The sequence below is a fragment of the Aquabacter sp. DMC10 genome, assembly GCF_056314145.1.
Map to the genome: position 1 here is coordinate 113,330 of NZ_JBQUYX010000003.1, position 56,350 is coordinate 169,679.

Consider the following 56,350-nt stretch of genomic DNA (forward strand, 5'->3'; position numbering starts at 1 on the left):
CTCGGCTCACTGCGTCCGACGCCCGCACCCTTTTGCTGTCGGCGCTGGGTGGCGCCCTGGAATTCTACGACTTCATTATCTTCGTCTTCTTCGTGTCGGTGCTGGGCACGCTGTTCTTCCCGCCGGGCATTCCCGACTGGCTGGTGCAGCTCCAGGCCTTCGGCATTTTCGCGGCCGGCTATCTGGCGCGCCCGCTGGGCGGCATCGTGCTCGCCCATTTCGGCGACCGGCTCGGCCGCAAGCGCATGTTCACGCTCTCCATCCTGCTCATGGCCCTCTCCACGCTGGGCATGGCGGTGATGCCCACCTTCGCCACCATCGGCCATGCCGCCCCGGTGCTGCTGCTGCTCATGCGGGTGCTGCAGGGCGCGGCCATTGGCGGGGAGGTGCCCGGCGCCTGGGTCTTCGTGTCCGAGCATGTGCCGCAGCGCAAGGTGGGGCTGGCGTGCGGCGTGCTCACCGCCGGGCTCGTGTCCGGCATTCTGCTCGGCTCGCTGGTGGCCACCGCCATCAACCGCAGCTTCTCGCCGCAGGACATCCACGACTGGGCCTGGCGCATTCCCTTCCTGCTGGGCGCGGTGTTCGGCCTGTGCGCGGTCTATCTGCGCTCCTGGCTGGAAGAGACCCCGGTCTTCAAGGAGATGCAGGCGCGCAAGGCATTGGCCTCCGGCTTGCCGGTGCGGCTGGTGGTGCAGAAGCACTGGGGCGCCGTGCTGCTCTCGGCCCTGCTGACCTGGCTGCTCACCGGCGGCGTGGTGGTGGTCATCCTGATGACGCCCACCCTGTTCCACACGCTCTATCACATCGACAGCGCCACCGCGCTCACCGCCAACAGCTTCGCCACCGCGCTCCTGTGCGTGAGCTGCGTTGCCGTGGGGGCGCTGTGCGACCGGTTCGGCGCCGGCCGGGTGCTGCTTGTGGGGTCGCTGGCGCTGGCGGCGAGCACCTACCTGCTCTATCGCACCATCGGCGGCACCCCGGCGGCGCTGCTGCCGCTGTATGGCCTGGCGGGCCTGTGCGTGGGCGTGATCGCGGTGACGCCCTATGTGATGGTGCGCATCTTCCCGCCGGCCATCGCCTTTTCCGGCGTCTCCTTCTCCTACAACGTGGCCTATGCAGTGTTCGGCGGCATCACGCCCCTGGTGGTGACGCTGGCGCTTCAGGCCGACCCGTTCGCCCATGCCCACTACATCCTGGCGCTGAGCCTCATGGGGGCGCTCGTCGGCCTCTATCTGTGGCGCACCAAGCAGGTGGAGCGGCCCTGAACGGCGCGCGGGCCGGCTTGCCGGCCCGCCCCGCCGGATGGCATGAGAGGGGCCAGCCGGATGAGGCCTCATGTGCGACCTTGCGACCGCGCCGTCCCCTGCCCTGTGTCCGGGGCGGCCGTGCGGGGTCCCGTGGCTTCAGGCTGAACACGGCACCGTCCCTTCCGTCCTGAAAGGCTCGCCATGACGGCCCCGGCAACCCCGCTCAGCCGCAAGCACTGGCTGACGCTCGGCCTCACCGCGCTGGGCGGCGGGCTCGAACTCTATGACTTCATGGTGTTCGTCTTCTTCGTGCCGGTGCTCTCCCGCGTCTTCTTCCCTCCCGACATTCCCCATTGGCTGGCCCAGCTCCAGACCTTCACCGTCTTCGCCGTGGGCTTCCTGGCCCGGCCGCTGGGCGGCATGGTGTTCGGCCATTTCGGCGACCGCATCGGCCGCAAGCGCACCTTCACCTTTTCCGTGCTGCTGATGGCGGCGGCCACCCTCGCCATGGCCTGCCTGCCCGGCTACGCCGTGCTGGGCTTCTGGGCGCCGCTCATCCTGGCGCTGCTCCGCCTGATCCAGGGCGGCGCGGTCGGGGGCGAGGTGGCGGGCTCCTATGTCTTTGCCAGCGAGCATGTGCCGGCCGACCGGCGGGGCCTGGCCTGCGGGGTCATGGCCATGGGCATGACCTGCGGCACCTTGCTCGGGGTGTTCGTGGCGACCCTGGTGCACAGCTTCGCCACCGATGCGCAGATCCTGGCCTTTGCCTGGCGCCTGCCCTTCCTGCTCGGCAGCGGGCTCGGGCTGCTCACCTTGTTCCTGCGCCGCTGGCTGGAGGAAACGCCGGTGTTCCGCGACCTTCAGCGCCGCCGGGCCCTGGCGGTTCAATTGCCGCTGAAACTGGTGGTCTCCGCCTATCAGCGGGCGCTGGTGGTTTCGAGCCTCTCGCTGTGGGTGCTGGTGGGTCATTTCGCCGTGCTGGTGCTGATGGGACCCACCTTGCTCCAGAGCCAGTTCCATATTCCCGCGGCGGAGGCGCTGCGCATCGGGTCGCTCGGCACCTTCTGTGCGGCGCTGGCCTGCATCGCCTCCGGGCTCATGTTCGACCGCCTGGGTCCGGGCCGGGCGCTGGCGGTGGGCACCCTGGCGGCGGGCCTGTCGGCCCAGTTCTTCTTCGGCGTCGCCGCGGGCCATGGCGGCCCCCTGCTGGTGGTGGGCTATTGCCTGGCGGCGGCGGGCACGGGGCTGCTCACCGCCGTGCCCGTGCTGATGGTGAAGAGCTTCCCGCCCGCCGTGGCGTTTTCCGGGGTGTCGCTGGCCTATAATTTCGGCTTCGGCGTGATGGCGGGCCTGACCCCCATCTTCATCGCCGCCCTGCTGCCCACCGTGCCCCACATTCCCAGCCTCTATCTGTTCGGGCTGGAGGCCTTGGGCATGGCCTTGGGCCTGAAGGTGGCCGGCGGGCTGCTGGACCCGCCCGCCCGCGCCTGAGCCCGCTCCGGCGCGCGCGGGCAAGTGCATGTCCCGCCAGGATGTAACCTTTTGTCATATCTCAGGGGCAGGACATGCCCCGGCCCGCATTGATCCCCCCGCCGTGACTGGCTAGGGTCCCGCCGTTTGTTGCGGGACATTGCTGGCATGGTGAAGGACAGGTACAGGACCGACATTGACGGTCTTCGAGCGGTAGCCGTTTGCCTCGTACTGTTGTTTCACGCCGGTTTTCGACCCAGTGGCGGCTTCATCGGCGTCGACGTCTTCCTTGTCATTTCAGGTTACCTCATTACCGACCAGATCCTGACCGAGGCCCGGGCGGGAACCTTCACCTTCCTCGGCTTCTACAACCGGCGGGTGCGGCGCATCCTGCCCGCCCTGCTGGTGGTGCTCGTGGCCACCCTTGCGGCAGGCGCCTTGATCCTGATGCCCGGCGACTTTGCGGTGCTCGGACGCAGCGCCGCCTATTCGGCGCTCGGGCTCGCCAATTTCTTCTTCTTCCGCCACACCGGCTATTTCGACGGCGCGGCCGAGCTGATGCCGCTCTTGAACATGTGGTCGCTGGCGGTGGAGGAGCAATTCTACCTCGCCTGGCCGCTCCTGTTGCTGGGGGCGGTACGGCTCGCCCGGCGCTGGCCCCATGCGGTGGCGGCCCTGTTCGGGCTGGTGATCGCCGTCAGCTTCGCCCTCGCCGTGGTGAAGGTGGCTGAGGGCGCCAAGAGCGCCTTCTACCAGCCGTTCGGACGGGCCTGGGAATTTGCCGTCGGCGGCGCGCTGGTGCTGGTGCGCGACCGGCTCGCCGGCCTGCCGCGCCTCGCCGCCGAGGCGGTGAAACTGGCGGGCGTCGCGGCCATCCTGGGGCCCGCGCTGTTGCTGGACTCCACCAGCCCCTTCCCGGGCCTGAATGCGGTCGCGCCGGTGCTCGGCACGGCGCTCCTCCTGCTGCCCACCCGCGCGCCCACCCTGGTCGCCGGCGCCCTGTCCTTCCGGCCGGTGCGGTTTGTCGGGCAGATCTCCTATTCGCTCTATCTCTGGCATTGGCCGGTGCTGGCCTTCGCCCGCCATTATGTGAACGGCGCGCACCTCACCGACCTCCAGGCCAGCGGCGCGCTGGCGGCTGCATTCGTCCTGGCCGTCCTGTCCTGGCGGTTCGTGGAACAGCCGATCCGCCGCGACCGGCGGATGCCGGCGCCCCGGGTGGTTTTGACCGGCGCGCTCGCCGGAGCGGGTGTGGCGGCACTGGGCTTCGGCATCTATCTGGCCGAGGGCCTCGCCCACCGCGTGTCGCCGCAGCTGGCCGCCCTCGGTTCCTTCGATCGCATGTGGGACTGGCCCTGCCCGCAGCGGGCGGCGGTGGGCGAGGGCAAGGTGCTGTGCGTCGCCGGCGCCGACTGGCGCACCGCCTCCACGCGCGGGATCGTGTGGGGCGACAGCCATGCCGAGCATCTCATGCACCTGCTGGACGAGGCGGGCCGGCGCACCAACACCGCCATCGCCCTGGTGCGCGCCTGCCCCGCCGTCTTTTCGCGGGAGGGCCTGCGGCGGGCCCCCGCGGGCCTGCCGGCCATCTGCGCGGACACCTATGACAGCACCCGCGCGATGCTGAAGGCCGCCCCGGACATCCGACTCGTGATCCTGGCCTCCGCCTGGAACTTCATGCCCGACGCCATCTATCGCGCCGGCGGCAAGCCGGAGAGCATGGAGAGGGGCTATCAGCTGCTGGCGGAGGAATTGCTGCGGGTGTCCACCGACCTTGCCGCGCCCGGGCGCAAGATCGTGCTGTTCGGCGACATCCCCCATTGGGACACCGACCCCATGCCGTGCCTGGCGGCGCGGGACGGCTCGCTCCTGCGTGCGCCCTGCGCGCGGGAGGTGGATCGCATTGATCGGGCGGAGATCAGCGCCGTCCAGCAAGGGGTGAGCGCCGCCTTCCGCTCCCTTGCGGGCGCGCGGGATAACGTGGTGGTGGCCGTACCGGCCGATGCGCTCTGCGATGCCTCGGGCTGCGCGGCGCGCATCGAAGGCGAGTTCATGTATCTGGACCGCGACCATTTCCGCCGGACCATCAGTCCGGCGGCGCGGTCCAAACTGGTGGAGCTCCTGGGGCTCGAACGCCTGCTGCGGAGCGCCGAGCCCAAGGCTTCGCCCCAGCCTGCGCCGCGGGCCGCATCGCCCGCCGCATCGTCCCCCAGCCAGTAAGCAAGGGGAGGCCGGCCTTGCGGCCGGCCTCCCGCTTCAGTTGCCGCCGCTCTCCAGGAGGCGGCGGGCGATAACCTGCGCCTGGATCTCGGCCGCGCCCTCGAAGATGTTGAGGATGCGGGCATCGCACAGGAGCCGGGAGACCGGATATTCCAGCGCAAACCCGTTGCCGCCATGGATCTGGAGCGCATTGTCCGCCGCCGCCCAGGCGACGCGGGCGCCGAGCAGCTTGGACATGCCGGCCTCAAGGTCGGTGCGACGGCCCTCATCCTTGGCGCGCGCGGCGAAATAGGTGATCTGCCGGGCGATGGCGATCTCCACCGCCATCATCACGATCTTGTCGGCGACGCGGGGGAAGGCGATGAGCGGCTTGCCGAACTGCACGCGCTCCTCGGCATAGCGCAGGCCGGTCTCCATGGCCGCCTGGGCGACGCCCACGGCGCGGGCGGCGGTCTGGATGCGCGCGGCCTCGAAGGTGTTCATGAGCTGCTTGAAGCCCTGGCCCTCGACCCCGCCCAGCAATTGGCCGGCCGGCACCTCGAAGCCGTCGAAGCCGATCTCGAACTCCTTCATGCCGCGATAGCCGAGCACCTCGATCTCGCCACCGGTCATGCCCTTGGCGGGGAAAGGGTCCTCGTCTGTGCCGCGGGGCTTTTCCGCCAGCAGCATGGACAGGCCCTTGTAGCCGGGCTCGGCCGGATTGGTGCGCACCAGCAGGGTCATGAGGTCGGCGCGGACCGGATGGGTGATCCAGGTCTTGTTGCCGGAGACCTTGTAGACCTCCCCCTCCTTCACCGCGCGGGTGCGCAGGGAGGCAAGGTCCGAGCCGGTGTTGGGCTCGGTGAAGACGGCGGTGGGCAGGATCTCGCCGGACGCGATCTTGGGGAGGTACTTTTCCTTCTGCGCGTCCGTGCCGCCCCCGAGGATCAGCTCTGCCGCGATCTCCGAGCGGGTGCCCAGCGACCCCACGCCGATATAGCCGCGCGAGAGTTCCTCGGTGACCAGACACATGGCCTCCTTGGGCAGGCCCAGGCCGCCATATTCCTCCGGGATGGTGAGCCCGAACACGCCGAGATCGGCGAGGCCCTGGATGATCTCCAAGGGGATATAGGCGTTTTCCAGATGCCACTCATGGGCATGGGGGGCCACCTCCGCCTCCACGAAGCGGCGGATCTCGGTGCGCATGGCCTCCATGGTCTCGTCGAGGCCGGCATCGCCGATGGTGGTGGCGCCATGGGCCTCGCGGATGCGCGCGGCCAGCGCCGCGCGGGCGGCGGAGGTGTTGCCGTGCTTGGCCAGCGACCGGATGGCAAGGTCCGCATGGAGGCCCGCCAGCGCGCCGTCGGAGACATAGAGATCGTCGAGCCGCACCACCTCGCCCTGGCTCATGGGAATGCCGCCCAGGATCTGGGAGACATATTCGCCAAGGCCGATCTGGACCAGGAGCCGCTCGGTCTCACCAAACTTGCCCATCTCGGTGAGGCGGTCGGCATAATGGACCAGCTCGCGCACGCCGAAAACGTACGTGGCGAGCCAGGCAAGGCCATGGGTGGCGCGCTGTTCGGCATCCAGGAGGCGGGCGGAGAGCTTGCCGCCCTCGCTCACCCGCGCGCGGATTTCGGAGGTGACCTCGGCCAGCAGCTTTTCCAGCGTGGTGGTGGCCTCGCGGCCAAGGCCCACCGCGTCAAAGGTGCCCTCGTCGACGGCAAGCGCGGCGCTGCTGGTCATTCATACCCCCCAATGTTGTGCGATGCGATATTGCGCCAATCCTTATCGACGGCGCGCCTGGACGCAACGGGGGATTTTTCGGCCTTTAGGCGAACGGCGCCGCACCCGCCGCAGCGCAACCGAGGCTCAGGGATTGGCTGGCCAGCCGAAGGAGAGCACCTCCACCTTCGGGCGCACGGCCTTCATGGCGGCTCCGTCGGAGGAGAAGGTGGCGTCTCCCGACACTTTCAGCCGCGCCTTGTCGGGCGCGTCGGGTTCGGGCGCGAAGATGACGGAGAGGGTGCAGCCGCCTGGAATGCGGGCAAGGCGCCCCGCCTTCCAGTCGGTGACGGTGCCGCCATAATCCCACTCGAAGCCGGCAAGGGCGAAGGGACCGCCATTCAAGGCGCGGACCTCGGCGAGGGACTGGCCGGGTTTCAGCGCGCCGCCCTCCACCGCGAAGGTCCAGGTGCTCTCGGGACCCACCCGCACCATGGCGGGGATGCGGCTGTTCTTCTCGTCCTGCCAGAGGATTTCAATGAGGCGGGCGGGATCGTCGGGGAAAATGAGGGTGCCGCGCTCGGTCGACCCTTCCGCGCCGGGGATCTCCCCATCGCGCACATTGGCCGCACCGAAGGCGGAGGCAAGACGGGCCTTGTTGGTGTCACGGGCGAACACGCCCGTGCACGACAGGCTGGGCGGTGGCTCGGCGTTTGCGCCGGCCACCCCCAGGATCAGGAAAAGAGCCGCGAGGCGGGCCTTCACGCCTGGCCGACAGTGCCCATGCGCTGGGCTTCGGAGGCCATGCGCTGCTGATACAGGGCAGCGAAATCCACCGGGTCGATCATGAGGGGCGGGAAGCCGCCATTGCGCACCGCATCCGCCACGATCTGCCGGGCGAAGGGGAAGAGCAGGCGCGGGCACTCGATCAGCACCACCGGCTGGAGGCTCTGCTCAGGAATGTTCTGGATGCGGAAGATGCCGCCGTAGGTCAGGTCGAAGGCGAACAGGGTGGAGCCGTTCACCGTGGCGCTGCCTTCCACCTTCAGCTCGACCTCGAAGTCCGGGCCCTGGACGGGGCGGGCATTGACGTTGATCTGCAGGTTCACGTCGGGCTGGCCCTGCGGGGCGCCGAGCGAAGCGGGGGCATTGGGATTCTCGAAGGACAGATCCTTGATGTACTGCGCGAGCACATTGAGCGAGGGCGCCTTGGGGTCCGGGGTACCGTTCTGCGTCGCCATGCTCGTCTCCATCCTGTGCGGGGCGCTGCCCCCCTTGCGGTGGCGGGTCGCTAGCATGCCTGCGGCGCGCGGGCAAGGCGGCCCCGCCCCTGTGCTCGGCAGGCCGGACGGGCTGTGCTAGAAAGGCGCAAATCCGATGGTCGGCTTATGGAAGCGATGCGATGACGGACAAGTCTGAATTCGAGGCGGCGACCCTGGTGCCGGAGGGCCGCCCGCCCCTGAGCGAGGCGGCCAAGCGCGCGCTGGCCGAGGCGGCGGAGCGCCGCGCGGCCATCGATGCGGTGGCCAAGTCCATGCCCAAGGAAATCAACGGCCGCGGCGGCGCCGAGCCGGTGCGCTATGGCGACTGGGAAGTGGGCGGCATCGCCAGCGACTTCTGAGCGCCCACCTTCAGGCGGTCAGCGGGCGGCAGCCTGCCGTTGGCGGGCGATTCGCCCCGCGCGGACCCGCCCCGCAGAAGCCGGGACGCCCGGGACAGGCCCGGGCGCCGCACCAAAAGAGACCTCAGCGCTTTCCACCCAGCGCGAACCGGCCGGCACCGGCGACGAAATAGAACATGGTGCCGCCGATGATGGCCACGTTCTTCAGGAAGTGAATCTGCTGGCCCATGGCCATGGCCGGGTCGGCAATCTCCCAGAAGCGGTGGGAAGTGAGGGTCGCCACCACCACGAAGCCGCCGGCCAGCACCGCCGTGAGACGCGGCACAATGCCCAGCACCAGCAGAATGGGGACCGCCGTTTCCGTCACGCCGGCGGCGATGGCGAACAGGTCGGGCATGGGCAGGCCCTTGGCGGCCAGCATCTGGGCGGTGCCGCCGAGGTCCATGAGCTTTTTCACGCCCGAGGGCAGGAACAGGACGGCCATCAGGATGCGGCCGGTCAGAAGCGCGAGATCGTCCAGGAAACGCATGAAATCCTCGTCAGCGGGCTGAAACGAGGGTGCTATTCATGCTGCACTGCAAAATCTCAAGCGGCCGCCGATGCACGATGCCGTGAAGGCCCGCACCACCGCCGCCCGGCGCCTTCGCATCCGCACACAAAGCCGTTACCAGCGCCGCCCCAGGGGCAAGGAGAAGCGGCCGGGACCGCTGACCAGATAGAACAGGAGCCCGCCCACGATGCCCATGTTCTTCAGGAACTGAATGAATTGCAGGTCCCATTGGGCGGCGGGAAAAGTCCAGAAGTGATGGGACACGAAGGACGCCACCACCGTGAAGGCGATCAGGGCCAGGGCGGAGAGGCGCGGGAAGATGCCGAGCAGGATGGCCAGCGGGGCCGCAATCTCCACCGCGATGCCGATCACCGTCAAAGCGTGAGGAAAGGGCAAGCCGCTCTTGATGAGGCTCTGGGTGAGAAGGGCATCGGGATTGGTGAGCTTGTGCACGCCCACCGGCAGGAACAAGGCGGTGAGGAGCAGCCGCCCCAGCAACAGCGTGACATCGTTCAGCTTGCCCATCCTGCCCCCCCTGTCCGCCGCCCGCGACGGCACTCCAGGTCAAGCTTATCAGGTCAAGCTTAAGGGCAAGCGCGGGCTTTGCCACGGGTCACGGGCGCGGCCGGCCCCTCATGCCTTTCCGCCCCGCCCGGCGCTGAACAGGAGATGGGCCGCCAGGGGCATGGCGATGGACAGGCTGGCGAAGCGGAAGATGTGATGGGCGCTCATGAAGGCCGGGTCGAAGCCCAGCGCGAAGCCCAGCACGCTCATGGTCTCCAGCGCGCCGGGCGAAAAGGCCATGACCAGCTTGCCGATCTCGTCGCCGGTCAGCCAGGCGGCAAGCACCGCGAAAGAGAAGGAAATGGCCAGGGCCACGAAGATGGCGCCCAGGGAGGCGAGGGCGCTCGCCTTCAGATCGGAGAGCCGCGTGCCCTGGAACCGCACGCCCACGCCAGCGCCCAGGACGATGAAGCTCGGCACCAGCAATTCATTGGGCAATTGCGCGTCCACCAGGCCCGAGCCGTGCAGCACGGCGCTTCCCGCCAGAGCGCCCACCAGAAGGCCGCCGGGCACCTTGGCCCGCGCCGCCGCCATGCCGGTGACAAGGCTCACCGCCAGCATGAGCGCCACTTGCCCCCAGGCGGTGGCATGGGCGGGAACAGCGATGGCCCCGTGCCCGGCGCCCGATGCGCCGATCAGATGGGGCAGCGCGGCCACCAGGACGAACAGGCGCAGCGACTGGCCGAGGGCCACCTTGCGCATGTCCGCGCCGGAGGTGGCGGCCATGGCCATCACCGCCGAGAGCGCGCCGGGAATGGAGGCATAGAAGGCGGTCTCGAAGGGCCAGCGGGCGACCCAGCACAGAAAGGCCGTCACCCCCACCACCACCGCCACCACGCTCAGCGCCAGCAAGGTCATGGAGACCGGCCAGGTGGCAGCCCGGGCCAGCATGTCCGGGGAGAGCGCCGTGCCCATGGAGCAGCCCAGCACCAGGAAGGCGCAGAAGCGGATGGGATCGGGCACGCGCGTCGGCGCCCCGCCGAGGGCCAGCGCCGTCACGGCGATGAGCGCGCCGGAGATCCAGGGCGCGGGGATGCCCAGCGCCAGGCAGGCGAGACCGCCGAGCGTGCCCACCGCCAGGGTGAGGGTGGCGGGCACCGCGGCCGCACGCGCATCACGGCGCAGGCGATGGAGGGCGTTGGCCGGAAAGACGAACCGCATGAGGGGTCAGGCGCGCCCCGCGATCCAGTGGGCGAGGCGCTGGGCCGCCTCGTCCAGCTGATGGGCGCCGCGCGCGAAGCACAGGCGCAGGAAGCCCTCGCCGCCGGCCCCGAAGGCGGTGCCGGGCGCCAGGCCCACATTGGCCTCGTCCACCAGCTTCAGGCCGAGCTTGCGCACGTCGCTTTCGCCGGCGATGCCGAAGAACAGGTAGAAGGCGCCCTTGGGCTTCACCAGGTCCACCTTTCCGGTGGCCAGCAGCGTGTCGGCCACCAGGTCCCGGCCGAGGCGGGCCCGGGCGATCTGCTCCTTCACGAAGGGCTCGCCCTCCTCCAGCGCCGCGATGGCCCCGCGCTGCATGAAGGCAGACACCCCCGAGGTGGAATATTGCACGAGATTCTCGATCACCTGTCCCAAAGCGGGGGGCGCCTCGATCCAGCCGATGCGCCAGCCGGTCATGGCCCAGTTCTTGGAGAAGGTCTGAACGAACAGGACATGGTCGTCGGGCGCCATCACGTCATGGAAGGAGGGCGCCCGCTCGCCCCCCTCATAATAGAAGCGGCCATAGATCTCGTCGGCGATGATCCACAGGCCCTTGGCACGGGCGAGTGCCAGCAGGGCTTTCAGGTCGTCATGGGTGGCGACGAAGCCGGTGGGATTGGCCGGCGTGTTGATGAACAGGGCGCGGGTGCGCGGCGTCACGGCGGCTGCGATGCGGTCGATGTCCAGGGTGAAGCCATCGGGCCCGTAGGCCAGCGGCACCTCGACGGGCGTCGCGCCCACCTTCTGGGCGGCGGCGGCGGCATTGGGCCAGGCGGGGGTGGGCAGGATCATCTCGTCGCCGGCGCCCAGCGCCATGGCCACCGCGATATGGATGGCCTGCATGCCCGAGCCGGTGACGAAATAGCGGCTCGGGTCCACCGGCACGCCATAGAGCTCCGCATGATAGCGCGCCAGCGCGTCGCGCAGCTCGGGAATGCCGCGCTGCCAGGTATAGAAGGTCTCGCCCCCGTGCAGCGCCTTGGCGGCGGCTTCGCAGATGAAGGCGGGGGTGGGCACATCGCCCTCGCCCGCCCACAGCGGGATCATGCCCGGACGGTCGCGGCCATAATTCATCACCTCGACGATGCCGCTTTCGGGCAGGGCGCGAACATGGTCGCGCACGCGGTCGAGGAAGGGATCGGGCGTATCGACGGAGAGGGACGCGGGCGGGGAAGCGGGTCGGGAAGCGGGTCGGGAAGCGGTCATGGGAAATTCCGGGCGAGGCGGGGGACGCCTCTGGTCGGTCGGCGGGTGGGCGGACCATACAGGCAGATGGACGCGCCTTCTCATCAATTGCGGTGATCCTGCAATCAGCCTCGCTGATGACTGCCGCAAGGGAAGGGTGATTTTTTGCATTCCTGCAAGGGACTATTGCAAAGACAAGGCTTCCCGAACGCGCCGGGCGTGCCTACCTGTGGCCCGATAAGCTCATCCCAGCTTCGGAGGAAGCGCATGCCCTATACGATCGACCAGGCGGCTCTCGACACCCTGTTCCTCAAGGCGCGGTCCCAGAATGGCTGGACCGACACGCCGGTGAGCGATGAGGAGCTGCACGAGCTCTATCATCTCCTGGTCCATGCCCCGACCTCGGCCAACACCCAGCCGGCGCGCTTCGTATTCGTGCGTTCGGAAGAGGCCAAGCAGCGCCTCGCCCCCGCCCTTTCTCCGGGCAATGTGAAGTCGCTCGCCGCCCCGGTGATCGTGCTCATCGGCTACGACCTGGAATTCTACGAGAAGATCCCCCAGGTGTTCCCCCACAATCCCGGCTTCAAGGACCTGTTCCTGAACAATCCGGGCATGGTGGAGCCCCACGCCTTCCGCAACTCGTCGCTCCAGGGCGCCTATCTCATCCTCGCCGCCCGCGCGGTGGGTCTGGACGTGGGTCCCATGTCCGGCTTCGACGCGGCCAAGGTGGATGCGGAATTCTTCCCCGGCGGCAAGGTGAAGACCAATTTCATCGCGGCGCTCGGCCATGGCGACCCGTCCAAGGTGATGGACCGCCTGCCGCGCCTGCCCTTCGACGACGTGGCGAAGATCGTCTGATCTCAGCCTCAGCGCTGCCGGGCCGATTGGCTCACGGGGGACGGCGACCGGAAATTTCCGGTCGCCTTTTCTTTGCCTTCCATGGCAGCATCCGCCCGTTGCGCCGCCGCCGAACGAGGGCACGGAACGAGGGCATGAGGTGAATCCGAAGCGCCAGATCCATGAGGCCGGTCACCGGCGCAAGTTTCTCGTCATCATCGACGAGACGCCGGAATGCGACCGGGCGCTTTACTACGCCAGCCGCCGCGCCGCGCGCACCGGCTCGGGCGTGGTCATGCTCGGCATCCTGGAATTGGAGGGCGTGGCCCAGCAATGGTTCGGGGTGGGCGACCTCATGCGCGCCGAGGCGACCGAGGCCATGCAGGAGCGGCTCGACCATTTCGCCGCCCGCGCCAAGCGCGTGTCCGGCATCGCGGCGGAGCCGGTGATCCTGGAAGGCAGCCGGGCCGAGGCCATCCTGTCCCTGATCGCCGATGACCGAGACATCGCCGTGCTGGTGCTCGCCTCCGGCACGGGGAGCGAAGGCCCCGGCCCGCTGGTGACCCTGCTGGCCGGGCCCACATCCGCCCGCTTCCCCATTCCCGTCACCATCGTGCCCGGCGCGCTCTCCGACGAGGAACTGGACGCGCTGGCTTGACGGCCCGCCGCCCGCCCGCCCACCTTTGGCGTCGGTCAAGGGGGCGAGGGTGCGGTGAAACTGTTCGAGGCGCGGCGTCCGGCGACGCTCGAGGACGTGTCCTGGCTGCGCAAGGCGCTGCGGCGGCAATTGCTGCAATTGCGGGTGGGCGCCGACATCACCGACGAAGTGGTGCTCGCCGTCGCGGAACTGGCCGCCAATGCGGTGCGCCACGCCCTGCCCCGGCCGAGCGAGATCGCGCTGACCGCGGAACTGGACGGCATCGTCCTCACCCTGACGCTGGAAGAGGATGGCGGCCCCTTCGAGGCCTTTCCCAAGAGATGGGCGGGGGCGACGCTCGCCGGCACCGGGGCGGACGGCACATCGGGCCGGGGCCTCGCCTTGGCCCGCACCGCCCTGGACCGGGCCGATTACGTGCCGGGCACGCCCAACCGCCTGGTGGCCCGCCGCCAGCTTGCCCGCCGCCGACCCCTGGTGCTGGTGGTGGAGGACGAGGAAATCCTCCTCGACACCTATCTGAACCTGCTGGAACCCCATTATCGCGTGCTGGCGGCGGGCACGCTGAAGGAGGCCCTCTCCCTGGCGCTGGAGACGCGGGTGGACCTCATCCTCACCGACTTTCATCTGGGCGGGGAGCCGGGCACGGCCCTTGTGGAGGCGCTTGAGGATGACACCGCCCGACCGCCCATTCCCATCGTCATGATTACCGGGGACCCCAGCGTTCGCGTGCGGGCGCTGGAACTGGGGGTGGACACCTTTCTCACCAAGCCGGTGCAGCCGGAAGCGCTGCTGGAGACGGTAAAGCTCGCGCTGATGCGGGCCATGCGGCAGCGGGCGCGCCTGTTTCGCTATTTCGGCTCGGCGCTGGAGGATCTGGTGCGCCCCGCCTTGCCGGAGCAGCTCGGGCCGTTCCGCGCCACCTTGCGCACCGACACCGCCGACATTGGCGGCGGCGACCTGGTGGTGCACCTGCCGCTCAAGGGGCGCGAACGGGTGGTGCTGGTGGATGTGATGGGCCACGGCATCAATGCCAAGGCGGGCGCGGTGGCCCAGGCGGCCCTGCTGCGCGGGCTCAACGCCGCCGCCCTCCTGCCGCCCGCCGAATTGCTGGCCCGCTGGTCGGCGGTGATCTTCTCCGAGCCGGCCTTCGACGCGGCGCTCGCCACCGCCCTGGTGGTGGACCTTCATCACGACGGCGCCATTGAGATTGCCTCCGCCGGCCATCCCCACCCCATGGTGGTGGGCGCTCAGGGCGCGCGGAGCCTCGCCGCCGACGGGCCGCTTCTGGGCTTCACCGATGCGGCGACCTATGAGGCCGTCGCGCTGCGCCTCGCGCCGGGAGAGCGACTGGTGCTGGCCACCGACGGGCTCGATCCGGCCGAGCTGGCCAGCGGCGGGCCTTGCCCGGACTGGCTGATCGACATCCTCACCGCCCAGGCGGGCGCCCCCCTGGACCGGGCGGCGAGCCGCGCCGCCGGCCGCATTGCCGCCCGCCTTGGCCCGAGCCCGGAGGATGACTGGCTCCTCATCCTCATCGAAGCGGAAGGCGCGGACGCCGGGTCGGCGGAGGGGACGGGAGAGGACGAGGAGCCCGGCCCGGCCGCGCAGCATCCCGAGCCCGCCGGGGGACCGCGTGTTGCGCCACCCGCGCCCGCCGGGAACGAAGCTGGAGCGCCGCAACGTGTCGGCCCGCAAGGGGGCAGGCAACAAGAGAGCGGGGATGCAGGTGTGGCCGAGGTGGACTTTTCCGGCGTCGCCGCCTTGCGGCGGGCGGTGGGGGAAGCCAATTTCCAGCGCCTCGCCGGCCGCTTCGTGGAGGGGACGGCGCAGCGCTTCGCCGATTGGACCGAACTTCTGGCGCGGGAGGACGCGGACGCCATCATTGGCCCGGCCCACGCGCTGGCGGGGCTTTTGGGCCAGTTCGGTCTCACCGGGTCGGCCGCTTTGGCCCGCAGCGCCGAACGCGACCCCGATGGCGCCGCGCGGCTGGCGGCGGCACGTCAGGTGGTGGCCCAGGCCGAGCGCGAAGTGGCGCTGTTGCGGGCGTGGCTGGCTGCGCCACTGGATTAACTATGCCGGCTAATCATATGAGATAGCCGGCAATTTAACGACCCTCACCCTCCCGATACAGGGCCGCGAGGCCTTCCCGGAAGGTGGGGTGGGCGAGGCGCACGCCCAGCTCGGTCTTCAGCCGGGCGTTGCGCACCCGCTTGCTGCTGGCCCAGAAGCTCAAGGCCATCGGGCTCATGCTGGCGGCCGCCTCCTCGAACGGGATGACGCGAGGGGCCGGACGGCCGAGCAGCCGGGCGGCCTCCAGGATGGGCTCGGCGGGCGAGGCCGGCAGATCGTCCGTCACATTCACGATGCCGTCGAAGCGCCGGTCGAGGGCCGCAAGGATGGTGGCCGTGATGTCCTCCACATGGATGCGGTTGAACACCTGGCCGTCCTTATGGATGGGCCGCGCCTCCCCGGCCGCCAGCTGCGCCAGGGCATTGCGGCCGGGACCATAGATGCCGGCGAGGCGCAGCACCGACACCGGCACGCCCTTCAATTCCCCGAACGCCTGCCATTGGGCCTCCGCATCCAGCCGCCGCTGGAGGCGGGCGACGCCCGAGGCGGGGGGCGTGCCCTCGTCCACCCAGCCGCCCTTGTGGTCGCCATAGACGCCGAGCGTGGTGAGATAGATGACCTGCTTCAGGCGGGGGGCATCCTCCAGCGCCTGCAGCAAGGTGGCCAGCACCGGGTCACCGGCCTCGCCGGGAGGCGCGGAGAGCAGCAGCACATTGGCGGCCTCGATGGCGGCGAGCAGATCCAGGCTCGGGTGGATGCCGTCGAAGACGAGCCCCTTCACGTCGAGCCCCGGCCGCGACAGGGCGGGCAGGTGCGCCGCCCCCTGCCCTGTCCGGCTGGTGCCGATGATGCGCGAGATGCCGCCACCGCCCGCCTGCGCGAGGTGGCGGGCGCAATAGCCCATTCCGATGGCAAGGACCGTCGTCATGCTTTCTCCCTGACGCTCTACGGCGTTTTGCCTCGCGCAGATCCACGCGCGCCGCGCCAGCTCACACCGAGCAAGGGGATAGCGCGTTCTGGCGCGGCGCGTGAGAGGCGATCGCTGGATAAGACCGGTTCCAAACGCGCAGCGGGTGTCAGGATTGAGCCTGCGCGGCGCCGAGCTGCCACTCCTGCTGCACTGCAGCATCTTCCTCGCTGCAACCATGCTGCGCAGCAAGCCGGGCGAAGGCGGGCGCGTCCGTGAGACGGGAGAGCGCCCAGACCGCGGCACCCCGCACCAGGGGATCGGCATGGGACAGATGGGGCACGGCGGCCTCCGCCAGCGCGGGATCACCGGAATTACCGATCGCGATGAGGATGTTGCGCAGCATGCGCGTGCGGCCCGTGCGCTTGATGGGGCTGCGGGCGAAGCGGGCGCGGAAGCCCTCTTCGTCGAGGGCGGCGAGCCCGGCAAGATCGGGCGCCCGGTTCTCGTCGCGGGCGGAAAGCTTCGCCTCCCGGCCCGCTTGCGCGAACTTGTTCCAGGGGCAGGCGGCCAGGCAATCGTCGCAGCCATAGATGCGGTTGCCCATGAGCGGGCGCAAGTCGCGCGGGATCGGCCCCTTGTGCTCGATGGTCAGATAGGAGACGCAGCGCCGGGCATCGATCTGATACGGCGCCGGGAAAGCCGCCGTGGGGCAGGCATCGAGACAGGCCCGGCAGGCGCCGCAATGGTCGCGGGCGGGGGCGTCGGCGGGCAAATTCAGGGTGGTGGCGATGGCGCCCAGGAACAGCCAGGAGCCGCGCTCGCGGGACACCAGATTGGTGTGCTTGCCCTGCCAGCCCAGCCCGGCGGCCATGGCGAGGGGCTTTTCCATCAGCGGGGCGGTGTCCACGAACACTTTCACGTCGCCTTCCATCCCCTCCCGCGCGGCGGTGGCCATGAGCGCGCGGGCGAGCCGCTTCAGCTTGGCCTTGATGAGGTCGTGATAATCTTCCGCCCGGGCATAGACGGAGATGGCGCCCCGGCTGCGGGCGGCAAGCACAGCGCGGGGGTCCTCGTCCGGCCCGTAATTGAGGCCGAGCATCACCACCCGGCAGGCCTCCGGCCACATGGCGCGGGCATGGACGCGGCGGTCCAAAGTGTCGGCCATCCATCCCATGTCGCCCTGCCGGCCTTCCGCCACCCATTGGCGCAGGCGCGCGCCGGCGGGGCCGATGGCGTCGGGATCGGCGACGCCGAACGCATCGAAGCCTTCCGCCTGGGCGTCCTGGCGCAGGCGATCCTTTAGGGCGGCAAGGGGCGTGAAAGCAGCGGCGTCTGAGGGGGAAGACGGGCTCAGAAGTCCAGGTCCGTATAGGTCTTGGACGGCGGCATGCCCGGCATGGAATCCGCCAGCAGGCCGCGGAAGGTCGGCCGCGACTTCATCCGCGCATACCAGGCCTTGGCGTCCTCGTCCTCTTCCCACGGCACATCGCCCAGATAGTCGGCCACCGAAAGATGGGCGGCGGCGGCAAGGTCGGCGTGGCTGAGGCGCGATCCGCCGAGCCAGTTCCGCGCCCGCGCCAGCCATCCGATATATTTCAGATGATAGCGGATATTGGAGCGCGCCGCGCGCAAGGCGGTGGCATCGGGCGGGCCACCGCCCTGGTCGGCCTTCATGTAGCGCTTATAGATGCGCTCGCGAACCAGATGCTCGGTGGATTCCAGGAACATCTTCTCGTTGAACCAGGCCACCAGCCGGCGCACCTCGACGCGCGAGAGCGGGTCCTCGGGCAGGAGGCGCCGGTCGGCCAGCGCCAGGCCCCGCGTCTCGTCCATATATTCGGCGATGATGGAGGCGCCGGGCACGGAAGGGGCCTGCTGCTCCACCAGGACCGGGGTCTCGCCGGCCGGATTGAGGGCCAGGAAGTCCGCGCGCCGCTCCCACGTCCGCTCCTCCACCAGGACCGGCTCGATGCCGTATTCGGCGAGCACCAGCCGCACGAAGCGGGAATGGGGGCAGAAGGGGTGGTGGTAAAGTTCCATGAGGGAAGGTGCGGACCTGATGCCTGTTGCCGGGGGCGGGCCCTGGAGCGGAATGCCGGAAACGCATGCCCCAAAGGAAGGCGGCCGTTCTCCCCTCGAAGCGGCGATCCCACGAATCGCGCCTTGCGGACGATGATCGGTTCCGATCGCTGTCCCCCGGTCTAGAGATGTTCTCGCACTGCCGCAAGACACAAAGGGCCGCCGGCTGTGGCCAGCCCGCCACATGGTGAACCATTGATCCACATGACCCTGGGGAGGGTGAAGCGGCGCCCGATTGCGCCCGCACCGCCGACGCCGCAGGATGCGCCGGCACCCTGGCCGGTCGGCCGGCTCTCACCTTTCTGGACGCTGTCACATGACGCTCGGCACCATGATCGAGGCGCTGTTCCTCGGTCTCATTGAAGGCCTGACGGAATTCATCCCGGTCTCTTCCACCGCCCATATGCTCCTGGTCGGCCACTTCCTCGGCTTCGAGAGCAATGGCAAGACCTTCGAGGTGCTGATCCAGCTCGGCGCCGTCCTCGCCATCCTGGTGGTCTATTTCCAGCGCTTCACCCGCGTGGCCTTCATGCTGCCCTCCAGCGCCGGCGCCCGGCGCTTCGTCATCGGCGTGCTGCTGGCCTTCCTGCCGGCGGCGGTGATCGGCGCGGCACTGCACGGCTTCATCAAGCAGGTGCTGTTCGAATCGCCCATGCTCATCTGCGGCACGCTGATCTTCGGCGGCGTGGTGCTGCTGGTCATCGACAAGGTGGCGCCCAAGCCCAAGTACAACAATGCCATGGGCCTGCCGCCCCTGCTGGCGCTCAAGATCGGCTTCTGCCAGTGCCTCGCCCTCATTCCCGGCATGTCGCGGTCGGGCTCCACCATAGTCGGCGCCATGCTCATGGGGGTCGACAAGAAGGCGGCGGCGGAATTCTCCTTCTTCCTCGCCTTGCCCACCATGCTGGGCGCCTTCGTCTATGACCTCTACAAGAACCGCGGCGCGCTGACGCTGGACGACGGCGTGCTCATCGCCATCGGCTTCGTGGCGGCCTTCTGCTCGGCGCTCCTGGTGGTGCGCAGCCTGTTGGAGTTCGTCAGCCGCCACGGCTATGCGCCGTTCGGCTGGTGGCGCATCGGCGTGGGCATTGCAGGGCTGGTGGGCCTTTATCTCACCCGCTGAGCGTCGGGACAGGCTCTCCGCACCGGGCGGAGAGCCGTTCAGCCGGCGGCGCCGAAGCGATGGAGGCCGGCGCCATTGGCCCGCAGCCAGGCTTCCGCCGTCCGCCGGTCGGGAGAGATGCGCTCCACATGCCGCCAGAAATGGGGGCCGTGGTTCATCTCCAGCCGATGGGCCACCTCGTGGGCGGCCAGATAATCGAGCACGAAGGGCGGCGCCAGGATCAGCCGCCAGGAGAAGGACAGCTTCCCGTCCGCCGAGCACGAGCCCCAGCGGCTCGACGTGTCGCGCAGCGTGATGGGCCCCACCGTCACCTTCAGGGACCCGGCATGGCGGGCCACCGCCGCCTTCAGCTCGGCCCGGGCCAGGCGCTTCAAATAATCGAGAACACGGCGTGACACATGGGGCTCGTCTCCCGCCACGCACAGAAGCCGCGTGCCGTCCGGCCCCTCCTCCTCCCAGCAGGTGCCGCGGGCGGCGGGCCGGTGGACAATGAGATGGGGCACCCCGCGCAGCGGGATGGTCTCGCCCGGCGCGAAGGGCACCGTTTCCGGCAGGCGCACCAGGCGGGCGCGCACCCAATCCACATGGCGGGCGACGAAATCGCTGGCGGTGGCGAAGGAGACATGGGGCGGGGCGGTCAGGGCCACATCACGGGTGGCCGTTCGCACGCGCAGCGTCAGGCGCCGGGCGGAGGGATGGCGACGCACCGCCACCTTCACCACCTCGTCGTCCACCCGCAGTTCGATCCATTCCCCACCAGGAAGCGGGGGTGGATGCCTGTCGCGCCGCCGAAACAGCATTCCCCACCCTGCACGCCCCCGTGCCGGGAGCGTCTCGATTTCCATTTCAGAAAATGTGGGCGAATTCGCCGGCCTGCGCTAGCCCTCTCCGGTATCGGGCTGGGGATCGGTCAAAGCTTTTCTGGCCCGGTCTGCGTTCGCACGAAGACCAGCGAAAGACTGTGAAAGAAGCCCGCCGTTTTGGGCGGGCCGCTTTCATTCGGCGCCGGGTGCCGCGCGCTCGCCGAACAGGGGGGTCACCACATTGTCGCGATTGCGCGGCCAGTTGTTCGACAGGATGAAGTCGGAGATGCGGGGCGCGATCTCCGCCCGGAAGCGCGAGCCGTTGAACACGCCGTAATGACCCACCCCCGGCTGCACCCAATGGGCGCGCTTCTCGTCGGGGATCAGCGGGGACATGCCGTGGGCGGCGAAGGTCTGGCCGACGCCGGAAATGTCGTCCTTCTCGCCTTCCACCGTCATCAGCGCCACGTTGCGGATGGTCTCCGGCCGCACGCGGGCATTGTGGTGGTACATCTCGCCCTTGGGCAGGGCGTGGCGGATGAACACCTGTTCCACCGTCTCCAGGTAGAATTCGGCGGACAGGTCCATCACCGCCAGATACTCGTCATAGAACTCGCGGTGCTTCTCGGCGGAATCCCCGTCGCCCTGGATGAGGTGGCGGAACAGGTCGTAATGGGCCTGGAGGTGGCGATCCAGGTTCATGCTCATGAAGCCGTTGAGCTGCAGGAAGCCCGGATAGACCTGCCGCATGGCGCCCGGATGGGGCCACGGCACGGTGGTGATGACATTGCGGCGGAAGAAGTCGATGCCCTTGCTCTCGGCGAGCCGGTTGACCCCCGTGGGCGCCTGACGGGTGTCGATGGGGCCGCCCATGAGCACCATGGACTTGGGCACCAGCGGATCGCCCTCCTCTTCCATGCGGGCAATGGCCATGAGCACGGGGACCGCCGGCTGGCAGACCGCGAGCACATGGCAATCCCCGCCCATGCGGTGGAAGATGGAGATCAGATAGTCCACATAGTCGGACAGGGTGAAATGGCCCTCCGCCAGCGGCACCAGCTTGGCGTCGATCCAGTCGGTGACATAGACATCATGGGTGGGCAGGAAGGCTTCCACGGTGCCGCGCAGCAGCGTGGCGTGGTGGCCGGACATGGGCGCCACCACCACCAGGCGGGGCTGCGGACGGCGCGGCGGCTGGGAAAAGGCGCGCTCGAAGTGCAGCAGGCGACAAAATGGCCGGGACCATACGGTATTGACGTGGACGGGTATCCGCTCCCCGCCCACCACGGTATGGGTGAGGCGCCAGTCGGGCTTGGCGTAGCGTCGCGTGGTGCGCTCGAACAGCTCGATGGCCGCCGCCATGGACTTGCCCATGGTGGTGTGGGCGGCGGGATTGAGGGGGTTCTCAAAGATGAGCCGGCTGGCATCCGCCAGCGCCCGCGATGGATTGAGCGCGGCGTGCGTCATCTCGTACATCCAATACAAGGGTGACGAGAGCGCGGCGCTGCCGCTTCCGGGCAGCCGGGCCGGGCCGCTGAACTCACCGATCGCCATGGTCGTTCCTCGATTGTCGTTCCGTTGAAGGTGTCGTCAAAGTGTCAAACCGTCAATCTCCACCAAAGATCCATGAGACGTGACGGCCCATGATGCACAAGATTGCTTTCCCGAAACTCACCAACCACTGAACGAGACGGCCTCGACCCGCCATGGCATCGGCATTTGCAAGCTTCCCTCACGGAAGATCACTGGGTCTTCGACTGGACACCCTCATCCGCCTGCGCTGGCTGGCGGTGGCCGGACAGACCCTGTCCATCCTGGTGGTCTATCTGCTGCTGGGCTTCCCCCTGCCGCTTGCCCCCTGCCTTGCGGTGGTCGGCCTGTCCGCCGTGCTCAATATCTTGTTGCGGGTGCGTTTTCCGGTGGCGCGCCGGCTGTCCGACGTGGCCGCCGGGCCATTGCTTGCCTATGACGTCCTGCAGTTGACCGCCCTCCTTTTTCTCACCGGAGGGTTGAACAATCCTTTCGCGCTGCTGTTCCTGGCGCCGGTGATGATCTCCGCGACCGCCCTGTCCTGGACCACCACGGTGCTGCTCGGCCTGTTTGCGGTGTTCTGCGCCGGCATTGTGGGCCTGTGGCATCAGCCCTTGCCCTGGATGGGGCCGAGCGAGCCGGAATTGCCGAACCTGTTCCTGGCCGGCACCTGGGTGGCGCTCTCCGTAGCCATCGGCTTCATCGGCCTGCACTCGTGGCGGGTGGCGGAGGAGGCGCGGGAACTGGCCGATGCGTTGGCCGCCACCGAGCTGGTGCTGGCCCGCGAGCAGCACCTCTCCCAGCTGGACGGCCTTGCCGCCGCCGCCGCCCATGAACTGGGCACGCCGCTGGCCACCATCGCCCTGGTGGTGAAGGAGATGGAGCGCTCCTGCACGCCGGAGGACCCCCATGCGGAGGACATCGTCCTCCTGCGCGACCAGGTGCGCCGCTGCCGGGACATTCTCCAGAAGCTCACCTCGCTGGGCTCGGGGGACGCCCCCTTCGACCGCATGCCCCTCTCGCTGCTCCTGGAGGAAGTGGTTGGCCCCCATCGGGATTTCGGCATCACCATCACCGTCGACCTGCCGGCGGACCGCACCGACGAGCCGGTCATGGACCGCAATCCCGGCCTGATCTATGGCCTCGGCAATCTGGTGGAGAATGCCGTGGACTTCGCCGAGAGCCGCGTCGAGCTGGTGGCCCGCTGGACCACCACGCGCATGGAGATCACCGTCTCCGACGACGGGCCGGGCTTCGCGCCGGAAGTGTCCGACCGCATCGGCCAGCCTTATGTGACCAGCCGCGCCCGCGACCGCCAGGATGCGGACGAGGAAAGTGGCCTGGGCCTCGGCTTCTTCATCGCCAAGACCTTGCTGGAGCGCACCGGCGCGAGCCTGTGGGTGGAAAACCGCCCGGCCCCCGCCCATGGCGCCCAGGTGCGCATTTCCTGGATGCGCAACGCGGTGACCGTCGACAGCTGAGGGCGCCTTGTCCCGGCAGGACGGAACATATGCGTTCGGAATGGCTTAGCTCGCGCTTCCCAGCATTTGCGACGGGAAAACGCCGCTTTTGACGCGACGGCACGCGACAAATCGACGCCAATGGGCCATGCTCCCCCCGGAGGAACGTTTAAGGCTTCGCGTAGGTGCCGTGCCCCCGACGGCGCGGCGGCTGCTCCGCACTCCAGGAGCGGCCAGTGTCCAATCGGCCATGAACCTTTGATCCGGCGCATGGTTTCCGCTGACAGGACACTGCAAAGAAAGCCGAGTCCGAAGGAATTTGACCATGACCGAACCCGTCCAGATGGCTCCAGAGGGAGACCCATCCGTCCTCATTGTCGATGACGACCGATCCTTCCTCCAGCGCCTGGCCCGCGCCATGGAAACGCGCGGCTTCGCCGTCAGCACGGCCGAGAGCGTGGCCGATGGCCTCGCCAAGGTGGAAGCCGCCGCTCCCGCTTATGCGGTGGTGGACATGCGCCTCGGCGACGGCAGCGGGCTCGATGTCATTTCCGCCCTGCAGAAGGCCAAGCCCGAGGCCCGCGCCATCGTGCTGACCGGCTATGGCAACATCGCCACGGCGGTGACGGCGGTGAAACTCGGCGCCGTGGATTATCTGGCCAAGCCCGCCGACGCGGACGATGTGGTGGCCGCCCTCATGGCGAACGCCGACCACAAGCCCTCGCCGCCGGAAAACCCCATGTCGGCGGACCGGGTGCGGTGGGAGCACATCCAGCGCGTCTATGAATTGTGCGGTCGCAACGTCTCCGAGACGGCCCGCCGCCTCTCCATGCACCGCCGCACGCTCCAGCGCATCCTCGCCAAGCGCGCGCCGCGCTGAGTCGGTTTCCCGGCCCTCTTCATTCGTCATGGCCGGGCTTGTCCCGGCCATCCACGGGGCAGGGGCCAAAGGACAGGACCAAGGGGGCGGGTTTCAGGATTTGCGGGTGATGGAAGCCCGGCCATGAGGAGGGTGCAGGCGCGTTCTTCGCCCCTCGTCCATTCCGGTACTCCCGGTCCGCCCCCCTCCCCAACCCTCCCCCGCTTCGCGGGAGAGGGGGTTCGTTGCGCCAGGGCGATGACGTCCGTCATATCTGAAAGACACGCGCCGCTCGCCGGCCACACTCCCTCTCCCGCTTGCGGGGGAGGGTTGGGGAGGGGGTCAGCGGGAAAGCGTGGGCGAGGGCCCAACGCGCCCCGTGCCTGGCTTAGCCGTCACCCTCTGTCCACTGGCCCCGTTCACAAATCCGCATAAGGCCGCAGGTCGGGGTCGTGCAGCGCGGCCAGCCGAGCGCTTGCGGCGCGGGCGAGGCGGATGAGCATGGTCTTGCGGGTGGCCGCCGGCAGGCTATGGAGCGGCGGCGGGCGCAAGAGATGGGCGCCGAAGGCATCGCCCACCAGGATGCCCACCTCCTCCGGCAGGATCTCGACGGGAAAATCCACGCTCACCGCGAACAGCAGGCGATCGCAGAAGGCCCGATACTCCGGCCACTTGGCATCGGCACGGAAGTCCGCCACCGACGACTTGATCTCCACAATGGTGATCTCGCCCTTGCCGTCGAGGGCGGCGATGTCCGCCCGCCGGCCGGAGGCGAGGGAGAATTCCGGCAGACCCATCAGCCCCAGCGCCGCGAAATAGCGCAGCACGCCCCGTTGCAGGGCGAGCGCCGTGGGGGATTGCCGCCCGTCGGGCTTGGGCACGGGCGGGCTTGCGGGAGACAGAGCCATGCTCAATCCAGCATGTCCGCCACCGAGGCAAGACGCCTCTGGCTGGCCGCGTCCCGCGCCCGGCCGATGGCGGCGTTGAACTCGCCGCCGAAGATGAAAATGGTGGCGCTGAGATAGAGGAAGACCAGGGCCACCATCACCGAGGCAAGGCCCGCATAGGTGGTCACGTAATTCCCGGCAAATTCGGCCAGATACATGCCGAACACGGTGGCCGCCACCAGCCACAGGATCAAGGTGAGCAGAATGCCAGGCGCCACATCCAGGAAGCCGCGCCGCCCCGCCGGCAGCCACAGATGGGCCACCACCAGGCCGATGATGAGGATCACGCTGGTGCTGGCGATGCGGATGAGCGTGACCACGCTGCCGAACGGTTTGAGGGCCGGCACATGCTGCACCGTCTTTTCCCAGAGCAGGGGACCAAGCACCACGAAGAAGGACAAGGCCAGCATGCCCGCCGCGCCAATCACCACGAAGGCGATGGACTCCAGGCGCAGCTGGTACCAGGGGCGCCGCTCGCTCACCTGATAGGCCCGGTTGAGGCCGATGCGCAGGCTCTCGATGCCGTTGGAGGAGAAATAGAGCGCCAGCGCCACGCCGAAGGTCAGGAGGTCGGTGCGCACGTGGTTGACCACATTATAGATTTCGCGCGCGATGGGCTCGGCCACCTGCTCGGGCCAGGTGTCCAGGATCAGCTGGATGGTCTCGTTGGCCAGCGGCCGCAGGTCCAGGAAAGCGGCCAGCGAGGTGACGAAGATCAGGAACGGGAACAGCGACATGAGCGCCGACAGGGCGATGTGGCTGGCGATGGCCCAGCCGTCATCGGCCACGAAGCTCCAGAAGGCATCCATGACCACGCGGTAGCTTCTGACGACGATCATCACCTTCGGTCCGAGCCCCGCCTGTGCCATGGCCGCCCCTGGGCGCGCCGCCTGCCGCATGTCCGGTCCCCGGACGGGAGCCGGCCCGCCCCCGGTGAAGGTGCGGCGATGCCGGAGGGTTCCCGCCCGGATCAGCCTTCCTCCTATAGCCGGTTGCGGCCCGATCTGAGAAATTCTCCCCATCCGGGGCGCCCGCGCCCGCGCCGGTCCCGTTTCCAGTGTAGACCCATTCCCTGACAGGATCTCCACCGGCCCGCCATGCACCTCCCCTCCCTCCCCCGCTTCACCCTCGCCGATGCCCGGCTGGCGCTGCGCGCCACGGTCGCGGCCTTCGCCGCCTATCTCCTGGCCTATTGGCTGGATCTGCCGAAGGGCTATTGGGCGGTGCTGAGCGCCATATTGGTGGTGCAATCCTCCCTCGGGGCGAGCTTGGCCATTGCCATCGATCGGTGCTTGGGAACCATCGCTGGGGGTGCCATCGGCGTGCTTTTCGCCATCATCGCCGGTCCGTCCTTCTGGCTGACGCTGGCCTTCCTGGTGATCGGCACCTTCCTGGCGGCGCTGCTGGCGGCGCGCAGCCCCAGCTATAAGCTCGCGCCGGTGACGGTCTGCGTGGTCATGCTGGCCGATCCCACCCACGCGGACCCCTGGGTCTCAGGCCTGGAGCGTATCCTTGAGATTTCGCTGGGCGGGGCGGTGGGCCTAGCCTGTGCCCTGCTGGTCCTGCCCTCCAAGGCGCGGGAATATCTTTATCCCCATGTGGCGGATGTGCTGGACGGCTGCGCCGAGCTCATCGATCTCGGCGCGCGCGGGCTGGTGGAGGGGGCCCTCGATCCCTCCAGCCTGGATGCCACCAACACGCGCGTGCGCATCGCCTTGCGCGCCGCCGACACGCGGGCGGGAGAGGCGAAGCGGGAAAAATTCGGCTTCTTCAGCCAGAGCCGGGATGTGACGCCCCTGGTGCGCGGGGGCCGCCGGCTGTGGCATACGGTCATCATGCTGCTGCGCGGCGCCGCCCATCCCCTGGACCAGGAGCTGGGGCGCGATGCCGGCCCCGCCTTGACCGCAGCCGCCACGGCCCTGTCCGCGGTGGCCCGTGGGCTGGCCACCAGCATGCGGGGGGAAGTGGGCACCGACATCGATGCCCTATTGGAAACCGCGGCCGGCACGGTGACCGCGCTCGATGCCCAGATGGACCGGCTGACCCAGTCGGGTGCCTTTTCCGGCGACGGGGCGAGCCTCGTCCAGCTTTCGGCGGCGGTGGCCGCCTGCGAGCATCTGCTTGAAAACCTCACCGACCTTGCCGCGCGCCTCAAGGACATCCGCGCCCCGGTCGAGGAATAGGCCTTACGCCGCCGGCGGCGCCTCGGCGGCCGGTTCGGCATAGGTCGTCCAGATGGCCTTTTCGCCCATTTCGGCGATGAAGGCCGCATGGGCAGCCCGTTCTTCGGCGGTCAAAAGCGGGGGCAGGGGTACGGGGCGCTGGCGGGCGATGATCTTCTCGCCGGACAGAAGGCGGGGGGCCGCGTCCTCCTCGTCCACCAGACCCACCAGCATGGCCTGCCGGCCACCCAGCAATTCGCTGTAAACCTCGGCCAGCAATTCCGCGTCCAGCAGCGCCCCATGCTTCACGCGCTTGGAGCTGTCGATGCCATAGCGGCTCATCAGCACATCGAGGGAATTGGGGCCGCCGGGATGCTTGCGGCGGGCGAGCGCCAGGGTGTCGATCACCCGGTCGCGGGCGATGACCGGCCGCCCGGCCCGCTCCAACTCCGCATTCAGGAAGCCGATGTCGAACGCCGCATTGTGGATGACCAGCGTGTCGTCGGCGATGAAGGCGAGGAACTCGTCCGCCTTCTCGGCAAACTTGGGCTTGTCGGACAGGAACTCGCTGGACAGGCCGTGGACGTTGAACGCCTCCACCGGCATGTCCCGCTCGGGGTTCAGATAGACGTGGAAGACATTGCCCGTGAGGATGCGGTTGACCATCTCCACACAGCCGATCTCCACCACCCGGTCGCCATTATTGGCTTCAAGGCCGGTGGTTTCGGTGTCGAGCACGATCTCGCGCATGGGACCTCCTGAAGGGTGGCTTTAAGGGCCAAGCCGTCCATACCACATGGACGCCTGTCATGCCCGGGCTCGTCCCGGCCATGACAGCCGCAGCGTCACGTCTGCTCGCCGTCCCTTGCTCGGCAGAGATTCTGGTCTCTCTAAGCCCGTCGCCCCGGACCGCTCAAGGCCCGCACCACGCCGGCCACCTGATGCCGGGCGGCCTCGAAGCCGCGGCCCGTATCGATCAGGAAATGGGCGCGGCGGCGCTTGTCCGCGTCGGGCACCTGCTTGGCGAGGATCAAGGCGAAGCGCTCTTCGCTCATGCCGGGGCGCGCCAGCACGCGGGCCTTCTGCACCTCTGCGGGCGCGCTGACCACGGCCACCGCATCCACCCGGCCCGCCGAGCCCGTCTCCAGGAGAAGGGGAATGTCCAGCACCACCAGCCGCGCCCCGGCCGCCCGCGCCTTGGCGAGAAACGCCTCTTCCCGTGCCCGCACCAGGGGATGGACGATGGCTTCCAGCCGCTTCATGGCATCGGCATCACCCAGCACGCGCTGGGAGAGGGCAGGGCGGTCCACCCGTCCGTCCTTCACCACGCCGGGAAAGACGGCCTCCACGGGGGCCACCGCTTCCTTGGCATAGAGATCGTGCACGGTGGCGTCGGCATCATGCACTGGCACGCCCAGCGCGCGGAACATGGCGGCGGTGGCGGACTTGCCCATGCCGATGGAGCCGGTGAGGCCGAGCACCCACATGTCAGGCCTCCAACTGGCCCTTGGCGCGCAAATCTTCCACCAGGCGGGCGCGCAAGGCCTCGTCCACCTCCGGCCGCACGCCGAACCAGCGCTCGAAGCCGGGCACACCCTGGTGAAGGAGCATGCCCAGGCCATCCACCACCCGAAGCCCCCGCGCCCGGGCGGCCTTCAGGAGCGGAGTTTCCAAGGGCACATAGACCGCATCGGTCACCACCGCATCGTCCGGCAGGACGGAGAGGTCGAGATCCAACGGCGGATGGCCCTTCATGCCCAGCGAGGTGGTGTTCACCAGCACGCCGGCCTCCGCCATGGGCCGCGCCACGTCGGCAAGCGGCAGGGCGGTGACCTTGGGGCCGAAGAATGCCGCCAGCGTCTCGGCCTTTTCCAGCGTCCGGTTGGCCAGATGAATACGCTCCACACCCGCCTTCAACAGCCCGAAGAGAATGGCGCGCGAAGCCCCGCCCGCCCCCAGCACCACCACCGGCCGGTCCGCCTGTCGCCAGCCGGGGGCATTGGCGTCGAGATTGGCGATGAAGCCATAGACATCCGTATTGCCACCCATGAGGCGGCCATCTTCCACCCAGAGCGTGTTCACCGCGCCGAGCGCACGGGCGGTCTCGTCTGCATGGGCGACGGAGCGGAAGGCCACTTCCTTGTCGGGGGCGGTGACATTGCCACCCGTGTAACCGCGCTCAATGAAGCCGGCAAAGAAGTCCGCCGCCAGGTCGAGCGGGACTTCCTCGCGGCCATAGCTGCCGGCCAGGCCGTGCTTTTCCATCCAATAGCCATGGAGCAAGGGCGAGCGGGAATAGGCCACGGGCTGGCCGATGATGCACAGCTTGGGAGAGGTCACGGCAGAAGGCCCTCGGAACGCAGGAAGCCCAGCAGGGGCAAAAGCGGCAGCCCCAGAATGGTGAAGTGATCGCCTTCGATGGCCTCGAACAGATGCACGCCCAGCCCTTCCAGCTGGTAGCAGCCCACCGAGGACAGGATGGCCGGCCCCGCCGCATCGAGATAGGCGTCGAGCGCCTCGTCCGACAAAGGCCGCATGGTCAGGCAGGCGGTCTCCACCGTCTCGAACAGCACCTCCTCGTCCCGCACCAGCGCGAGGGCGGAATGGAGGGCATGGGTGCGGCCGGCGAGGCGGGAGAGTTGGAGGCGGGCGGCCGTCATGTCCGGCGCCTTGTGGAAGGCGACGGGGCCGAGCGCCAGGGTCTGGTCCGCGCCCAGCACCAGCCGGCCCGGCGCCAGCGCGCTGCCGGCCAGCGCCTTGGTGCGCGCCAGCAGGCGCGCCACGTCGTCTGGGGCCGCCTCGGCGGCGGGAGCGGCGCATTCCACCGCCCGCTCGTCCACCGCGACGGAAATCAGGTCAACGGGAATGCCGGCGGCCTCCAGCACCGCCCGGCGGGCGAGGCTCTTGGAGGCCAGCGCCAGCGGTTCGGCGCCACGCCACAGGCTCATGTTTCCGCAATGCTCCGCCGGCGGCGCTCGCTGACGAGGCCGATGATGGTGGCCGCCGTCTCCTCGATGGAGCGGCGGCTCACGTCGATGATGGGCCAGCCATTGCGCCCGCACAGGCGACGGGAAAAGGCGATCTCCTCGGCCACCGCCTCGCGATCCACATAAGAGGGGCTGGCCGAGGTGGCGTTGAGCCCGAGCAGGCGGTTCTGGCGGATCTCCACGATCCGCTCCGGGCTCGCCACCAGGCCGACCACCAGGGGCTTCTTCAGCTTTTCCAGGTTGGGCGGAATGGGGACCTTGGGCACCAGCGGGATATTGGCGGTCTTGATGCCGCGATTGGCCAGATAGATGGAGGTGGGGGTCTTGGAGGTGCGCGAGACGCCCAGCAGCACCACGTCCGCCTGCTCCAAATCGTCGGTCATGTGCCCGTCATCGTGCATGACGGTGAAGTTCAAGGCGTCGATGCGCTTGAAATAGGTGGCGTCCAGCGCGTGCTGGCCGCCCACGCGCGGCTGCGGCTCGCCGCCCAGATAGGCCTGGAACAATTGAACAACCGGTGCGAGTACCGACAGATAAGGCACACCCACCGTCTCGCATTCCTGCTTCAGGCGGTCGCGCAATTCCTTGTCCACCAACGTGTAGAGCACGATGCCGGGATGGCTGTCGATCTCCGCCAGCACCCGCTCCAGCTGCTTCATGGTGCGCACGAGGGGATAGACGTGCTCGATGGGCAGCACGTTCGCATATTGGGCGCAGGCCGCCCGGCCCACATTGATGAGCGTTTCGCCCGTGGAGTCGGAAACCAGATGGAGATGGAAATAGTTCGGATTGGGAGCCTTGGATGCATTCACCACGGCGGTGGCCCTCCCGGCCCTGTGGACAGCCGGTGCAGGAAGGCACGACGCCAAGGCCCGCGCAAGCTCCCTCTCGGGATAGCGGGCATGGTCATCCACATTTCAGCCGCATGGGACAGTCTGGAGACCCCTCCTGTTGAGGAGTGGGGATTTCCGCACCTCACCTGCCCCGTTAGTGTTTTGTTAACCGGCTTTGGAGGCCGTCCGGGGGCGGTGCGAAACGGGGTGCGCGAACGTGTCTTCCTGTGGAGCGGTTGTCGACGGCGCCGCGAATAGTTAATCAACCGTTAATACCCAACAGACTCTCTCTTTTAAAAAAGAATCTTATTTTCTTAAGTGGGGTTGGATGACTGAGAGCCACACGCCTGCGTCCTGGAAGCCTGCGTCCCCCTCCGCTTCGCCCTTCCTGGCGGTGCTGGACGGCGAGCCCCGCACGCCGCCGCCGCTCTGGATGATGCGCCAGGCGGGGCGCTACCTGCCGGAATATCGCGAGGTGCGTGCCACCGCGGGCGACTTCCTGACGCTGTGCTACACGCCGGCGCTGGCCGCCGAGGTGACGCTGCAGCCCATCCGCCGCTTCGCCTTCGATGCGGCCATCATCTTTTCCGACATTTTGGTTGTGCCCCATGCGCTGGGCGTGCCGCTGCGCTTCGCGGTGGGCGAAGGCCCGCGCCTGGAGCCGGTGACCGACGCGGCGGGCGTTTCGGCGCTGGCCGGCCAGCTCGACCCCAATCGCGTGGGACCGGTCTACGAGGCCCTTTCGCTGGTCCGGGCGCGCCTGCCCCGGGAAACGGCCCTGATCGGCTTCTGCGGGGCTCCCTGGACGGTGGCGACCTATATGGTGGCCGGGCAAGGCACCGACGACCAGGGGCCGGCGCGCCTGCTCGCCTTGCGCCAGCCGGACCTGTTCCAAGCCCTCATCGATCGGCTGGTGGAGGCTTCCATCGCCCATCTCTCCGCCCAGATCAGTGCCGGCGCGGATGCCGTGCAGGTGTTCGACACATGGTCGGGCGTGCTGGACCCGGCCTCCTTCCAGCGCTGGTGCGTGGAGCCGCTGCGCAAGATCGTTGCCGGCGTGCGGGCCGATCATCCCGGCGCGCGCTTCATCGCCTTCCCCAAGGGGGCCTCGCTGGAGGGCCTGGAAGCCATGGCGGCGCTGGGCGTGAATGCGGTGGGGCTCGACTGGACCGCCGATCGCAAGGCGGTGCGGACGCGGCTTGTGGATAAGGTCGCGGTCCAAGGCAATCTGGACCCCCTGCGCATGATCGCCGGCGGGGCCGCGCTGGAGGATGAAATCCTCAACATCCGCAGGGATTTCGCGGGTGCGCGGCACATCTTCAACCTGGGCCACGGCATCCGCCCGGAGACCCCGGTCGCCCATGTGGAAAAGCTTGTGGAAAAGGTCCGTCAAAGCCTGTGAATGAGGAGGCTCCGTCCGCCCCAAGGGGCGGGGGAGGGGACACGCGCCATGCTCTATCTGTCCATCAAGGCCTTCCACATCATGGCGGTCATCTCCTGGATGGCCGCCATGTTCTATCTGCCGCGCCTGATGGTCTATCATTGCGACGCGCCGGTGGGCTCGCAGCAGTCCGAGACGTTCAAGATCATGGAACGGCGGCTGCTCAAAGCCATCTGCAACCCGGCCATGATCGCCACCTGGCTCGCCGGGCTCTATCTTTTGTGGGACGGCGGCTGGATCACCGATGGCTGGATGCATGCCAAGCTGACCTTGGTGCTCATCCTCTCGGGCTTCCACGGCATGCTGGCGCGTTGGGTACGGGAATTTGCCAATGATGAGAGGAAGCGCACGCCCCGCTTCTACCGAATCGCCAATGAGGTGCCGACCCTCCTGATGATCTGCATTGTGCTCTTGGTGGTGCTGAAGCCGTTCTGACCGGGCGGCGGGCTCGTCCCCGGGCGCATCTTTCCCCCGTCGCGGGGTGGGCGAGGCGGTCCGCAGCGGCGCAGATTTGGACTAACCTGCTGATTTGAAAGGGAAAGACGGGACTTTCCCCGTGCGCGTCTCGGCTGCGTCAAATGGCGGCTGCAAGGAAAAGATGTGCGCCTTTCGGAGGGCTTGCGCGGAGCCCGGTCCATCCGTTATTGTACCAGAGCTTTCCCCAACGCAGGCGAGAACGTGCATCCGTCCTTCGGTCGCGTCATGAGACCTGGACCGACAGAGTTGGACCGTACGCAAGGCAAGGCCACGCCATAAGGCCTTCCTGAAGACCTGCGATCTCCCGTCCCTTCCCTCACGCCAGGTGCACCGCGCGGTGCCACAGGCGCAATTCAAGATTTCGAGGCTTTCCCTTATGCGGGAAGTGAAACTCCAGGATCTCAAGTCCAAAACCCCTGTCGAGCTGCTGGCCTTCGCCGAGGAAAACCAGGTGGAGAACGCCAGCACCCTGCGCAAGCAGGAGCTCATGTTCGCCATCCTCAAGCAATTGGCCGCCAGCGAAACCGAGATCATCGGCGAAGGCGTGGTCGAGGTGCTCCAGGATGGGTTCGGCTTCCTGCGCTCGCCGGATGCCAATTATCTCCCCGGCCCGGACGACATCTATGTCTCGCCCTCGCAGATCCGCCGCTTCGGCCTGCGCACCGGCGACACGGTCAACGGACAGATCCGGTCCCCCAAGGAAGGTGAGCGCTATTTCGCCCTTCTGAAGGTGAACACGATCAATTTCGAGGACCCGGAAAAGACCCGGCACAAGATCAATTTCGACAATCTGACGCCGCTTTATCCCGATGAGCGCCTGAAGCTGGAATTCGAGGATTCCAACAAGAAGGACTTTTCGGCGCGGATCATCGACATCGTCTCGCCCATCGGCAAGGGTCAGCGCGGCCTCATCGTCGCCCCGCCCCGCACCGGCAAGACGGTGCTGCTGCAGAACATCGCCAAGTCCATCACCGCCAACCATCCCGAGTGCTTCCTCATCGTGCTGCTCATCGACGAGCGCCCCGAGGAAGTCACGGACATGCAGCGCTCGGTGAAGGGCGAGGTGGTCTCCTCCACCTTCGACGAGCCCGCCTCCCGCCACGTCCAAGTGGCCGAGATGGTGATCGAGAAGGCCAAGCGCCTCGTCGAGCATGGCCGCGACGTGGTCATCCTCCTGGATTCCATCACGCGCCTCGGCCGCGCCTACAACACGGTGGTGCCCTCCTCCGGCAAGGTGCTGACCGGCGGCGTGGACGCCAATGCCCTCCAGCGGCCCAAGCGCTTCTTCGGCGCGGCCCGCAACATCGAGGAAGGCGGCTCCCTCACCATCATCGCGACCGCGCTCATCGAGACCGGCTCGCGCATGGACGAGGTGATCTTTGAAGAGTTCAAGGGCACCGGTAACTCCGAAGTGATCCTGGACCGCAAGGTCTCCGACAAGCGCGTGTTCCCGGCCATCGACATCACCCGCTCCGGCACCCGCAAGGAAGAGCTGCTGGTCCCGGCCGACGTGCTCAAGAAGATGTATGTGCTGCGGCGCATCCTCAATCCCATGGGGACGGTGGACGCCATCGAGTTCCTGCTCGACAAGCTGCGCCAGACCAAGACCAACCAGGACTTCTTCGACTCCATGAACACCTGAGGCCTTTCCGTACGGAAAGCGCGGTCTTTACCTGATGCAAACCAAGTCGGGGTTAAGTCCTATCAGGGCTTGCCCCGGCTTTTTTGTTCTGTCCGGCAGGCCGCCCCGGGGGGCGGGGGAACCTTCAGGGCGCGCCGATCCGTCGGGGCGTTCTTTATTCTTAATGCAGGGTCATTTGACCGCATGTGACGTGTCCTGTAATCCATCCTGAGGGTTGCAGTGCAGCGCGGCTTGGCATTCGGCGGCGGGGGGCCGGCGTGAATGCAGCGGGCGGGTGGCCTTATTGATCGAGAGAGACGTGCGATCGATGGATGCGTCGCCACTGCGAGCCGTGAGTGACGGGCCCGGGCCGACCATCCGGCGCATCATCGTGGATTGCTCCCACATCTCGCCCGACCCTACCCCCACCGGCATTCCCCGTGTCGTCCAGCAATATGTGACTCATGGGCGTGCGGTCGCGGCCGCCTCGGGGGTCGAGATTCTCGCCGTGGAAATGGCGCCCGACGGCGTCTTCCACGTGCGCAAGGAAGAGCCGAGCCAGGCGGTCCCGGTCCGGCAGGACATTCCCAAGCGGGCGAAGATTTTCCTGGAAGCGCTGCGCTACGTCTCGCGCGTGCTCAAGGAGGCGGCGGGCCTGCTGGCCGCGCTGGTGCCGGCCAAGCCGGTCAAGCGGCAGATGCAGCGCGTGGCCGCCTGGTGCGTGGACCTGGTGCCCAATGCCCGCAAGCGCTTCGAGCAGCAGCGGGAGCTGGGGGAAGCCGTGGTGCCCGGCGCCGGCGACGTGCTGTTCTGCCCGGGCTACTGGCACGAGATGGACATGGAGGTCTACGCCCAGGCCCGCGCCGCCGGCGCGGAAGTGGTGTTCCTGGTCCATGACATCCTGCCGGTGACGCTGCCGACCTTCTACGAATATCCCTGGCGGTGGGACTTTGCGAAGCGGCTCGCCCGCTCGTTCGACATCGTCAGCCACTATTATTGTATCTCCGCCTATACGCTGGCGGAGGTGAGCACCTTCGCCGCCTGGCACCGCAAGCGGATCGAAGGGTCCATCGCCTATAATGGCTTTGATCCCGCCCCGGTGCGCGTGGGCGCCAAGCCCGCCCATCTGGAGGGCCTGGCCGCCGAGCTCGCGGCCACCCAGCCCTGGCTGATGGTGGGAACCCTGGAGCCCAAGAAGGGCCATCGGGACGCGGTGGGCACCTTCGAGATGCTGTGGGATGCCGGCTATGAGCGCCCGCTGGTGGTGATCGGCCGGCGGGGCTGGATGAGCGACGAGCCGGTGGACGTGATTCGCGAATCCCGCTGGTATGGCCGCAAGCTGTTCTGGCTGGACGGCATCGATGATGCCGGGTTGGCCGCCTTCTATGACCGCAGCCATGCGCTGCTGTTCGGCTCGGTGGCGGAGGGGTTCGGCCTGCCGCTGCTGGAAGCGGCGTCCCACCAGATGGCGGTGCTGGCGCGCGACACGGCGGTGGCGCGGGAGATCCTCGGCGAGGCGGGTTTCTACTTCACCGACCGCATCGATCTGGCGGCTGGCATCGAGGCGCTGGAACTGCCCGGCCGCCGGGAGGCGGAGCGGGCGCGCAGCGCGGGGCTGAGCTGGTATCGCTGGGCCACGGTGGTGGAGCGGGTGACGCTGGACATTCTGCGCGGGGCGGGCCGGCGCGCGCAAGGCGCCGGCCTCCTGGCCGGAGCCGGGCTTGAGCGTGTGGGTCCCGAGCGGCCGGCGGCCGCGGCGGGGGCCGAGCGGGGTGCAACGGTCGAGACCGTGCGGGCGGCGGCATCGCGCATCTAAAAGTCGCGGTACAACCAAAACTCTCCAAAAAGTTGCTTCAATAGGAAGGTCGCCAGCGGCAAAAGCGCGGGCGGTCCGATCCATTCTTCATCCGAAGGCAAAAACCCGCCAGCGGCCATTTCTGGCCATCTGGCGGGCTATGGCTTTTCAGCGCCCGTTGGGACGGGCGGTTTTGATGCGCGCAGCGGCCATGGCGGCCGGCAGGGCCTCGGGGTCCAGCACGGGGAGGGAGCAGCGGCCCTCCGCGCATACGAAGGCCGCACCGGAGGCGGGGGCCGCCTCTGCCTGGGCCCGGGCAAGGCTGTTGGCGGGCGCGGCGGCGCCATCCGCCAGGCGCATCACCACCCGATCCAGGAAGGGCTGGCCGAGCGCGGCGCGGGCGAAATCATCCCGGGCCTCGCCCACGGCCACCACTTCCATCAGCCGCAGGCGCGTGTCGAGGGCATTGAGCAGCGCGCCATGGGCGAGCGGGTTCGCCGCCGCAGCGCCCGACAAGGCGATGAGGATGCGGTCCGCCCGCTCGCGCAAATCATCCGATCCCGTGAGCGCGGCCAGCCGCACCAGGGCATCGGCGGCCACCCCATTGTGGTTGGGCAGCGCCTCGTCATGGCTGGAGGAGGGGCGCAGGATGAGCCCCTCCGCATCATCGGCGGTGAGGAAATAGGTGCCGGTCGCGCTGTCCAGATGGTGCGCCTCCAGCGCCTCCAGCAAGGCCGTGGCGGTGGCCAGCGGCTCCGAACGGCCGGTGGCCTCATAGAGCGCGATGCCCGCCCGGGCCATGGCGGCAAGGTCCGTGGCAAGGCCGGGACCCACCAGCTTGCCCTCCCGCCAGGAATGGCCGAGCCGCAGCCCGCCATTGGCCCGGCCCATGAGGCGGCACACCGCATCGAAGGCGCGCTCGGCCATGGCGACCCAATCGGCCTCGCCCAGCAGCGCGCCGGCGCGGGCGAGCGCCGCGATCATCAGCCCGTTCCAGTCGGCCAGAACCTTGTCGTCGAGGCCCGGCCGCACGCGGCTTGCCCGCGCGGCCAGGAGCTTCTCGCGCATGGGGGCAAGGCGCGCCTCGTCCTCTGCTTCCACATCGCCCACGCGGGTGCGGTTGAGAATCGTGGTGCCTTCCCAATTGCCGCCCGGCGTCACGTCATAGAAGCCGGCGAAATAATCGGCATCCTCCTCGCCCAGCACCTGCCGGATCTCGTCCGCCGTCCAGACATAGAACTTGCCCTCGTGGCCCTCGCTGTCCGCATCCAGGGAGGCGGAGAAGGCGCCTTCCGCCGTGGTCATTTCCCGGCGCAGCCAACCCACCGTCTCGGTGGCGCGGGCGCGGAAGAGGGGGTCTCCGGTCTCCTGATAGGCCAGCGCCAGGAGCTCCAGGAGCTGGGCATTGTCGTAAAGCATCTTCTCGAAATGGGGGACGAGCCAGGCTTCATCCACCGCATAGCGGGCAAAGCCGCCGCCCAGATGATCGTAGATGCCGCCCTCGCACATGCGGTTGAGGGTGAAGGCGGCCACCGCCTTCAGGCGCTCTGTGCCGGTGCGATCACCCGCCCGCCACAGCAATTCCATGAGCCCGCACTGGGGGAATTTGGGTGCGCCCCGCAGGCCGCCATGGGTGCGGTCGAACAGGTCCGCGATCTGGCCGGCGGCCTTGTCCAGGTCCTTCAGGCCGATGGTCACCGCCTCCTTCGGGCGGGCGGAGGCCTCCAGCCGGCCGAGGATGGCGTCGCGATTGTGCTGCACCTTGTCCGGGCTTTCGGCATAGACCTGGGCCACCTGGGTGAGCACATCGGTGAAGCCGGGTCGGCCATATTTGGCGGTCTTGGGGAAATAGGTGCCGCCCCAGAAGGGGGCGCCTTCGCCGTCCAGGAACATGGTCAGCGGCCAGCCGCCCTGTTCGCCGAGCTGGTGGAGCGCGGACATATAGATCTGGTCCACGTCCGGGCGCTCTTCCCGATCCACCTTGATGTTCACGAACAGGCGGTTCATCACCGCCGCGACGCCCTCGTCCTCGAAGCTCTCATGGGCCATCACATGGCACCAGTGGCAGGCGGCATAGCCCACCGACAGCAGGACCGGCTTGCCGGTGCGCCGGGCTTCGGCGAATGCCTCCGGCCCCCAGGCCCACCAGTGGACGGGATTGTCCTTGTGTTGGAGAAGATAGGGGCTGGTTTCGGCGGCCAGGCGGTTTTCGCTCATGGTCGGCTCCGGGGTTGGCCGGCGCTGCGGCCGGAAGGAGAACATATGTCACGGTCATCGGACACCATCTTCGCCCTGTCCAGCGGTCGTTTGCCGAGCGGGGTGGCGGTGGTGCGGGTCAGCGGGCCGGCGGCCCTGTCCGCCGCTCAGGCGCTGCTGGGAACCGTGCCCCCGCCGCGCATGGCCCGCTATGGCGTGCTGCGCGATCCCGCCGACGGGAGCGTGCTGGACCGGGGGCTGGTGCTGGTGTTTCCCGGCCCCGCCAGCGCCACCGGGGAGGACACGGCGGAATTCCATCTGCATGGCGGACGGGCGGTGGTGGCCCGCATTCTGGAAACCCTCGGGCGGCTCGACGGGTTCCGCCCCGCCGACGCCGGGGAGTTCACCCGCCGCGCCCATGCCAATGGCAAGATGGATCTGGCGGAGGCCGAGGGCCTCGCCGACCTCATCGCCGCCGAGACGGAGGCCCAGCGCCGGCAGGCGCTCGCCCAGGCGGGCGGCCTGCTTTCCCGCGCAGTGGAGGGCTGGCGGGGTCGGCTCATCCGGGCGCTGGCGCTGGTGGAGGCGAGCGTCGATTTCACCGACGAGGGCGACGTGCCGGAGGATCTGGCCGGCCCAGCCGTGCGCGAGGCGGCCGCGCTGCGGGCGGAACTGGCCGCCGCCCTGGCCGATGCGGGGCGGGGGGAGCGGGTGCGGGATGGGCTGGTGGTGGCCATTGCCGGGCCGCCCAATGCGGGCAAGTCGACGCTTCTCAATCGTCTTGCGGGGCGGGAGGCGGCCATCGTCTCGCCCATTCCCGGCACCACGCGTGATGCCATCGAGGTGCATCTGGACTTGGCCGGGCAAGCGGTGACCCTGGTGGACACGGCCGGCATTCGCGAGACCGGGGATGCGGTGGAGGCGGAAGGGGTGCGCCGCGCCCGGGCCCGGGCGGGCAGCGCCGATCTGGTGCTGTGGCTCTCGCCGGACGATGCCCCGCCGCCCAAGGATCTTGCGGACGCGTTGCGGGTGCGCACCAAGGCGGACCTTGGGGGCGTGGGGGAGGGCGGGGCGGACATCGCGGTTTCCGCCGCCACGGGCGAGGGGATCGACGCGCTGATCGCCCGCATCGGCGAGCGCGCCGCCAGCCTCGCGGGGGGCGAGCCGGCACTCCTGGTGCGCGCCCGGCAGACGGCCGGCGTGCGCGCGGCGCTGGACCACCTGGACCGCGCGCTGCTGTGGGGCGGGCAGGGGGCGTCCGAGGAGATCCTGGCCGAGGAGCTGCGCCTTGCCGCCCGCGCGCTCGACGCGGTGGTGGGTCGGGTGGATGTGGAGGATGTGTTGGACGCCCTGTTCCGCACCTTCTGCATCGGCAAGTGAGGGGGTGATGTTTCACGTGAAACATCCCGGCGCGGGGTCCGCGTCGTGTTTCACGTGAAACACTCGCCGCCGCCAACGTGAGACATTCATTGCCCAACGTTGATTTCTGTTTCTGACGTGTTTCGGGCTAAGCTCCTCCCCGGTGTGGGAAGAGTGACATGATGAAGGATTATGGAGAGACCCGTTTCATCACGGGTCTTAGGGCCATTGCGGCCCTGGCCGTGGTGCTGCTCCATGGGGGCGGTGCCGGGCTGAAAGAGATGGGGCCGGCGGGGGCGGCGCTGGTGGAGATGGCGGGGCGCGGGGGCGTCTATGTCTTCTTCGTCATTTCCGGCTTCAGCGTCAGCGCCTCCTATCTGAAGGCGCCCTCTTATGGCGATTATCTGGCCCGGCGCTTCTGGCGCATCGCGCCGCTCTATTATGCCTGGATCGCCATTGTCGCGGCCGGGCTGCTGCCGCCCTCGGGCTGGGCCGCGGTGTTCCACGCGCCGGCCACTCTCTACAATGTGCTGATGCATGCGAGCTTCCTGAGCTTCCTGGATTATCGCATCGCCAATTCGCTCATCGAGGCGGAATGGTCCCTGCCCATTGAGATGGCCTATTATCTCATCCTGCCCTTCGTGCTCGTCTGGGCGCGGACGCTGGTGCGGGCGGCGCTGGTGGTGGCGGCGGGGTTCGCCATTTACCGGCTGGGCCTCTCACATTTGAACTGGCTGCCGGTGCCGCGCGATTATGCGGGTCTCGCCTTCATCTGGAGCCCCATCCCCTATGCCTTCTGCTTCGCCTTGGGCCTTGCCGCCTTTCGCGTGCGGGAACGCATGCGTGCGCCGGGCTGGGCGGGGGATGCGGCGCTGCTCGGCGGGCTGGCGGCCATGGTGGGGGTTGCCTTCATTCCCGGCGTCCAGGTGGGCGCACTGAAGGCGGAATTCCTGGCCTATTCGCTGGCGGCCTTCGCCATGGTGGCGCTGGGCAGCCGCCGGGCGCGCCTCATGAACGCGGTGTTGGGAAACCCCGTGGCGCAATATCTGGGGCTCATCAGCTTCTCCATCTATCTCGGCCATCCCGCCGTGATTGGGGTGCTGGGTGAAGCCGGGCTTTTGCCGGCGGCGGCCTTGCCCAAGGCAGCGGTGATTGGTCTTGCCACCGTGGCGCTGGCGAGCCTGACCTACGTCCTGGTGGAACAGCCCGGCCAGCGTCTGGGCTGGCGACTCACCTGGCGCCGACCGCGGGTGCAGCCGGCCGAGTAGGGCAGGGCAGAGAGAAAACGAAAGAGGGCCGGCATGACCGGCCCTTTTTCATGCCCGCGTCCCTTCGGCATGTTTCACGTGAAACATTGCCACGCCCCCTGTCGGAGGAAACGGCATGGGGCGGCCTGGCGCCTTGGCGGTGCGGAAAGATGGGGCGGACCGGGCGCTCCCCGCTGCCGGTGCCGCAAAGGACGTTCGGCGCGCACGAGGGGACGGACGGGTGCCGGAGCTATGGCCGTCCGGAGTCCGCCACATCCTGGCCCGCCGGCCAGATCCGCGACGCCGTCCGCCCGCGCCGCAGGATCGGAGCCTCCAGCACGTGCCAGGAGAGGGCGGCCACCATCACCGTCGCAACCAGTCCCGCCAGGCGGGCCAGCACCGAGGGGGTCCCGCCTTCCCATTGGACGACGAAGTACAGCAGAGGCAGGTGATAGACATATAGGCCATAGCTGATCCGGCCCAGACCGACCAACGGGCGCTCGCCCCAGACGGGTGGAGCGGTCCGGGCGTGGACGGCGCGGGCCAGCATCCAGGCGAGGAAGAGGGCCGCCACCGTCGGCAGAATGGAGACGCCCACGGCCTGAAGAGGACCCATGGGCACACCCGACAGGAAACAGAATGCCATTGCGGCCGAGGCCGAGAGTGGAAGCAGACAACGAAGCCGCGCTTCAACCTGACCCGAACCCGCCTTGCGTAGCCAGAAACTGAGCAGGCCGCCCATGGCGAGGAGATCGAAATTGGCGAGGGGTGAGACGAGATACACGGGATAAAGCGCGGGATCGAAGCCCCAAAAGCGGTAGGCCACCCCCACAAGCACCGCCCCGGCGGCCGCAGCGAGTGTGGCCGACCGTCCCAGACCCACCACCAGCAAGGGCCAGAGCAGGTAGAACTGCTCCTCGACGGCCAGGGTCCAGAAATGTCCCGCATATTCTTGGAACTGGCCCGTCTGCAGCATCTGGATGTTGTTGAGGTAGACCGCGCTCCAGGGAAGGGATTGGCGAAATCCGGGTATGGCCAGCGCGATGCCAATCGCGAGCATCAGATAATAGATGGGGAAGATGCGGCGCGCCCGTCGCGCATAAAAGCCCGCCAGCCGCGCGCGCATGGATCCTGTGCGCCGCTCCAGGCTCTCGGTGATGAGGAAGCCGGAGAGCACGAAAAAGAAATAAACACCCAGTCCGCCCGGATAGAAGACCATCGCTGCGGGGGCGAGCGGGGCGAAAAAGTGCTCCCAAATCACCAGAAGGGCGGCGATGGCCCGGAAGGCGTCGAGCCGGGGAATATGGGAGCTGACGCACACGCGCTCCGGGGCAACGGACATAGGCTCTGATCTTCCCGCCGGCCGACGGCACGTGTGAACCCGGCGGGCGAGTGTCTCCCAAGTCGCCCCGCGTCGCCAGAGGGATTGGAACTCTGGCGCGGGACCTTATGTGCACCGGCGCTCGTCAAGCCGGCGGAGCCTCGGGGGGCGTCCGTGGCGCGGTGGCGGGCGATGTCAGAACAAGTTGCTGAACCAGGTCTTGATGCTCTGCCATCTCTGTTCGCGCTCGTCCGCCGCCTTCTGAGCTTGGTCGGCGGTCCAACCCCAAATGGCCTTGCCGGCGACCACACTTTCCTGCTGCTCCGGCGAGAGGGGCGTCGCGTCGGGTGTCGTGTTGGGTGCCCCGGGGAGGGGAGGGCGGGCCTGTTCAGGTTCGGTCATGGCTGTTTCCTTCAGAACAAGGGGGCGATTGGGATCGTGTGTCCGGCACTGGGGAGGGCTCAGCTGAAGAGCCCACTCATGAGGCGGCTACTTCTTCTTCCCGTGGTCCGCGTCCCACCCGTTCAGGCGCATGATGGTGGCGCGCTGGGCCTCGGGAAAAACCTTCGGGTTGATGGGAAAGCCACCGGCCACGTCCGCACCTTCCTCGGTGGTGAGGGGGCGGGCGTCAGAGGCAACTTCGGTCTGTGCCTGCGCGTGGGGCGCGCCCTGCGCGGAGAGGGCCTTGGGATCGGGATCGGTGGTCATGGTCGCCGTCTCCAACTGCGGGCGCCGGTCCGGGGCGCCTCATCGAATGGCCGGTCTTGTCGCGCCAGAATGCGGCAGCTTCCCAACGCTCTCAAGACAAAAACGTGGAGAAGGCAAGATGTCTTCTTTCGGAGACTTACGGTTTCGCCAAAATGAAGGAAGAGGAGGTGGGAGCGTTGGAGAAGGGGAGAGGGATGGACTGCACTTATCTTACTCACGACCTATGTTTGTTATGAAATCTTTCAACTGAGCGGGGTTCCTATCGCTCCCGTCACCCGCGGTGGGATTGCCGCCTTGACCGCGCCGCGAAACTGGCGTTCCTCCTCCCCCATGCGATGAAAAGCCATACGCCCCAAGGGGCGGCGCGTGGCGGATGGTGGAAGGGACGGCGCTCCATGGGAGCTGCGATGATGTTCGACGTGATGGTGGTGGGCGGCGGCCATGCGGGGTGCGAGGCAGCGGCGGCGGCTGCGCGGCTCGGCGCGCGCACGGCGCTCGTCACCCATTCCGCCGCCACCATCGGCGCCATGTCCTGCAATCCGGCCATTGGCGGCCTCGGCAAGGGGCATCTGGTGCGCGAGGTGGATGCCCTCGACGGCCTCATGGGCCGGGTGGCGGACCAGGGCGGCATCCAGTTCCGTCTTCTGAACCGCCGGAAGGGCCCGGCCGTGCGCGGCCCCCGCGCCCAGGCGGATCGTAAGCTCTATGCCCGCGCCATGCAGGCGGCATTGGCCGAGGAGACCAACCTCACCATCCTGGAAGGGGAGGCGGACGACCTCATCGTCAGCGAGGGGCGCGTCACCGGGCTCATCCTGGCGGATGGGCGCAGCTATTCATGCGGCGCGGTGGTGCTGACCACCGGCACTTTCCTCAATGGCCTCATCCATATGGGCGAGGTGCAGATCCCCGCCGGCCGCATCGGCGAGAAGCCGGCGCTGGGCCTCTCCCGCGCGCTCGCGCGGCTGGGCCTCTCCCTTGGTCGGCTGAAGACCGGGACGCCGCCCCGTCTCGATGGCACGTCCATCGACTGGGCGAGCCTGGAGATGCAGCCGGGGGATGAGGACCCCGAGCCCTTCTCCGCCCTCACCACTTATCTGCCCAATCCCCAGGTGGAATGCGGCATCACCCGCACCACCACCGCCACCCATGATGTGATCCGCGCCAACCTCTCCCGCTCGGCCATGTATTCCGGCCGCATCGAGAGCACCGGGCCGCGCTATTGCCCGTCCATCGAGGACAAGGTGGTGCGCTTCGGCGATCGGGACGGCCACCAGATCTTCCTGGAGCCGGAGGGGCTGGACGACGACACCATCTATCCCAACGGCATGTCCACCTCCCTGCCGGAGGAAGTGCAGCATCTGTTCCTCGCCACCATTCCGGGCCTGGAAAAGGTGCGGGTGAAGCGGCCGGGCTATGCCATCGAATATGACCATGTGGACCCGCGCGAGCTTGCCGCCACCCTGGAGGTGAAGCGCGCGCCCGGCCTGTTCCTCGCCGGCCAGATCAACGGCACGACCGGCTATGAGGAAGCCGCCGCCCAGGGACTCATCGCCGGCCTCAACGCCGCCCGCCGCGCCGGGGGCGGGGAGGGGATCGTGATCGATCGAGCGGAGGGCTATCTGGGCGTGATGGTGGACGATCTCGTCACCCGCGGCGTCACCGAGCCCTATCGCATGTTCACCTCGCGGGCCGAATATCGCCTGACGCTGCGCGCTGATAATGCGGACCAGCGCCTGACCCCGCGCGGCCTCGCGCTGGGTCTCGTGGGCGAAAAGCGCCGCGCCGTGTTCGCGGCCCGCATGGCGGCGCTGGAGGCAGCGCGGGCGCAGGCCCTGTCCTTGTCGCTCACCCCCAACGAGGCGGCGGGCCATGGCCTCGTCCTCAACAAGGACGGCCAGCGGCGCACGGCCTTCGACCTGCTGGCCTATCCCGACACGGACCTTGAGCGCCTGGCCCGCATCTGGCCGGAACTGTCCGCCATCCCCGCACCCATCGCCGCGCAATTGGAGACGGACGCCAAATATGCGGTTTATCTGGATCGGCAGGCGGCGGACATCGCCACGCTCCGCCGGGACGAGAGCCTGATCCTGCCGGACGACTTGACCTATGGCGACCTGCCGGGCCTCTCCAATGAGCTGAAGCAGAAGCTCGCCCGCGTCCGTCCCCGCACGGTGGGGCAGGCGGGCCGCATGGAGGGCATGACGCCGGCGGCGCTGGCTCTGCTCGTCACCTATGCCCGCCGGCAGGGGGCGGCGGCGCGGGCGGTGGAGGGGTAGGACCGCTTCGCGAAGCCTCTTTTGTGAATCCTGGGGACGGTAACCGTTAGCTGGCCTCCAGGCCCCGGCGCGGAGGAACAGAAGGGAACAAGGGGCTGGAGGGTCGATCTTTAAGCCGTGATCTGCGATCCTCCGGGCCAGTTCGGAGCATGTCATGGCGGCCAAAGAGCGGGTTTTGAGCGGGCGGGACGAGGTGGCGGGGAACGTTTCACGTGAAACATTGGCCCGGCTCGACATCCTCGCGGACCTGCTAACCAAATGGCAGAAAACGATAAATCTGGTCGCGCCCGCCACGGTCCCCGACCTGTGGCGCCGCCACATCGCCGATTCGCTCCAGCTGGTTTTTCTTGTTCCGTCCTCCGTTTCCGCCTGGACCGACCTGGGCTCGGGAGGCGGATTCCCCGGCCTTGTGGTCGCAGCGGTGCTGGCCGAGCGGGACAATGCCCATGTGGAGCTGGTGGAGAGCGACACCCGCAAGGCGGCCTTCCTGCGGGAAGCCAGCCGCCAGGCGGACCTGCCCGTCACCGTCCATCCGCAACGAATAGAGAAGGTGGCGCAGGCGCTTGCGCCCGGCTGCCAGGTGGTTTCCGCCCGCGCGCTCGCCCCATTGCCGAAGCTCCTGGAGTTGTCCGAACCCTTTTTTGCCGCCGGAGCGGTGGGCCTCTTTCCCAAGGGGCGGGATTGGGAGCGTGAATTGACCGAGGCGCGCAAAGACTGGACACTCGACTTCGAGCTCCAGCCGAGCCGGGTCGAGTCCGAGGGACGCATCCTCCTGGTCCGGCATTTGGAGAAAGCGGCCTCTACGCCCCCATCCGCCATTTCGGCCGCCGGGGCGGCATCACGCGGAAACGCGCCACATGACTGACCATCCTTCCACCGCCCCCATCACCGGAGGCGTCACGCCGCGCATTCTCGCCCTCGCCAACCAGAAGGGCGGGGTGGGTAAGACCACAACGGCCATCAATCTGGGCACCGCGCTCGCCGCCATCGGCGAGACCGTGCTGGTGGTGGACCTGGACCCCCAGGGCAATGCGTCCACGGGCCTTGGCATCGAGCGCTCGCGCCGGCGCCTGTCCACCTATGACGTGCTGTGCGGCGAGGCCACGCTGCGCGAGACGGTGCAGGAGACGGGGGTGCCCAATCTTTATGTGGCGCCCTCGACCCTGGACCTGTCCGGCCTCGAACTGGAGATCGCCAGCGAGCGCGACCGCGCCTTCCGCCTGCGCAATGCCTTGACGGCGCTGGCCGGCAATGGGGAGGGCCCGCGCTTTTCCTATGTGCTGATCGACTGCCCGCCGTCCCTGTCGCTCATCACGGTGAACGCCATGGCGGCGGCCCATGCCATATTGGTGCCGCTCCAGTGCGAGTTCTTCGCCCTGGAGGGCCTGTCCCAATTGCTGAAGACGGTGGAGCAGGTGCGCGGCGCGCTCAACCCGGAACTGACCATCCACGGCATCGTGCTGACCATGTATGATGCCCGCAACAACCTGTCCGACCAGGTGATGCAGGATGTCCGGCAATTCATGGGCGACAAGGTCTACCAGACGGTGATCCCGCGCAATGTGCGGGTCTCGGAGGCGCCGTCCTATGGCAAGCCGGTGCTGCTCTATGACCTGAAATGCGCGGGCTCGCAGGCCTATCTGCGGCTTGCCTCGGAAGTGATCCAGCGCGAGCGCGCGGCGCGGGCGGTGGCGGCCTGAGGCCGCCTCGCCCTTTGACTTGAACGGGATGGCGGCGGTTTCGGCCGCGGCAGGAGAGGGACCCTTAACATGGCGGAAGAAGGCCGCTCGCGGCTCGGGCGGGGATTGGCGGCGCTGATCGGCGACATGGGCGGCGACGATGCCCGTCCCGCCCCGGTGCAGAAGGGCGCCGGCGTGCGCAAGGTGCCGATCGAGTTCGTCCGCCCCAGCCCGCGCAATCCGCGCCGGACCTTCCTGGAGGAGGGGCTGGAGGATCTGACCGCCTCGGTGAAGGAAAAGGGCATCATCCAGCCCATCGTGGTCCGCACCGTCGGCCCCAACGCCTTCGAGATCGTCGCCGGCGAGCGCCGCTGGCGCGCCGCCCAGCGGGCCGCGCTCCACGAAGTGCCCGTGGTGGTGGTGGAGCTGAACGACCGGGAGGCGCTGGAAGTCGCCATCATCGAGAATGTCCAGCGTTCCGACCTCAATCCGCTGGAAGAGGCCCAGGGCTACGAGGCCCTGATGGCCGAGTTTTCCTATACCCAGCAGGACCTCTCCAAGGTCATCGGCAAGAGCCGCAGCCACATCGCCAACACGCTGCGCCTCATGAAGCTGCCCGAGCAGGTGAAGACCTATGTGGCGGACGGACGCCTGACCGCCGGCCATGCCCGCGCGCTGCTCGCCCATGACGACCCCGCCCGGATCGCCCGCGAGGTGGTGGAGAAGGGGCTCAATGTCCGCGACGTGGAGGCCCTCGCCAAGGTGAAGACCGCCGTGGCCAGCCCCGCCCGTCCCGCCGAGAAGGATGCCGACACCCGCGCCGTGGAGCGCCGCATCGCCGAGGCCCTGGGGCTGAAGGTGCAGCTCCAGACCAAGGGGGAGGGGGGCGAATTGCGCATCCGCTACACCGATCTCGACCAGCTGGATCTTCTGTGCCGCAAGCTTGGCGCGGGGTGACGTCCATGTAACAATTTTCCCGCGACACCGAACGTCATCGCGGCGTCACTGCCGTGCGCGATGGATGCGCCACCAGTTTTGGTGGCTTGGTGCCGAGGGGGAACCGCGTGGCGCATACAGCAACCCATGGGACGGAGCGAAAGTCCCACGCGCATGTCTCGCAGTCCGGCGCGCGGTTCGAGCGGGACAAGAGCCTGCGGGAAGTCTTCATCTTCTTTGCGGTGCTGCTGGGCGGACTTGCCTATGTGGGCTGGTCCATCTGGTCGGACATGCAGCGCGCGGACGTGGGGCCGCTGACCTTCGCGCCCTTCCTGCTGCTCTTCGTGGCCCTCTTGATCGCGCTCGCCTTCGAGTTCGTGAACGGCTTCCACGACACCGCCAATGCGGTGGCCACCGTCATCTACACCAACACCTTGCCTGCCCATTTCGCCGTGGTCTGGTCGGGCTGCTGGAACTTCATCGGCGTCCTCGTCTCCTCCGGCGCGGTGGCCTTTGGCATCATCTCCCTGCTGCCGGTGGAACTGATCCTCAACGTGGGGTCGGGCGCGGGCATGTCCATGGTGTTCGCCCTTCTGGTGGCGGCCATCCTGTGGAACCTCGGCACCTGGTATCTGGGCCTGCCGGCCTCGTCCTCCCACACCCTGATCGGCTCCATCATCGGCGTCGGCCTCGCCAACCAGCTTCTGAAGGGCGCCGACGGCACCGCCGGCGTGGATTGGGGGCAGGCGGCCAATGTGGGCTATTCCCTGCTGCTCTCCCCGGTGGTGGGCTTCGTGGCCGCCGGCCTCCTGCTGGTGACCATGAAGGTCCTCATCAAGAACCCCTCGCTCTATCACGAGCCGAAGGAAAACAAGGCGCCGCCGTGGTGGATCCGCGGTCTCCTGGTGCTCACCTGCACCGGCGTGTCCTTCGCCCACGGTTCCAATGACGGCCAGAAGGGCATGGGTCTCATCATGCTGATCCTGATCGGCATCGTGCCCACCGCCTATGCGCTGAACCGCGCGGTGGACCCTGAGGATGTGGCGCAGTTCCGCGCCCTGGCGCAGGTGACCCAGACTTCGCTCCTGGCGGCCCAGCCCGTCACCACGCCGGTCCCGGATCCCCGGGAGAGCCTGACGGCCTTCGTGCGCGACCATAAGGTGCGGCCGGACACCGTTCCGGCCCTGGCGGCGGTGGCCGGCGAGATCGCCGATCTGGTGGCGACCCACAATTCGCTGTCCCAGGTGCCGGCGGCGGCCGTGCCGAACATGCGCAACGACATGTATCTGGCGTCCGAGACCATCGCCATCATGCAGCGCATCCAGGCCCCCACCTTCGATGCGCAGACCCGGCAGAACCTGATTGCCTTCAAGCACTCGCTGGACGAGGCCACGAAATTCATCCCGCTGTGGGTGAAGGTGGCCGTGGCCATCGCGCTGGGCCTTGGCACCATGGTGGGCTGGAAGCGCATCGTGGTGACGGTGGGCGAGAAGATCGGCAAGTCCCATCTCACCTACGCCCAGGGCGGCGCGGCGGAGCTGGTGGCCATGGGCACCATCCTGGCCGCCGACCATTACGGCCTGCCGGTGTCCACCACCCACGTTCTGTCCTCGGGCATTGCCGGCACCATGGCGGCCAACCACACCGGCCTGCAATGGTCGACCGTGCGCAACCTTGCCATGGCCTGGGTGCTCACCTTGCCGGCGGCCATCGTGCTGGCGGGCGGCATCTATGTCCTGCTGCGGCAGGTGTTCTGACGGGATCGGTTTGACGGGAGTGTGAGCCCGCTCGCGGGGTGCGGGCGCACTTTCCTGTCGAACACGGGGCGGGCGGCGCTGACATGGCGCTCCCGCCCCGCTAGCTTTCGGCCATGATCCCACAGGCCGCCGACCTCACCGACGCCCCGGGCGCCACCCCGGACGAAGCCCCTCCCGCTGCCGGCGCCCCCGCGCCCGCCCGCGCCGGGGAGGAGGGCCGCGTGACGCCGGTCATGGCCCAATATATCGAGATCAAGGCGGCCAACCCGGACTGCCTGCTCTTCTACCGGATGGGCGACTTTTACGAGCTGTTCTTCGAGGATGCCGAGAAGGCGTCCCAGGCGCTCGGCATCGTGCTCACCAAGCGCGGCAAGCATATGGGGGAGGACATCCCCATGTGCGGCGTGCCCATCTCCCGCTCCGACGAATATCTCCACAAGCTCATCGCCCTGGGCTTCCGCGTGGCGGTGTGCGAGCAGCTGGAAGATCCCGCCGAGGCGCGAAAGCGCGGCGCCAAGGCGGTGGTGCGGCGCGACGTGACGCGCCTTGTCACCCCCGGCACCCTCACCGAGGACGCGCTGCTGGACGCCAAGCGGGAGAATGTCCTCCTGGCGGTCGCCCGCACCCGCGCCGGTGGCGAGGACGAGCATGCCTATGGCCTCGCCTTCACCGACGTGTCCACCGGCAGCTTCCGCGTGGCGGCGAGCCGCAAGGACCAACTGGCCGCCGACATCGCCCGCATCGATCCGGCCGAGGTCCTGGTTTCCGACGCCCTGTTCGAGGATGGCGAGCTGCGCGAGCTGTGGCGGGAATTGCCGGCGGTCACCCCGCTCCCCCGCCAGAGCTTCGAGGGGGCAGGGGCCGAGCATCGCCTCGCCGCCTTCTTCGCGGTCAAGACGCTGGAGGCCTTCGGCACCTTCACCCGCGCCGAACTCATCGCCGCGGCCGCCATCGTCGCCTATGTGGAGCGCACCCAGCTGGGCGCCCGCCCGGCGCTCGCTCCGCCCAGTCGCGAGGCCGATGGCGGGTCCATGCTCATCGATGCTGGCACCCGCACCAATCTGGAATTGACCCGCACCACCTCCGGCGAACGGCGCGGCTCGCTGCTGGCGGCGGTCGACCGCACGGTGACGGCGGCCGGGGCGCGCCTCCTGGCGCGGCGCATCGGCGAGCCCCTCACCGACCTTGCCGCCATCCGCGCCCGCCACGATGCGGTGGAAGCCCTGGCGGAGGACACCAGCCTCACCGCCGCCCTGCGCCAGCGCCTCGCCCGCGCGCCCGATCTTGCCCGCGCCTTGTCCCGCCTCTCCCTGGGCCGTGGCAGCCCGCGGGACCTGGCTGCCATCGGCCAGGGCCTGGAGGAGGGCTTTGCGCTCGCCGCCGCCTTCCCGCCGGACGCGCCTGCCGATTTGCGCGCTTGCGCCGCCCGCCTCGCCAAGGGGGATTCGGGCCTGGCCGGCGAGCTGGCCAGCGCCATCGTGGACGAGCCCCCGCCCAACCGACGCGACGGCGGCTTCATCCGGCCGGGCTACGACATCGACCTCGACCAGAACCGCGCGCTCCGCGACGAGAGCCGGCGCGTGGTGGCGGCGCTGGAGAAGCGCTATTGCGAGGAGACCGGGGTCCGCTCCCTGAAGATCCGGCACAATGCGGTGCTGGGCTATTTCGTCGAGGTGACCGCCCAGAATGCCGACCGGCTGCGGGAGGACCCCTTCGCCGGCACCTTCGTTCACCGCCAGACGCTGGCGGGGGCGGTGCGCTTCACTTCCGTGGAGTTGGGCGAACTGGAAAGCCGCATCGCGAGCGCGGGCGAGCGGGCGCTGGCGCAGGAGCAGCAGATCTTCGACCGCCTCGCCGCTGCCGTGGTGGAGCAGACCGATGGCATCCGCGCCGCCGCCGAGGCGCTGGCCGAACTGGACGTGATCGCGGGCCTCGCCAAGCTCGCCGTCGACGAGCGCTATGTGCGCCCGCACATGAGCGAGGCCGTGGACTTCCTGGTGGAAGGCGGCCGTCATCCGGTGGTGGAGCAGGCGCTCTCCCGCTCGGGTGGGCCTTTCGTCGCCAATGATTGCGACCTCTCGCCCCCGGTGGAAGGTGACGCACGCGGCCGCATCATGCTGGTGACCGGTCCCAACATGGCCGGCAAGTCCACCTTCCTGCGCCAGAACGCCCTGATTGCCGTGCTCGCCCAGGCCGGCGCCTTCGTGCCCGCCCGCGCGGCCCGCCTCGGCATTGTCGACCGCCTCTTCTCCCGCGTGGGCGCGGCGGATGACCTGGCGCGGGGCCGGTCCACCTTCATGGTGGAGATGGTCGAGACGGCGGCCATCCTGAACCAGGCGACGCCCCGCTCTTTGGTGATCCTGGACGAGATCGGACGGGGCACCGCCACCTTCGACGGCATGTCCATCGCCTGGGCCAGCCTGGAGCATCTGCACGAGGTCAATGGCTGCCGGGCCTTGTTCGCCACCCATTTCCACGAGCTGACCGCGCTCTCCCAGCGCTGCCGGCGCCTCGCCAATGCCACCGTGAAGGTGACGGAATGGCAGGGCGACGTGGTGTTTCTGCACGAGGTGGTGCCGGGCGCGGCGGACCGATCCTATGGCATCCAGGTGGCCAAGCTCGCCGGTCTGCCGCCGGCGGTGATTGCCCGCGCAAAATCGGTGCTGGCGGAGCTGGAGGCGGCGGACCGGGCCTCGCCCGCCCAGAAGCTGGTGGACGAATTGCCCTTGTTCGCCGCGGCGCGGCGGCCGGTTTCTGTGGTCCCGGCGGCGCCGATGGCCGGGGATGATGCGGTGGCTGAAGCGCTGGACGCCATTGATCCCGATGGTCTGACCCCCCGCGAGGCCCTGGAGGCGCTTTATCGTCTCAAGGCGCTGCGGCGCCAGGGTGGCGATTGAGGATCAGGCGGCCTGGAAGGTCAGGACGGCCAGGATCATGGCCGACACCGTCATGGCCGCCACGATGACAAACCACAGGTGCCAGGACGATTCGAACTCCGAGGCGGAGCTGTCGTTCTCCAGGGACTCGCAGCCTTCAAAACGCCCGGCCGAAGCGCCCTGCCCATATGCCTGCTCCCCATGAGCCGGCGACGGGGATGGGCCAGACCGGCGGCGCTCGCGCTCCGCGTCAGAATGGTTCATCGCTGTCTCCTCTGAAACCCCAACACGGCGATCGCCGCGGGGGTTCCATGAAGAGGCGGAAGCCGGAGGAGGGGAGGGGCGCGCGATGAGCCTTCGGGCGGCGCGCCTCAGTCTAGCCAGGGCGCCGTGCGGTCGAGGGCGATGATGTCCTCGGCAGTGAGACGGGGCCGCACCACGGCCGCGTCCTTGCCGCGCACCAGCACCTCCGGCACCAGCGGGCGGGTGTTGTAGGTGCCGGCCTGCACCGCGCCATAGGCGCCCGCCGTCATCACCGCCACGAGATCGCCGGGCTGAAGATCGGGCAGGGCGCGGGCCAGCGCCAGATAGTCGCCGGTCTCGCAGACCGGACCCACCACGTCCACCACCGCCTTGGGCGCGCCTTCGGGAGCGGCCGCAACGGGAATGAGGTCGTGGTAGGCCTCATACAGGGTGGGGCGGATGAGGTCGTTCATGGCCGCGTCCACGATCACGAAGGTCTTGCCCTCGCCCCGCTTCACATAGAGCACGCGGGCGACGAGGATGCCCGCATTGGCCACGATCATGCGGCCCATCTCGAAGATGAGCGGGAGCTTGATGTCGCCGAGCGCCCGGCTCACCACCGCCGCATAGGCGTCCGGCGTCGGGGGCAGGGGGTCTTCAGGCGCATAGGGTACGCCGAGGCCGCCGCCCAGATCGAGATGATGCAGCGTGTGGCCATTGGCCATCAGGTCGCGCGCCAGCTCCGCCATCAGCAAGGTGGCATTCTCGAACGGGGCGAGATCGGTGATCTGGCTGCCGATATGCATGTCGATGCCGGCCACCTGAATGCCCGGCAGGCGGGCGGCGTCGGCATAGACCTCCCGGGCGCGGGAGATGGGGATGCCGAACTTGGTTTCGGACTTGCCGGTGGAGATCTTGGCGTGGGTGCGCGCATCCACGTCCGGATTCACCCGCAGCGACACCCGCGCCATGGCGCCGAGGCTGGAGGCCACGTCCGACAGGGCCTCCAGTTCCGGCTCGCTCTCCACGTTGAAACAGAGGATGCCGGCATCGAGCGCATCCGCCATTTCCTGCCGGGTTTTGCCGACGCCGGAAAACACGATGCGCTCCGCCTTCACGCCGCCAGCCAGCGCCCGCTTCAGTTCGCCACCCGAGACGATGTCCGCGCCCGCGCCGAGGCGGGCCAGCGTCGAGATCACCGACTGATTGGAATTGGCCTTGAGCGCATAGCATAGCAGCACGTCGCGGCCGGCGAAGGCCTGCGTGAACACGCGGTAGTGCCGCTCCAGCGTGGCGGTGGAATAGCAATAGAAGGGCGTGCCCACCTTGGTGGCAAGCGCGGTCAGGTCGACGTCCTCGGCATGGAGCCGGCCGTCACGATAGTCGAAATGGTGCATGGAAAAGACCCGCCCTCAGAGCAGGGAATCGAGGAAGAACGGCTTGTTGGGCGTGGCGGGCGTGCCTTTGCCCTTCTGGGTCGGGCGGGAAACCGAGTCGCCGGGGGTGTTCGGCGGCACATAGGTGTAGGCCGCTGCCGGATTGGCGCCCCAGGCTTCCTCGCCTTCCTGCGTGACTTCCTTCGATTCGGCGGCGGGCGAGCTCGGCATGTTGGTGGCGGTGGGCCGGACCGGCCCGGTGGGAGCAGGCGTCGCCTGGCTGGTGGTGCCCGGCTTGCCGCCGTTCTGCGTGGTGGTCGCCTGTGTCTCGGGCGGCTGCAGCGGGCCCTTCACGCCGCAGGCGGCGAGCGCGAGCGCGAGAGCGGCGACCATGGGAAGGGTGAGGCGCAATGGCACGTCCGGCGATCCTGCGAAATTCGAGCCCAATATAGCGACGGCGCCGGCAAAGGCGAGCCCCGCCCTGAAAGAGAAGGGAGAGGTGATGCTTTAAGGCGTCACGGGAGGGCCTTTCGGACCACCCGATTCAGCGGCGCAGCAGCGGGACCTCGTCCCTGCGCCGCTCCCATGCCAGCCGCTCAAGGGTGGGCGCATCGCTCTCCTCTACGGGCGTGCCGAGGCAGAAATAGCCGATGAAGCGCCAGCCGGGCGGCACATCGAGGATCTCGGCGATCCGGCCGGGATCGAGGATGGAAACCCAGCCCATGCCGACGCCCTCCGCCCGGGCCGCCAGCCACAAGGTGTGCACGGCCATCACCACCGAATAGTCGATGGTCTCCGGCATGGTGAGGCGGCCGAGCCCATGCCCCTGCAGCGTGCCGCGGTCGGCGAACACCGCCAGATGGCAGGGTGCATCGTCGAGGCCGGCGAGCTTCAGCCGGGCGTAGGATGCCGCGCGCTCCGGGGTTTGGCGGCGAAGCGCTTCGCCGTTGCAGGCCTCGAAACAGGCCCGCACGGCCGCCCGCCGGCCGGGATCCTCCACCGCGACGAACCGCCAGGGCTGGCTGAGGCCAACCGACGGGGCCAGCGCCGCCGTGTCCACCAGCCGCTCCAACGTGCCCGCGGGCAAGGGCGTGGGCTGGAAGGCGCGCACATCCCGCCGCCAGACCAGGAGATCCCTCAGTCGGGCCCGGAAGGCCGGATCGAAGTCGGGTGGCTGCGCCACGTCACCCCTCCTTGGGGTCATCCCTCCTTGGGCGTCAGCTTCTTGAGCCAGCGCTTGGCCTGGGCGCGCACGCGAGTTGGCGCCGTGCCACCATAGCTGACCCGGCTCGCCACCGACTTCGACACCGAGAGCACACCGAAGACGTCCTTGGTGATGCGCCCGTCCACGCCCTGCATGTCCTCAAGAGTCAGCCGCTCCAGCGGCACATTGCGCGCGGAGGCCAGAGCCACGATGCGCCCGGTCACATGATGCGCCTCGCGGAAGGGCATGCCGAGGCCCCGCACCAGCCAGTCGGCCAGATCCGTGGCGATGGAATAGCCCTGTCCCGCCGCCGCCTTCATGCGCTTGGCGTCGGGCTCGAGGTCACGCACCATGCCGGCGCTGGCCGCCACCACCAGGGACAGGGCGGAGAAGGCATCGAACGCGCCTTCCTTGTCCTCCTGCATGTCCTTGGCATAGGCCAGCGGCAGGCCCTTCATCACCACCAGAAGGCCGGTCAGCGCGCCGATGATGCGGCCCGCCTTGGCGCGCACCAGTTCGGCGGCGTCCGGGTTGCGCTTCTGCGGCATGATGGACGAGCCGGTGGTGAACTTGTCCGACAGCTTGATGAGGCCGAAGGACGGGGAGGTCCAGATCACCACCTCCTCGGCGAAGCGGGACAGATGCACCGCGCAGATGGAGGCGGCAGACAGCGTCTCCAGCACGAAATCGCGGTCGGAGACCGAATCCAGCGAATTGGCGGTGGGCCGATCGAAGCCCAGCGCCCGGGCAGTGGCCTCGCGGTCGATGGGGAAGGAGGTGCCGGCCAGCGCCGCCGCGCCCAGCGGGCACTCGTTC

Annotated in this window: 51 protein-coding genes (2 of these 51 cut by a window edge); 23 read left to right on the forward strand and 28 right to left on the reverse strand. The window is 68.5% G+C overall.

Translation table 11 applies throughout. The annotated features are described in order from the left end of the window. The 3 genes from ACT54L_RS09275 to ACT54L_RS09285 all read left to right on the forward strand — a co-directional run. Positions 1-1,265 carry the 3' portion of an MFS transporter gene (locus tag ACT54L_RS09275; RefSeq protein ID WP_476085299.1) on the forward strand. 37 nt of this gene lie to the left of the window's left edge, so only the last 1,265 of its 1,302 coding nucleotides appear in the window; the start codon falls outside the window, past its left edge; its stop codon occupies positions 1,263-1,265. 183 nt (positions 1,266-1,448) lie between these two features. Further along, complete coding sequence (locus ACT54L_RS09280) at positions 1,449-2,738, forward strand: MFS transporter (protein WP_476085300.1); 1,290 nt, start codon at positions 1,449-1,451, stop codon at positions 2,736-2,738. Positions 2,739-2,885: 147 nt separating this feature from the next. After that, positions 2,886-4,937 carry an acyltransferase family protein gene (locus ACT54L_RS09285; protein ID WP_476085301.1) on the forward strand — a complete coding sequence of 684 codons (2,052 nt, stop codon included), beginning with the start codon at positions 2,886-2,888 and terminating at the stop codon, positions 4,935-4,937. A gap of 36 nt (positions 4,938-4,973) precedes the next feature. Here the strand turns inward: ACT54L_RS09285 and ACT54L_RS09290 are convergent, their stop codons facing one another. The 3 genes from ACT54L_RS09290 to secB form a co-directional block, all read right to left on the reverse strand. After that, the gene (locus ACT54L_RS09290) at positions 4,974-6,665 is read right to left on the reverse strand and encodes an acyl-CoA dehydrogenase family protein (RefSeq protein WP_476085302.1); all 1,692 of its coding nucleotides are present in this window, start codon (positions 6,663-6,665) and stop codon (positions 4,974-4,976) included. 126 nt (positions 6,666-6,791) lie between these two features. Continuing rightward, positions 6,792-7,409, reverse strand: coding sequence for a hypothetical protein (locus ACT54L_RS09295; RefSeq protein ID WP_476085303.1), 618 nt, complete (start codon positions 7,407-7,409; stop codon positions 6,792-6,794). Continuing rightward, positions 7,406-7,885, reverse strand: a complete 480-nt coding sequence (gene secB / locus ACT54L_RS09300; RefSeq protein WP_476085304.1) for a protein-export chaperone SecB — start codon at positions 7,883-7,885, stop codon at positions 7,406-7,408. Before secB ends, ACT54L_RS09295 begins: the two co-directional genes overlap by 4 nt. Before the next feature lie 161 nt (positions 7,886-8,046). Between secB and ACT54L_RS09305 the strand changes: the two genes are divergently transcribed. Next, complete coding sequence (locus ACT54L_RS09305; RefSeq protein WP_274776601.1) at positions 8,047-8,265, forward strand: DUF1674 domain-containing protein; 219 nt, start codon at positions 8,047-8,049, stop codon at positions 8,263-8,265. A 124-nt stretch (positions 8,266-8,389) separates the two neighbouring features. Here the strand turns inward: ACT54L_RS09305 and ACT54L_RS09310 are convergent, their stop codons facing one another. The 4 genes from ACT54L_RS09310 to ACT54L_RS09325 all read right to left on the reverse strand — a co-directional run bounded on the left by ACT54L_RS09310 (position 8,390) and on the right by ACT54L_RS09325 (position 11,785). Beyond that, a complete protein-coding gene (locus ACT54L_RS09310; RefSeq protein WP_476085305.1) occupies positions 8,390-8,794 on the reverse strand; it encodes a DoxX family protein in 405 nt (134 codons plus the stop codon). Between the two features lie 135 nt (positions 8,795-8,929). Next, on the reverse strand, positions 8,930-9,340 hold the full coding sequence (locus tag ACT54L_RS09315) for a DoxX family protein (RefSeq protein ID WP_476085306.1): 411 nt from the start codon (positions 9,338-9,340) through the stop codon (positions 8,930-8,932). 108 nt (positions 9,341-9,448) lie between these two features. Then, positions 9,449-10,540, reverse strand: a complete 1,092-nt coding sequence (locus ACT54L_RS09320; RefSeq protein WP_476085307.1) for an AbrB family transcriptional regulator — start codon at positions 10,538-10,540, stop codon at positions 9,449-9,451. A 6-nt stretch (positions 10,541-10,546) separates the two neighbouring features. Continuing rightward, entirely contained in the window at positions 10,547-11,785 is a 1,239-nt protein-coding gene (locus ACT54L_RS09325) for a pyridoxal phosphate-dependent aminotransferase (RefSeq protein WP_476085308.1), read from the reverse strand. Positions 11,786-12,031: 246 nt separating this feature from the next. Between ACT54L_RS09325 and ACT54L_RS09330 the strand changes: the two genes are divergently transcribed. From ACT54L_RS09330 to ACT54L_RS09340, 3 genes are all read left to right on the forward strand, one after another. After that, positions 12,032-12,622, forward strand: a complete 591-nt coding sequence (locus ACT54L_RS09330; RefSeq protein ID WP_476085309.1) for a malonic semialdehyde reductase — start codon at positions 12,032-12,034, stop codon at positions 12,620-12,622. A gap of 139 nt (positions 12,623-12,761) precedes the next feature. Continuing rightward, entirely contained in the window at positions 12,762-13,259 is a 498-nt protein-coding gene (locus tag ACT54L_RS09335; protein ID WP_476085310.1) for a universal stress protein, read from the forward strand. A 54-nt stretch (positions 13,260-13,313) separates the two neighbouring features. Next, complete coding sequence (locus tag ACT54L_RS09340; RefSeq protein WP_476085311.1) at positions 13,314-15,329, forward strand: SpoIIE family protein phosphatase; 2,016 nt, start codon at positions 13,314-13,316, stop codon at positions 15,327-15,329. A 34-nt stretch (positions 15,330-15,363) separates the two neighbouring features. Here ACT54L_RS09340 and ACT54L_RS09345 read toward each other — a convergent pair whose 3' ends face one another. The 3 genes from ACT54L_RS09345 to ACT54L_RS09355 all read right to left on the reverse strand — a co-directional run bounded on the left by ACT54L_RS09345 (position 15,364) and on the right by ACT54L_RS09355 (position 18,279). After that, positions 15,364-16,257, reverse strand: coding sequence for an NAD-dependent epimerase/dehydratase family protein (locus ACT54L_RS09345; protein ID WP_476085312.1), 894 nt, complete (start codon positions 16,255-16,257; stop codon positions 15,364-15,366). Between the two features lie 148 nt (positions 16,258-16,405). Beyond that, positions 16,406-17,593, reverse strand: coding sequence for a tRNA epoxyqueuosine(34) reductase QueG (gene queG, locus ACT54L_RS09350; RefSeq protein ID WP_476085761.1), 1,188 nt, complete (start codon positions 17,591-17,593; stop codon positions 16,406-16,408). Further along, positions 17,590-18,279 carry a glutathione S-transferase family protein gene (locus ACT54L_RS09355; protein ID WP_476085313.1) on the reverse strand — a complete coding sequence of 230 codons (690 nt, stop codon included), beginning with the start codon at positions 18,277-18,279 and terminating at the stop codon, positions 17,590-17,592. Before ACT54L_RS09355 ends, queG begins: the two co-directional genes overlap by 4 nt. 355 nt (positions 18,280-18,634) lie before the next feature. Here ACT54L_RS09355 and ACT54L_RS09360 point away from each other — a divergent pair, with 355 nt between their 5' ends. Continuing rightward, complete coding sequence (locus ACT54L_RS09360) at positions 18,635-19,441, forward strand: undecaprenyl-diphosphate phosphatase (protein WP_476085314.1); 807 nt, start codon at positions 18,635-18,637, stop codon at positions 19,439-19,441. Positions 19,442-19,479: 38 nt separating this feature from the next. Here ACT54L_RS09360 and ACT54L_RS09365 read toward each other — a convergent pair whose 3' ends face one another. Together ACT54L_RS09365 and ACT54L_RS09370 are read right to left on the reverse strand one after the other, a co-directional pair. Then, on the reverse strand, positions 19,480-20,241 hold the full coding sequence (locus tag ACT54L_RS09365; RefSeq protein WP_476085315.1) for a M48 family metallopeptidase: 762 nt from the start codon (positions 20,239-20,241) through the stop codon (positions 19,480-19,482). 195 nt (positions 20,242-20,436) lie between these two features. Then, a complete protein-coding gene (locus ACT54L_RS09370) occupies positions 20,437-21,798 on the reverse strand; it encodes a polyhydroxyalkanoate depolymerase (RefSeq protein WP_476085316.1) in 1,362 nt (453 codons plus the stop codon). 152 nt (positions 21,799-21,950) lie between these two features. Here ACT54L_RS09370 and ACT54L_RS09375 point away from each other — a divergent pair, with 152 nt between their 5' ends. Together ACT54L_RS09375 and ACT54L_RS09380 are read left to right on the forward strand one after the other, a co-directional pair. Next, positions 21,951-23,255 carry an ActS/PrrB/RegB family redox-sensitive histidine kinase gene (locus tag ACT54L_RS09375; protein WP_476085317.1) on the forward strand — a complete coding sequence of 435 codons (1,305 nt, stop codon included), beginning with the start codon at positions 21,951-21,953 and terminating at the stop codon, positions 23,253-23,255. 304 nt (positions 23,256-23,559) lie between these two features. Continuing rightward, complete coding sequence (locus ACT54L_RS09380) at positions 23,560-24,114, forward strand: ActR/PrrA/RegA family redox response regulator transcription factor (protein ID WP_209104360.1); 555 nt, start codon at positions 23,560-23,562, stop codon at positions 24,112-24,114. Between the two features lie 398 nt (positions 24,115-24,512). Here the strand turns inward: ACT54L_RS09380 and ACT54L_RS09385 are convergent, their stop codons facing one another. Together ACT54L_RS09385 and ACT54L_RS09390 are read right to left on the reverse strand one after the other, a co-directional pair. Beyond that, entirely contained in the window at positions 24,513-25,001 is a 489-nt protein-coding gene (locus ACT54L_RS09385; protein WP_476085318.1) for an MmcB family DNA repair protein, read from the reverse strand. A 2-nt stretch (positions 25,002-25,003) separates the two neighbouring features. Beyond that, positions 25,004-25,879: a YihY/virulence factor BrkB family protein gene (locus tag ACT54L_RS09390; protein WP_476085319.1), complete on the reverse strand. Its 876-nt coding sequence runs from the start codon at positions 25,877-25,879 to the stop codon at positions 25,004-25,006. 258 nt (positions 25,880-26,137) lie between these two features. On the opposite strand from ACT54L_RS09390, the gene ACT54L_RS09395 reads away from it, so the two are divergent. Continuing rightward, complete coding sequence (locus ACT54L_RS09395; RefSeq protein ID WP_476085320.1) at positions 26,138-27,223, forward strand: FUSC family protein; 1,086 nt, start codon at positions 26,138-26,140, stop codon at positions 27,221-27,223. Between the two features lie 3 nt (positions 27,224-27,226). Here ACT54L_RS09395 and dnaQ read toward each other — a convergent pair whose 3' ends face one another. From dnaQ to ACT54L_RS09420, 5 genes are all read right to left on the reverse strand, one after another. Next, positions 27,227-27,952 carry a DNA polymerase III subunit epsilon gene (dnaQ, locus tag ACT54L_RS09400; protein ID WP_476085321.1) on the reverse strand — a complete coding sequence of 242 codons (726 nt, stop codon included), beginning with the start codon at positions 27,950-27,952 and terminating at the stop codon, positions 27,227-27,229. A gap of 140 nt (positions 27,953-28,092) precedes the next feature. Then, positions 28,093-28,689: a dephospho-CoA kinase gene (gene coaE / locus ACT54L_RS09405; protein ID WP_476085322.1), complete on the reverse strand. Its 597-nt coding sequence runs from the start codon at positions 28,687-28,689 to the stop codon at positions 28,093-28,095. Between the two features lies 1 nt (position 28,690). Then, positions 28,691-29,542, reverse strand: a complete 852-nt coding sequence (locus ACT54L_RS09410; RefSeq protein ID WP_476085323.1) for a shikimate dehydrogenase — start codon at positions 29,540-29,542, stop codon at positions 28,691-28,693. Then, positions 29,539-30,150 (reverse strand): Maf family protein, encoded by a 612-nt coding sequence (locus ACT54L_RS09415; protein WP_476085324.1) that lies wholly within the window; start codon positions 30,148-30,150, stop codon positions 29,539-29,541. The genes ACT54L_RS09410 and ACT54L_RS09415 overlap by 4 nt, the downstream gene beginning before the upstream one ends. Next, positions 30,147-31,001 (reverse strand): pyruvate, water dikinase regulatory protein, encoded by an 855-nt coding sequence (locus ACT54L_RS09420; RefSeq protein ID WP_476085762.1) that lies wholly within the window; start codon positions 30,999-31,001, stop codon positions 30,147-30,149. Before ACT54L_RS09420 ends, ACT54L_RS09415 begins: the two co-directional genes overlap by 4 nt. Positions 31,002-31,350: 349 nt before the next feature. Here ACT54L_RS09420 and hemE point away from each other — a divergent pair, with 349 nt between their 5' ends. The 4 genes from hemE to ACT54L_RS09440 all read left to right on the forward strand — a co-directional run bounded on the left by hemE (position 31,351) and on the right by ACT54L_RS09440 (position 36,377). Beyond that, positions 31,351-32,424: a uroporphyrinogen decarboxylase gene (gene hemE, locus ACT54L_RS09425; RefSeq protein WP_476085325.1), complete on the forward strand. Its 1,074-nt coding sequence runs from the start codon at positions 31,351-31,353 to the stop codon at positions 32,422-32,424. Between the two features lie 48 nt (positions 32,425-32,472). After that, positions 32,473-32,898, forward strand: coding sequence for a protoporphyrinogen oxidase HemJ (gene hemJ / locus ACT54L_RS09430; RefSeq protein ID WP_476085326.1), 426 nt, complete (start codon positions 32,473-32,475; stop codon positions 32,896-32,898). A 418-nt stretch (positions 32,899-33,316) separates the two neighbouring features. Beyond that, positions 33,317-34,582: a transcription termination factor Rho gene (rho, locus tag ACT54L_RS09435; protein ID WP_209104350.1), complete on the forward strand. Its 1,266-nt coding sequence runs from the start codon at positions 33,317-33,319 to the stop codon at positions 34,580-34,582. A gap of 331 nt (positions 34,583-34,913) precedes the next feature. Next, positions 34,914-36,377 (forward strand): glycosyltransferase family 4 protein, encoded by a 1,464-nt coding sequence (locus ACT54L_RS09440; RefSeq protein WP_476085327.1) that lies wholly within the window; start codon positions 34,914-34,916, stop codon positions 36,375-36,377. 147 nt (positions 36,378-36,524) lie between these two features. Here the strand turns inward: ACT54L_RS09440 and ACT54L_RS09445 are convergent, their stop codons facing one another. Further along, a complete protein-coding gene (locus ACT54L_RS09445; protein WP_476085328.1) occupies positions 36,525-38,573 on the reverse strand; it encodes a thioredoxin domain-containing protein in 2,049 nt (682 codons plus the stop codon). A gap of 45 nt (positions 38,574-38,618) precedes the next feature. Here ACT54L_RS09445 and mnmE point away from each other — a divergent pair, with 45 nt between their 5' ends. After that, positions 38,619-39,932 carry a tRNA uridine-5-carboxymethylaminomethyl(34) synthesis GTPase MnmE gene (gene mnmE, locus ACT54L_RS09450; RefSeq protein ID WP_476085329.1) on the forward strand — a complete coding sequence of 438 codons (1,314 nt, stop codon included), beginning with the start codon at positions 38,619-38,621 and terminating at the stop codon, positions 39,930-39,932. A gap of 158 nt (positions 39,933-40,090) precedes the next feature. After that, positions 40,091-41,179 (forward strand): acyltransferase family protein, encoded by a 1,089-nt coding sequence (locus tag ACT54L_RS09455; protein WP_476085330.1) that lies wholly within the window; start codon positions 40,091-40,093, stop codon positions 41,177-41,179. Between the two features lie 229 nt (positions 41,180-41,408). Here the strand turns inward: ACT54L_RS09455 and ACT54L_RS09460 are convergent, their stop codons facing one another. From ACT54L_RS09460 to ACT54L_RS09470, 3 genes are all read right to left on the reverse strand, one after another. Further along, entirely contained in the window at positions 41,409-42,500 is a 1,092-nt protein-coding gene (locus ACT54L_RS09460) for an acyltransferase family protein (RefSeq protein WP_476085331.1), read from the reverse strand. Positions 42,501-42,674: 174 nt separating this feature from the next. Beyond that, positions 42,675-42,881: a hypothetical protein gene (locus tag ACT54L_RS09465; RefSeq protein WP_476085332.1), complete on the reverse strand. Its 207-nt coding sequence runs from the start codon at positions 42,879-42,881 to the stop codon at positions 42,675-42,677. An 87-nt stretch (positions 42,882-42,968) separates the two neighbouring features. After that, positions 42,969-43,187, reverse strand: coding sequence for a hypothetical protein (locus tag ACT54L_RS09470; RefSeq protein ID WP_476085333.1), 219 nt, complete (start codon positions 43,185-43,187; stop codon positions 42,969-42,971). A gap of 395 nt (positions 43,188-43,582) precedes the next feature. Here ACT54L_RS09470 and mnmG point away from each other — a divergent pair, with 395 nt between their 5' ends. From mnmG to mutS, 6 genes are all read left to right on the forward strand, one after another. Continuing rightward, positions 43,583-45,463 carry a tRNA uridine-5-carboxymethylaminomethyl(34) synthesis enzyme MnmG gene (mnmG, locus tag ACT54L_RS09475; RefSeq protein WP_476085334.1) on the forward strand — a complete coding sequence of 627 codons (1,881 nt, stop codon included), beginning with the start codon at positions 43,583-43,585 and terminating at the stop codon, positions 45,461-45,463. A 154-nt stretch (positions 45,464-45,617) separates the two neighbouring features. Then, entirely contained in the window at positions 45,618-46,328 is a 711-nt protein-coding gene (rsmG, locus tag ACT54L_RS09480) for a 16S rRNA (guanine(527)-N(7))-methyltransferase RsmG (RefSeq protein ID WP_476085335.1), read from the forward strand. After that, entirely contained in the window at positions 46,321-47,163 is an 843-nt protein-coding gene (locus ACT54L_RS09485) for a ParA family protein (RefSeq protein WP_476085336.1), read from the forward strand. The genes rsmG and ACT54L_RS09485 overlap by 8 nt, the downstream gene beginning before the upstream one ends. A 69-nt stretch (positions 47,164-47,232) precedes the next feature. Then, on the forward strand, positions 47,233-48,099 hold the full coding sequence (locus ACT54L_RS09490) for a ParB/RepB/Spo0J family partition protein (protein ID WP_476085337.1): 867 nt from the start codon (positions 47,233-47,235) through the stop codon (positions 48,097-48,099). Between the two features lie 107 nt (positions 48,100-48,206). Beyond that, complete coding sequence (locus tag ACT54L_RS09495) at positions 48,207-49,835, forward strand: inorganic phosphate transporter (protein ID WP_476085338.1); 1,629 nt, start codon at positions 48,207-48,209, stop codon at positions 49,833-49,835. A 113-nt stretch (positions 49,836-49,948) separates the two neighbouring features. Further along, the gene (gene mutS, locus ACT54L_RS09500) at positions 49,949-52,732 is read left to right on the forward strand and encodes a DNA mismatch repair protein MutS (RefSeq protein WP_476085339.1); all 2,784 of its coding nucleotides are present in this window, start codon (positions 49,949-49,951) and stop codon (positions 52,730-52,732) included. Between the two features lie 3 nt (positions 52,733-52,735). Here mutS and ACT54L_RS09505 read toward each other — a convergent pair whose 3' ends face one another. From ACT54L_RS09505 to argH, 5 genes are all read right to left on the reverse strand, one after another. Next, positions 52,736-52,975, reverse strand: coding sequence for a hypothetical protein (locus ACT54L_RS09505; RefSeq protein WP_476085340.1), 240 nt, complete (start codon positions 52,973-52,975; stop codon positions 52,736-52,738). 107 nt (positions 52,976-53,082) lie between these two features. After that, positions 53,083-54,351, reverse strand: coding sequence for a diaminopimelate decarboxylase (gene lysA / locus ACT54L_RS09510; protein ID WP_476085341.1), 1,269 nt, complete (start codon positions 54,349-54,351; stop codon positions 53,083-53,085). Positions 54,352-54,366: 15 nt separating this feature from the next. Next, a complete protein-coding gene (lptM, locus tag ACT54L_RS09515; protein WP_476085342.1) occupies positions 54,367-54,747 on the reverse strand; it encodes an LPS translocon maturation chaperone LptM in 381 nt (126 codons plus the stop codon). A 127-nt stretch (positions 54,748-54,874) separates the two neighbouring features. Continuing rightward, complete coding sequence (gene bluB / locus ACT54L_RS09520) at positions 54,875-55,534, reverse strand: 5,6-dimethylbenzimidazole synthase (RefSeq protein WP_476085343.1); 660 nt, start codon at positions 55,532-55,534, stop codon at positions 54,875-54,877. Next, positions 55,531-56,350, reverse strand: the 3' portion of a protein-coding gene (argH, locus tag ACT54L_RS09525) for an argininosuccinate lyase (protein WP_476085344.1). 572 nt of this gene lie beyond the right edge of the window; 820 of the gene's 1,392 nt are visible here — the last part of the coding sequence; its start codon lies off the right edge, out of view — the gene reads right to left on this strand; it ends in the stop codon at positions 55,531-55,533. The genes bluB and argH overlap by 4 nt, the downstream gene beginning before the upstream one ends.

What these genes read in the sequence shown, in the direction of transcription:
- ACT54L_RS09280 (WP_476085300.1), top strand. Translation starts at nt 1,449, where the DNA reads ATGACGGCCCCGGCAACCCCGCTCAGCCGCAAGCACTGGCTGACGCTC.
- ACT54L_RS09285 (WP_476085301.1), top strand. Translation starts at nt 2,886, where the DNA reads ATGGTGAAGGACAGGTACAGGACCGACATTGACGGTCTTCGAGCGGTA.
- ACT54L_RS09290 (WP_476085302.1), bottom strand. Translation starts at nt 6,665, where the DNA reads ATGACCAGCAGCGCCGCGCTTGCCGTCGACGAGGGCACCTTTGACGCG.
- secB (WP_476085304.1), bottom strand. Translation starts at nt 7,885, where the DNA reads ATGGCGACGCAGAACGGTACCCCGGACCCCAAGGCGCCCTCGCTCAAT.
- ACT54L_RS09305 (WP_274776601.1), top strand. Translation starts at nt 8,047, where the DNA reads ATGACGGACAAGTCTGAATTCGAGGCGGCGACCCTGGTGCCGGAGGGC.
- ACT54L_RS09310 (WP_476085305.1), bottom strand. Translation starts at nt 8,794, where the DNA reads ATGCGTTTCCTGGACGATCTCGCGCTTCTGACCGGCCGCATCCTGATG.
- ACT54L_RS09315 (WP_476085306.1), bottom strand. Translation starts at nt 9,340, where the DNA reads ATGGGCAAGCTGAACGATGTCACGCTGTTGCTGGGGCGGCTGCTCCTC.
- ACT54L_RS09320 (WP_476085307.1), bottom strand. Translation starts at nt 10,540, where the DNA reads ATGCGGTTCGTCTTTCCGGCCAACGCCCTCCATCGCCTGCGCCGTGAT.
- ACT54L_RS09325 (WP_476085308.1), bottom strand. Translation starts at nt 11,785, where the DNA reads ATGACCGCTTCCCGACCCGCTTCCCGACCCGCTTCCCCGCCCGCGTCC.
- ACT54L_RS09330 (WP_476085309.1), top strand. Translation starts at nt 12,032, where the DNA reads ATGCCCTATACGATCGACCAGGCGGCTCTCGACACCCTGTTCCTCAAG.
- ACT54L_RS09345 (WP_476085312.1), bottom strand. Translation starts at nt 16,257, where the DNA reads ATGACGACGGTCCTTGCCATCGGAATGGGCTATTGCGCCCGCCACCTC.
- ACT54L_RS09355 (WP_476085313.1), bottom strand. Translation starts at nt 18,279, where the DNA reads ATGGAACTTTACCACCACCCCTTCTGCCCCCATTCCCGCTTCGTGCGG.
- ACT54L_RS09360 (WP_476085314.1), top strand. Translation starts at nt 18,635, where the DNA reads ATGACGCTCGGCACCATGATCGAGGCGCTGTTCCTCGGTCTCATTGAA.
- ACT54L_RS09365 (WP_476085315.1), bottom strand. Translation starts at nt 20,241, where the DNA reads ATGCTGTTTCGGCGGCGCGACAGGCATCCACCCCCGCTTCCTGGTGGG.
- ACT54L_RS09370 (WP_476085316.1), bottom strand. Translation starts at nt 21,798, where the DNA reads ATGGCGATCGGTGAGTTCAGCGGCCCGGCCCGGCTGCCCGGAAGCGGC.
- ACT54L_RS09375 (WP_476085317.1), top strand. Translation starts at nt 21,951, where the DNA reads ATGGCATCGGCATTTGCAAGCTTCCCTCACGGAAGATCACTGGGTCTT.
- ACT54L_RS09380 (WP_209104360.1), top strand. Translation starts at nt 23,560, where the DNA reads ATGACCGAACCCGTCCAGATGGCTCCAGAGGGAGACCCATCCGTCCTC.
- ACT54L_RS09385 (WP_476085318.1), bottom strand. Translation starts at nt 25,001, where the DNA reads ATGGCTCTGTCTCCCGCAAGCCCGCCCGTGCCCAAGCCCGACGGGCGG.
- ACT54L_RS09390 (WP_476085319.1), bottom strand. Translation starts at nt 25,879, where the DNA reads ATGATCGTCGTCAGAAGCTACCGCGTGGTCATGGATGCCTTCTGGAGC.
- ACT54L_RS09395 (WP_476085320.1), top strand. Translation starts at nt 26,138, where the DNA reads ATGCACCTCCCCTCCCTCCCCCGCTTCACCCTCGCCGATGCCCGGCTG.
- dnaQ (WP_476085321.1), bottom strand. Translation starts at nt 27,952, where the DNA reads ATGCGCGAGATCGTGCTCGACACCGAAACCACCGGCCTTGAAGCCAAT.
- coaE (WP_476085322.1), bottom strand. Translation starts at nt 28,689, where the DNA reads ATGTGGGTGCTCGGCCTCACCGGCTCCATCGGCATGGGCAAGTCCGCC.
- ACT54L_RS09415 (WP_476085324.1), bottom strand. Translation starts at nt 30,150, where the DNA reads ATGAGCCTGTGGCGTGGCGCCGAACCGCTGGCGCTGGCCTCCAAGAGC.
- hemE (WP_476085325.1), top strand. Translation starts at nt 31,351, where the DNA reads ATGACTGAGAGCCACACGCCTGCGTCCTGGAAGCCTGCGTCCCCCTCC.
- hemJ (WP_476085326.1), top strand. Translation starts at nt 32,473, where the DNA reads ATGCTCTATCTGTCCATCAAGGCCTTCCACATCATGGCGGTCATCTCC.
- rho (WP_209104350.1), top strand. Translation starts at nt 33,317, where the DNA reads ATGCGGGAAGTGAAACTCCAGGATCTCAAGTCCAAAACCCCTGTCGAG.
- ACT54L_RS09445 (WP_476085328.1), bottom strand. Translation starts at nt 38,573, where the DNA reads ATGAGCGAAAACCGCCTGGCCGCCGAAACCAGCCCCTATCTTCTCCAA.
- mnmE (WP_476085329.1), top strand. Translation starts at nt 38,619, where the DNA reads ATGTCACGGTCATCGGACACCATCTTCGCCCTGTCCAGCGGTCGTTTG.
- ACT54L_RS09455 (WP_476085330.1), top strand. Translation starts at nt 40,091, where the DNA reads ATGATGAAGGATTATGGAGAGACCCGTTTCATCACGGGTCTTAGGGCC.
- ACT54L_RS09460 (WP_476085331.1), bottom strand. Translation starts at nt 42,500, where the DNA reads ATGTCCGTTGCCCCGGAGCGCGTGTGCGTCAGCTCCCATATTCCCCGG.
- ACT54L_RS09465 (WP_476085332.1), bottom strand. Translation starts at nt 42,881, where the DNA reads ATGACCGAACCTGAACAGGCCCGCCCTCCCCTCCCCGGGGCACCCAAC.
- ACT54L_RS09470 (WP_476085333.1), bottom strand. Translation starts at nt 43,187, where the DNA reads ATGACCACCGATCCCGATCCCAAGGCCCTCTCCGCGCAGGGCGCGCCC.
- mnmG (WP_476085334.1), top strand. Translation starts at nt 43,583, where the DNA reads ATGGGAGCTGCGATGATGTTCGACGTGATGGTGGTGGGCGGCGGCCAT.
- rsmG (WP_476085335.1), top strand. Translation starts at nt 45,618, where the DNA reads ATGGCGGCCAAAGAGCGGGTTTTGAGCGGGCGGGACGAGGTGGCGGGG.
- ACT54L_RS09485 (WP_476085336.1), top strand. Translation starts at nt 46,321, where the DNA reads ATGACTGACCATCCTTCCACCGCCCCCATCACCGGAGGCGTCACGCCG.
- ACT54L_RS09490 (WP_476085337.1), top strand. Translation starts at nt 47,233, where the DNA reads ATGGCGGAAGAAGGCCGCTCGCGGCTCGGGCGGGGATTGGCGGCGCTG.
- mutS (WP_476085339.1), top strand. Translation starts at nt 49,949, where the DNA reads ATGATCCCACAGGCCGCCGACCTCACCGACGCCCCGGGCGCCACCCCG.
- ACT54L_RS09505 (WP_476085340.1), bottom strand. Translation starts at nt 52,975, where the DNA reads ATGAACCATTCTGACGCGGAGCGCGAGCGCCGCCGGTCTGGCCCATCC.
- lysA (WP_476085341.1), bottom strand. Translation starts at nt 54,351, where the DNA reads ATGCACCATTTCGACTATCGTGACGGCCGGCTCCATGCCGAGGACGTC.
- bluB (WP_476085343.1), bottom strand. Translation starts at nt 55,534, where the DNA reads ATGACCCCAAGGAGGGGTGACGTGGCGCAGCCACCCGACTTCGATCCG.